General features: G+C 70.9%; 55 protein-coding genes, 1 pseudogene and 1 riboswitch (2 of these 57 running past the window's edge). Of the genes and pseudogenes, 29 read left to right on the top strand and 27 right to left on the bottom strand.

What is annotated here, in order from left to right:
• Positions 1-383: the beginning of an IclR family transcriptional regulator gene (locus tag OHU89_RS13290; protein WP_266894141.1), read on the bottom strand. 391 nt of this gene lie to the left of the window's left edge; 383 of the gene's 774 nt are visible here — the first part of the coding sequence; it begins with the start codon at positions 381-383; the stop codon falls past the left edge of the window.
• Positions 384-505: 122 nt separating this feature from the next.
• On the opposite strand from OHU89_RS13290, the gene OHU89_RS13285 reads away from it, so the two are divergent.
• Positions 506-2,035 (top strand): aldehyde dehydrogenase (NADP(+)), encoded by a 1,530-nt coding sequence (locus OHU89_RS13285; RefSeq protein ID WP_405642619.1) that lies wholly within the window; start codon positions 506-508, stop codon positions 2,033-2,035.
• Between the two features lie 105 nt (positions 2,036-2,140).
• The gene (locus OHU89_RS13280) at positions 2,141-2,749 is read left to right on the top strand and encodes a DUF1349 domain-containing protein (RefSeq protein ID WP_266828942.1); all 609 of its coding nucleotides are present in this window, start codon (positions 2,141-2,143) and stop codon (positions 2,747-2,749) included.
• A gap of 10 nt (positions 2,750-2,759) precedes the next feature.
• Here the strand turns inward: OHU89_RS13280 and OHU89_RS13275 are convergent, their stop codons facing one another.
• Positions 2,760-3,809 carry a toll/interleukin-1 receptor domain-containing protein gene (locus tag OHU89_RS13275; protein ID WP_405642617.1) on the bottom strand — a complete coding sequence of 350 codons (1,050 nt, stop codon included), beginning with the start codon at positions 3,807-3,809 and terminating at the stop codon, positions 2,760-2,762.
• Between the two features lie 58 nt (positions 3,810-3,867).
• Between OHU89_RS13275 and OHU89_RS13270 the strand changes: the two genes are divergently transcribed.
• The 5 genes from OHU89_RS13270 (at position 3,868) to OHU89_RS13250 (ending at position 8,046) form a co-directional block, all read left to right on the top strand.
• Complete coding sequence (locus tag OHU89_RS13270) at positions 3,868-4,362, top strand: GNAT family N-acetyltransferase (RefSeq protein WP_405642615.1); 495 nt, start codon at positions 3,868-3,870, stop codon at positions 4,360-4,362.
• Positions 4,363-4,437: 75 nt separating this feature from the next.
• Complete coding sequence (locus OHU89_RS13265; protein WP_405642613.1) at positions 4,438-5,157, top strand: DsbA family oxidoreductase; 720 nt, start codon at positions 4,438-4,440, stop codon at positions 5,155-5,157.
• 97 nt (positions 5,158-5,254) lie between these two features.
• Positions 5,255-6,304 (top strand): aminotransferase class V-fold PLP-dependent enzyme, encoded by a 1,050-nt coding sequence (locus OHU89_RS13260; protein WP_405642611.1) that lies wholly within the window; start codon positions 5,255-5,257, stop codon positions 6,302-6,304.
• Between the two features lie 85 nt (positions 6,305-6,389).
• Positions 6,390-7,007, top strand: a complete 618-nt coding sequence (locus OHU89_RS13255) for an RNA polymerase sigma factor (RefSeq protein WP_266894155.1) — start codon at positions 6,390-6,392, stop codon at positions 7,005-7,007.
• Between the two features lie 34 nt (positions 7,008-7,041).
• Complete coding sequence (locus OHU89_RS13250; protein ID WP_405642609.1) at positions 7,042-8,046, top strand: maleylpyruvate isomerase family mycothiol-dependent enzyme; 1,005 nt, start codon at positions 7,042-7,044, stop codon at positions 8,044-8,046.
• 85 nt (positions 8,047-8,131) lie between these two features.
• On the opposite strand, the gene thpD is transcribed toward OHU89_RS13250, so the two are convergent.
• The 6 genes from thpD to OHU89_RS13220 form a co-directional block, all read right to left on the bottom strand.
• A complete protein-coding gene (thpD, locus tag OHU89_RS13245; protein WP_405642607.1) occupies positions 8,132-9,019 on the bottom strand; it encodes an ectoine hydroxylase in 888 nt (295 codons plus the stop codon).
• Positions 9,020-9,023: 4 nt separating this feature from the next.
• Positions 9,024-9,428: an ectoine synthase gene (locus OHU89_RS13240; RefSeq protein ID WP_266894161.1), complete on the bottom strand. Its 405-nt coding sequence runs from the start codon at positions 9,426-9,428 to the stop codon at positions 9,024-9,026.
• Positions 9,429-9,473: 45 nt separating this feature from the next.
• Entirely contained in the window at positions 9,474-10,745 is a 1,272-nt protein-coding gene (gene ectB / locus OHU89_RS13235; RefSeq protein ID WP_405642605.1) for a diaminobutyrate--2-oxoglutarate transaminase, read from the bottom strand.
• Between the two features lie 52 nt (positions 10,746-10,797).
• Positions 10,798-11,316 carry a diaminobutyrate acetyltransferase gene (gene ectA / locus OHU89_RS13230; protein ID WP_405642603.1) on the bottom strand — a complete coding sequence of 173 codons (519 nt, stop codon included), beginning with the start codon at positions 11,314-11,316 and terminating at the stop codon, positions 10,798-10,800.
• 305 nt (positions 11,317-11,621) lie between these two features.
• Positions 11,622-12,149 (bottom strand): DinB family protein, encoded by a 528-nt coding sequence (locus OHU89_RS13225; protein ID WP_405642601.1) that lies wholly within the window; start codon positions 12,147-12,149, stop codon positions 11,622-11,624.
• A 141-nt stretch (positions 12,150-12,290) separates the two neighbouring features.
• The gene (locus OHU89_RS13220; protein WP_405654471.1) at positions 12,291-13,391 is read right to left on the bottom strand and encodes a pyridoxal-phosphate-dependent aminotransferase family protein; all 1,101 of its coding nucleotides are present in this window, start codon (positions 13,389-13,391) and stop codon (positions 12,291-12,293) included.
• Between the two features lie 189 nt (positions 13,392-13,580).
• On the opposite strand from OHU89_RS13220, the gene OHU89_RS13215 reads away from it, so the two are divergent.
• The 10 genes from OHU89_RS13215 (at position 13,581) to OHU89_RS13170 (ending at position 25,139) form a co-directional block, all read left to right on the top strand.
• Entirely contained in the window at positions 13,581-14,438 is an 858-nt protein-coding gene (locus tag OHU89_RS13215; protein WP_405642599.1) for a transporter substrate-binding domain-containing protein, read from the top strand.
• Positions 14,435-15,268, top strand: coding sequence for an amino acid ABC transporter permease (locus tag OHU89_RS13210; RefSeq protein WP_405642598.1), 834 nt, complete (start codon positions 14,435-14,437; stop codon positions 15,266-15,268). Before OHU89_RS13215 ends, OHU89_RS13210 begins: the two co-directional genes overlap by 4 nt.
• A complete protein-coding gene (locus tag OHU89_RS13205; RefSeq protein WP_405642596.1) occupies positions 15,265-16,041 on the top strand; it encodes an amino acid ABC transporter ATP-binding protein in 777 nt (258 codons plus the stop codon). Before OHU89_RS13210 ends, OHU89_RS13205 begins: the two co-directional genes overlap by 4 nt.
• A 109-nt stretch (positions 16,042-16,150) precedes the next feature.
• Positions 16,151-17,248, top strand: coding sequence for an amidohydrolase family protein (locus OHU89_RS13200; RefSeq protein WP_405642594.1), 1,098 nt, complete (start codon positions 16,151-16,153; stop codon positions 17,246-17,248).
• A gap of 234 nt (positions 17,249-17,482) precedes the next feature.
• Positions 17,483-18,379, top strand: coding sequence for an SCO1860 family LAETG-anchored protein (locus tag OHU89_RS13195; RefSeq protein ID WP_405642592.1), 897 nt, complete (start codon positions 17,483-17,485; stop codon positions 18,377-18,379).
• Between the two features lie 233 nt (positions 18,380-18,612).
• Positions 18,613-19,467, top strand: coding sequence for an ABC transporter permease (locus OHU89_RS13190; protein WP_405642590.1), 855 nt, complete (start codon positions 18,613-18,615; stop codon positions 19,465-19,467).
• Positions 19,464-20,351, top strand: a complete 888-nt coding sequence (locus tag OHU89_RS13185; RefSeq protein WP_405642588.1) for a carbohydrate ABC transporter permease — start codon at positions 19,464-19,466, stop codon at positions 20,349-20,351. The genes OHU89_RS13190 and OHU89_RS13185 overlap by 4 nt, the downstream gene beginning before the upstream one ends.
• Before the next feature lie 37 nt (positions 20,352-20,388).
• Positions 20,389-22,026 carry a sugar ABC transporter substrate-binding protein gene (locus OHU89_RS13180; RefSeq protein WP_405642586.1) on the top strand — a complete coding sequence of 546 codons (1,638 nt, stop codon included), beginning with the start codon at positions 20,389-20,391 and terminating at the stop codon, positions 22,024-22,026.
• Positions 22,027-22,069: 43 nt separating this feature from the next.
• Positions 22,070-23,119: a LacI family DNA-binding transcriptional regulator gene (locus OHU89_RS13175; protein ID WP_405642584.1), complete on the top strand. Its 1,050-nt coding sequence runs from the start codon at positions 22,070-22,072 to the stop codon at positions 23,117-23,119.
• 121 nt (positions 23,120-23,240) lie between these two features.
• On the top strand, positions 23,241-25,139 hold the full coding sequence (locus tag OHU89_RS13170; protein WP_405642582.1) for a DUF2264 domain-containing protein: 1,899 nt from the start codon (positions 23,241-23,243) through the stop codon (positions 25,137-25,139).
• Here the strand turns inward: OHU89_RS13170 and cobC are convergent.
• From cobC to cobM, 6 genes are read right to left on the bottom strand one after another with little or no spacing between them, the layout of a single operon-like run.
• Entirely contained in the window at positions 25,087-26,178 is a 1,092-nt protein-coding gene (gene cobC / locus OHU89_RS13165) for an Rv2231c family pyridoxal phosphate-dependent protein CobC (protein WP_405642580.1), read from the bottom strand. The two genes, OHU89_RS13170 and cobC, sit on opposite strands and share 53 nt — an antisense overlap.
• A complete protein-coding gene (locus OHU89_RS13160) occupies positions 26,153-27,079 on the bottom strand; it encodes a sirohydrochlorin chelatase (RefSeq protein ID WP_405642578.1) in 927 nt (308 codons plus the stop codon). Before OHU89_RS13160 ends, cobC begins: the two co-directional genes overlap by 26 nt.
• Positions 27,076-27,666: a precorrin-8X methylmutase gene (locus OHU89_RS13155; protein ID WP_267016263.1), complete on the bottom strand. Its 591-nt coding sequence runs from the start codon at positions 27,664-27,666 to the stop codon at positions 27,076-27,078. The genes OHU89_RS13160 and OHU89_RS13155 overlap by 4 nt, the downstream gene beginning before the upstream one ends.
• A complete protein-coding gene (cobJ, locus tag OHU89_RS13150; protein WP_405642576.1) occupies positions 27,663-29,363 on the bottom strand; it encodes a precorrin-3B C(17)-methyltransferase in 1,701 nt (566 codons plus the stop codon). The genes OHU89_RS13155 and cobJ overlap by 4 nt, the downstream gene beginning before the upstream one ends.
• Positions 29,360-30,592, bottom strand: coding sequence for a precorrin-6y C5,15-methyltransferase (decarboxylating) subunit CbiE (gene cbiE / locus OHU89_RS13145; RefSeq protein WP_405642574.1), 1,233 nt, complete (start codon positions 30,590-30,592; stop codon positions 29,360-29,362). The genes cobJ and cbiE overlap by 4 nt, the downstream gene beginning before the upstream one ends.
• Complete coding sequence (cobM, locus tag OHU89_RS13140) at positions 30,589-31,407, bottom strand: precorrin-4 C(11)-methyltransferase (RefSeq protein WP_266894197.1); 819 nt, start codon at positions 31,405-31,407, stop codon at positions 30,589-30,591. Before cobM ends, cbiE begins: the two co-directional genes overlap by 4 nt.
• Positions 31,408-31,496: 89 nt before the next feature.
• Here cobM and OHU89_RS13135 point away from each other — a divergent pair, with 89 nt between their 5' ends.
• Positions 31,497-32,225 (top strand): ZIP family metal transporter, encoded by a 729-nt coding sequence (locus tag OHU89_RS13135; RefSeq protein ID WP_405642572.1) that lies wholly within the window; start codon positions 31,497-31,499, stop codon positions 32,223-32,225.
• A gap of 26 nt (positions 32,226-32,251) precedes the next feature.
• On the opposite strand, the gene cobI is transcribed toward OHU89_RS13135, so the two are convergent.
• The 10 genes from cobI to OHU89_RS13085 form a co-directional block, all read right to left on the bottom strand.
• Positions 32,252-33,001 carry a precorrin-2 C(20)-methyltransferase gene (cobI, locus tag OHU89_RS13130; RefSeq protein ID WP_405642570.1) on the bottom strand — a complete coding sequence of 250 codons (750 nt, stop codon included), beginning with the start codon at positions 32,999-33,001 and terminating at the stop codon, positions 32,252-32,254.
• Complete coding sequence (locus tag OHU89_RS13125; RefSeq protein WP_405642568.1) at positions 32,998-34,452, bottom strand: cobyrinate a,c-diamide synthase; 1,455 nt, start codon at positions 34,450-34,452, stop codon at positions 32,998-33,000. Before OHU89_RS13125 ends, cobI begins: the two co-directional genes overlap by 4 nt.
• Complete coding sequence (cobO, locus tag OHU89_RS13120; protein WP_266894205.1) at positions 34,452-35,051, bottom strand: cob(I)yrinic acid a,c-diamide adenosyltransferase; 600 nt, start codon at positions 35,049-35,051, stop codon at positions 34,452-34,454. The genes OHU89_RS13125 and cobO overlap by 1 nt, the downstream gene beginning before the upstream one ends.
• Positions 35,051-37,051 (bottom strand): putative cobaltochelatase, encoded by a 2,001-nt coding sequence (locus OHU89_RS13115; RefSeq protein WP_405642566.1) that lies wholly within the window; start codon positions 37,049-37,051, stop codon positions 35,051-35,053. The genes cobO and OHU89_RS13115 overlap by 1 nt, the downstream gene beginning before the upstream one ends.
• Before the next feature lie 169 nt (positions 37,052-37,220).
• Positions 37,221-40,874, bottom strand: coding sequence for a cobaltochelatase subunit CobN (gene cobN, locus OHU89_RS13110; RefSeq protein ID WP_405642564.1), 3,654 nt, complete (start codon positions 40,872-40,874; stop codon positions 37,221-37,223).
• Positions 40,871-42,406, bottom strand: coding sequence for a cobyric acid synthase (locus tag OHU89_RS13105; RefSeq protein ID WP_405642562.1), 1,536 nt, complete (start codon positions 42,404-42,406; stop codon positions 40,871-40,873). The genes cobN and OHU89_RS13105 overlap by 4 nt, the downstream gene beginning before the upstream one ends.
• Entirely contained in the window at positions 42,403-43,344 is a 942-nt protein-coding gene (locus tag OHU89_RS13100) for a cobalamin biosynthesis protein (protein ID WP_405642560.1), read from the bottom strand. Before OHU89_RS13100 ends, OHU89_RS13105 begins: the two co-directional genes overlap by 4 nt.
• 99 nt (positions 43,345-43,443) lie before the next feature.
• Positions 43,444-43,586, bottom strand: a riboswitch (cobalamin riboswitch).
• A 131-nt stretch (positions 43,587-43,717) separates the two neighbouring features.
• Positions 43,718-43,939 (bottom strand): hypothetical protein, encoded by a 222-nt coding sequence (locus tag OHU89_RS13095; protein ID WP_266829011.1) that lies wholly within the window; start codon positions 43,937-43,939, stop codon positions 43,718-43,720.
• Between the two features lie 34 nt (positions 43,940-43,973).
• On the bottom strand, positions 43,974-45,215 hold the full coding sequence (locus OHU89_RS13090) for an anion permease (RefSeq protein ID WP_405642558.1): 1,242 nt from the start codon (positions 45,213-45,215) through the stop codon (positions 43,974-43,976).
• Positions 45,216-45,359: 144 nt separating this feature from the next.
• The gene (locus OHU89_RS13085; RefSeq protein WP_405642556.1) at positions 45,360-46,109 is read right to left on the bottom strand and encodes a lysozyme; all 750 of its coding nucleotides are present in this window, start codon (positions 46,107-46,109) and stop codon (positions 45,360-45,362) included.
• A gap of 196 nt (positions 46,110-46,305) precedes the next feature.
• Here OHU89_RS13085 and OHU89_RS13080 point away from each other — a divergent pair, with 196 nt between their 5' ends.
• The 3 genes from OHU89_RS13080 (at position 46,306) to OHU89_RS13070 (ending at position 49,855) form a co-directional block, all read left to right on the top strand.
• Positions 46,306-47,037 carry a class II aldolase/adducin family protein gene (locus tag OHU89_RS13080; protein ID WP_405642554.1) on the top strand — a complete coding sequence of 244 codons (732 nt, stop codon included), beginning with the start codon at positions 46,306-46,308 and terminating at the stop codon, positions 47,035-47,037.
• A gap of 123 nt (positions 47,038-47,160) precedes the next feature.
• Entirely contained in the window at positions 47,161-48,288 is a 1,128-nt protein-coding gene (locus OHU89_RS13075; RefSeq protein ID WP_405642552.1) for an alpha/beta hydrolase, read from the top strand.
• A gap of 169 nt (positions 48,289-48,457) precedes the next feature.
• Positions 48,458-49,855 (top strand): hypothetical protein, encoded by a 1,398-nt coding sequence (locus OHU89_RS13070; RefSeq protein ID WP_405642550.1) that lies wholly within the window; start codon positions 48,458-48,460, stop codon positions 49,853-49,855.
• A 6-nt stretch (positions 49,856-49,861) separates the two neighbouring features.
• On the opposite strand, the gene OHU89_RS13065 is transcribed toward OHU89_RS13070, so the two are convergent.
• Positions 49,862-50,275 carry a VOC family protein gene (locus OHU89_RS13065; protein WP_405642548.1) on the bottom strand — a complete coding sequence of 138 codons (414 nt, stop codon included), beginning with the start codon at positions 50,273-50,275 and terminating at the stop codon, positions 49,862-49,864.
• A gap of 106 nt (positions 50,276-50,381) precedes the next feature.
• Positions 50,382-50,513 (bottom strand): annotated as a pseudogene (locus tag OHU89_RS13060) (neutral zinc metallopeptidase); the annotation flags it as partial.
• A 321-nt stretch (positions 50,514-50,834) separates the two neighbouring features.
• On the opposite strand from OHU89_RS13060, the gene OHU89_RS13055 reads away from it, so the two are divergent.
• The 3 genes from OHU89_RS13055 (at position 50,835) to OHU89_RS13045 (ending at position 53,914) form a co-directional block, all read left to right on the top strand.
• Positions 50,835-52,433 carry an ABC-F family ATP-binding cassette domain-containing protein gene (locus OHU89_RS13055; protein ID WP_266894229.1) on the top strand — a complete coding sequence of 533 codons (1,599 nt, stop codon included), beginning with the start codon at positions 50,835-50,837 and terminating at the stop codon, positions 52,431-52,433.
• A 335-nt stretch (positions 52,434-52,768) separates the two neighbouring features.
• Entirely contained in the window at positions 52,769-52,990 is a 222-nt protein-coding gene (locus OHU89_RS13050) for a helix-turn-helix domain-containing protein (protein WP_004002281.1), read from the top strand.
• Between the two features lie 129 nt (positions 52,991-53,119).
• A complete protein-coding gene (locus OHU89_RS13045; protein WP_266894231.1) occupies positions 53,120-53,914 on the top strand; it encodes an enoyl-CoA hydratase/isomerase family protein in 795 nt (264 codons plus the stop codon).
• Positions 53,915-53,918: 4 nt separating this feature from the next.
• Here OHU89_RS13045 and OHU89_RS13040 read toward each other — a convergent pair whose 3' ends face one another.
• Positions 53,919-54,617 carry a nucleopolyhedrovirus P10 family protein gene (locus OHU89_RS13040; protein ID WP_405642545.1) on the bottom strand — a complete coding sequence of 233 codons (699 nt, stop codon included), beginning with the start codon at positions 54,615-54,617 and terminating at the stop codon, positions 53,919-53,921.
• An 87-nt stretch (positions 54,618-54,704) separates the two neighbouring features.
• Here OHU89_RS13040 and OHU89_RS13035 point away from each other — a divergent pair, with 87 nt between their 5' ends.
• The 5 genes in view from OHU89_RS13035 to amaP are tightly spaced (at most 28 nt apart) and all read left to right on the top strand, a layout consistent with a single transcriptional unit that may run on beyond the window.
• Entirely contained in the window at positions 54,705-55,169 is a 465-nt protein-coding gene (locus OHU89_RS13035) for an Asp23/Gls24 family envelope stress response protein (protein WP_046257708.1), read from the top strand.
• Between the two features lie 28 nt (positions 55,170-55,197).
• Positions 55,198-55,389: a hypothetical protein gene (locus OHU89_RS13030; protein ID WP_046257709.1), complete on the top strand. Its 192-nt coding sequence runs from the start codon at positions 55,198-55,200 to the stop codon at positions 55,387-55,389.
• Positions 55,390-55,394: 5 nt separating this feature from the next.
• Complete coding sequence (locus tag OHU89_RS13025) at positions 55,395-55,769, top strand: hypothetical protein (RefSeq protein ID WP_405642543.1); 375 nt, start codon at positions 55,395-55,397, stop codon at positions 55,767-55,769.
• On the top strand, positions 55,766-56,434 hold the full coding sequence (locus tag OHU89_RS13020; protein ID WP_405642541.1) for a DUF6286 domain-containing protein: 669 nt from the start codon (positions 55,766-55,768) through the stop codon (positions 56,432-56,434). The genes OHU89_RS13025 and OHU89_RS13020 overlap by 4 nt, the downstream gene beginning before the upstream one ends.
• A 5-nt stretch (positions 56,435-56,439) precedes the next feature.
• Positions 56,440-56,687 carry the start of an alkaline shock response membrane anchor protein AmaP gene (amaP, locus tag OHU89_RS13015; RefSeq protein WP_405642539.1) on the top strand. Its footprint extends 331 nt past the window's final position, so 248 of the gene's 579 nt are visible here — the first part of the coding sequence; the start codon lies at positions 56,440-56,442; the stop codon falls past the right edge of the window.

Genomic DNA, 56,687 nt, shown 5'->3' with positions numbered 1-56,687 from the left:
TGCTGCGACTGCCGCGTGGCCAGGTAGACGACGTTCGTCCCGTCGAGACGCGCCAGGTGGATGGTCTCGGTCGTGTCGTCCGACAGCCGGTCCAGCGTCGGACGCGCCGCCGCGACCACCTCGTCGCCGTCGATGTACGACGTGCCGACCAGCAGCGCCCGCACCCCGATGCCGTATCGCGTGCCCGTCGCGTCCGTCTCCACCCAGCCCAGCTCCACCAGCGTGCGCAGCAGCATGTAGAGGCTGGACTTGGGATAACCGACGGCCTCCTGGACCGCCGCGAGGGAGTGCATGCCGGGGCGTCCGGCGAAGTATTCGAGCAGTTCAACCGTCCGTACCGCGGACTTGACCTGCGCCCCGCCGCCCGTCTCGCCTGCCGACATCGCCCTTGACCCCTTCGTTGGACGGGAAATAGTCTCCAACAGCATATTCACCATCAGAGACAGCGTTCAGTATATCGAACGACCCTGGTGGATGACCTAGGAACTGTGTGGAGGGACCCGCGGTGGCAGCAGCACCAGTCTGGAGTGTCGACCCCCGAACCGGGAAGCAGCGTGAGCAGGTTGCCGTGGAGGCTACCGCCCAGGAGGTGGACGCCACCGTCCGGGCCGCGCACGACGCCCGCGGCGCCCTCGCCGACCGTACGGTCCGCGCCGCTTTCCTGCGTACCGCCGCCGACAAGCTGCAGACCGCCAAGGACCAGCTCGTCGAGGCAGCCGACGCCGAAACCGCGCTCGGCCCGGTCCGGCTCACCGGCGAACTCGCCCGCACCAGCTACCAGCTGCGGGCCTTCGCCGACATCGTCGACGAGGGCGCCTTCCTCGACGTCGTGATCAACCACCCCGACGACACCGCGACCCCGCCGATCCCGGATCTGCGCCGCTACAAGGTGCCGCTCGGCGTCGTCGCCGTCTACTCGGCCTCCAACTTCCCCTTCGCGTTCTCCGTCGCCGGCGGTGACACCGCGAGCGCGCTGGCGGCCGGCAACCCGGTCGTCGTCAAGTCGCACCCCGACCACCCGGGCCTGTCCGAGCTGGTCGCGGCCGTCCTGCGCCGGGCCGCCGCCGAGCACGGCATCCCGGAGAGCGTGCTCGGTCTCGTGCACGGCTTCGAGGCGGGCATCGAGCTGATCAAGCACCCGCTGGTCGCCGCGGCCGGCTTCACCGGGTCCATCCGTGGCGGGCGGGCCCTCTTCGACGCGGCCGCCGCCCGTCCGGTCCCGATCCCCTTCCACGGCGAGCTGGGCTCCCTGAACCCCGTCGTCATCACCGAGGCCGCGGCCGCCGAGCGCGCCGAGGCCATCGGTACGGGCCTCGCGGGCTCCATGACGCTGGGCGTCGGCCAGTTCTGTGTGAAGCCGGGCCTGGTGCTGGTGCCGTCGGGCGCCGCCGGTGACGGCCTGGTCAAGTCCCTCACGGACGCCGTCAGCGACACCGACGCGGGCGTGCTGCTCGACCACCGCATGCGGGACAACTTCATCGCCGGGGTCGCCGAGCGCGCCGGACTGGCCGACGTGGAGACGCCGGTCACGCCGGGCTCGGGCGGTGACCACACGGTGAGCGCGGGCTTCCTGACGGTGCCGGCGGACAAGCTGACCGCCGAGGGCGAGCACGATCTGCTCCTGGAGGAGTGCTTCGGTCCGGTGACGGTCGTGGCGCGCTACGACGACGACGCGCAGGCGCGGGCCGTGCTGTCGCGTCTGCCGGGCAACCTCACCGCGACGGTGCATCTGTCGACCGAGGAGACCGAGGGCAAGGGGCGTGGCACGGAGATCCTGGCGGAGCTGACGCCGCTGGCGGGGCGTGTGCTCGTCAATGGCTGGCCTACGGGGGTCGCCGTAGCGGCGGCTCAGCATCACGGCGGTCCGTACCCGGCGACGACGTCGACGTCCACTTCTGTGGGCGGTACGGCTATCGAGCGGTGGATGCGGCCGGTTGTGTACCAGACGACTCCGGAGGCTCTGCTGCCGGTGGAGTTGCGGGATGACAACCCGCTGGGGCTGCCGCGTCGTTTTAACGGGCAGTTGGAGCGATAGCGCCGTAGGGGTGCGGGGCTGTGTGGCGGCTGCGGGTTCGTTGTGGCTGGTCGCGCAGTTCCCCGCGCCCCTAAGTTTCTCGACCCACCCTGAGATAGTTAGCTGATGGACATCGAGCTTCCCGAACTGCCCTTCCGGCTCCGTACCTATGGCCCCGACGGGCACTGGTCCTACGAGGACGGTGTGCTCACCGGGTGGGCCGGGCCGCGGCAGGACCGGTTCGTGCCGCCCACTGCCGAAGGGCTCGATCCCGCCTCCGACGCGCCGCGGCTGCTCGGTGCGCCCGAGGGGGACTTTCAGCTCATCGCTCGGGTCACCGTGGGGTTCAACGCGTCCTTCGACGCGGGTGTGCTCTACGTCCATGTCGGCGACCGGGCCTGGGCCAAGCTCTGTCTGGAGTACTCCCCGGACGTGGCCACCATCTGCACGGTGGTCACCCGGGGACACTCCGACGACGCCAACTCCTTCACCGTGGACGGCAGTTCGGTCTGGCTCAGAGTGAGCCGCACCGGCCGCGCCTTCGCCTTCCACGCCTCCCGTGACGGCGAACGCTGGATATTCGTCCGGCTGTTCACCCTCGACGACGAGAAGAAGAGCGACGCCGCCCTGGTCGGCTTCATGACACAGTCCCCGATGGGCGAGGGCTGCGTCGTGACGTACGACCACCTGGAGTTCAGGCCCGACTGGCCGAAGGATCTGAGAGACGGAAGCTGAGGCGGTCCTCTCACCGTATATCTCTTGGCACATCCGTGTCCGTCAGCCGGTCGTACGAGGCGATGCGGAGGGGAAGCCGCGATGCTGCGGCCAACTCCTCCCTGAGCGCTCCGGCGGACTGATCGGGGATTCGCCGTCCGTTGAGAAGAGTGACCGTGAAACTCCAACTTTCGGGGTCGCGCTGATACAGGTTGCGTGACTCGGCCCAACCGGCCAGTTCGCGTGCGACCTTCGACACCTCCGGAAACGCGCCGACGATTCGCCCCGAGTAAGGCCCAAAAGACGACCTTCGGAAGGACTTGTCTTCCTGGCCGAATCCGGCCTCCGTCTCACGAATCAGTGCCTCTGCGTCGCCTTCTCCCTGCGTGGGCCCAAGGACGATGAATCGAATCGCTACCGGCCTGGAGGCTCCGCGCGATTCCACGAGGGCGAAGTCGAAGGGGACCGCCCGGCAGGTTCGTGAAGCAGGGATGACGGGCGTCGACGGCCGTCGCCCCAGCGAATCCGACAGCAGTTCCTGGTAGGCGGAGAGGAGAAGGAAGACGTCGTCGCGGCTCGCGGAATTGTTCAACATCTCGGTCAGGGTTGCGCGAGCTTCCTTCAGGTCCACCGATGACTCTCGCCCCACGTTCGACGCCGGTAGCGAATCCAGGCGGTCGGGGTAGGACGCACGGATGATCTCCTCGGCCACGGCGTTCAATCCGCGCCGGGTGCTCACCCCCACCAGATCCGCGAGTATCGGCGACGTCCTGACGACGTCGTCCGCTCCCACCTCGTGCCAGACGGGCAGAATGCGACGCTCGCCCTGAGCCACCGCCATCAGTCCGGCCAGTTCCCTCTGCGGCCAGTGCTTGGCGAAGAAGGATGGGCTCAGGACCACGACACCGAAGGCCGAGTTCGCCAGACCCGTATTGATCCCGGCCAAGAGCGAATCCCCGAGTTTCAGAGTGAACCGGTCGTACCAGACACGGAAACCGACCGATCTCAGGTAATGGGCCAACGGCGAGGCCACGAGAGGCTTGTCCTCACTGGCGTGACTGATGAAGTAGTCCCATTCCATGGTCGGCAGTCTAGGGTTGGCCGGGAACCTGGGTGGGCTCGGTCACGTCCTCCGTTGCGTGATCAGTGACAGAGTTGTCGCGGCCCGAGTGATCCGGACCGCCGTACCCGCCGAGGCGGAGGCCGTCGCCGCGCTCCACGCCCGCGCCCGGGCCACGTACTACCCGGACGGCATCCCGGACGACGGCACCGACTGGCTCGCCGCCTGGCAGGGCGCGATCGCCCGGCCGGACGGCCATGTCCTGTGCCTGGTGGACGACGGGCGCATCGTCGCGCTCGCCTCCTTCCGTACCCCCGAGGGAGCCCCGGCGGAAACGGTCAAGCTCTTTCAGTTCCACGTCGACCCCGACCGGTGGCGCTCCGGCGTCGGCGCCGCCCTGCACACGGCCTGTGTCGAGCAGTGGCAGGCCGACGGCAAGCGGACCGCCGTGCTGGAGGTGCATGTGGACAACGCGCGGGCGCAGGCCTTCTACACACGCCAGGGCTGGGGCCCGCACCCCGTCGAAGCGGGGCACCACCATCTGCGCATGACGCTTCCGGTGGCCGGGGAATGAACCCCACTCCTTGAACGTTCACTCATTAACCGGAGGCCGTCTCCGTACCCGTGCGACCTGGAAAGAGCCGAAGACATGCGCGTCGAGATCTGGAGCGACATCGCCTGCCCCTGGTGCTACGTGGGCAAGGCCCGCTTCGAGAAGGCGCTCGAGGCCTTCCCGCACCGTGACCAGGTCGAGGTGGTCCACCGCTCCTTCGAGCTGGACCCGGGACGCGACAAGACCGACATCGGACCCGTCGTCCCGATGATCGCGAAGAAGTACGGCATCAGCGAGACCCAGGCTCAGGACGCCGAGGACAACCTCGGCACCCAGGCCGCCGCCGAGGGTCTGGCCTACCGCACCCGCGACCGCGACAACGGCAACACCTTCGACATGCACCGCCTGCTCCACCTCGCCAAGGCGCAGGGCAGGCAGGACGAGCTCATCCAGATCTTCTACAAGGCCAACTTCGCGGAGGAGCGCTCCGTCTTCGCCGAGGGCGGGGAGCGGCTCGTGGAGCTGGCTGTCGCCGCCGGTCTGGACGCCGACGACGCCCGCAAGGTCCTGGCCGACCCGAACGCCTATGCCGACGACGTCCGCGCCGACGAGCGCGAGGCTGCCGAACTCGGCGCGAACGGCGTGCCGTTCTTCGTCCTCGACCGCAAGTACGGCATCTCCGGCGCCCAGCCCGCCGAGGTCTTCACCCAGGCGCTGACCCAGGCCTGGGGCGAGCGCCCGCCGCTGACGCTGATCGAGGACAACGGCGCGGAGGCCTGCGGCCCCGACGGATGCGCGGTACCGCAGCAGCGCTGAGACGGCGCAGGTCGGAGCGGACCCATAAGGATTGCTTAGGGAAACCACGTAAAAATCCGCAATGGACTAATGCTTCGAGCGGCTCCACAGTGGACCCATGACCTTCGAGAGCCTCGTCCGTACCGAGTTCGCCCCGAAGAACACCTTTCTGAACACCGCGTCCAGCGGTCTGCTCCCCGCCCGCACCGTGACCGCCCTGACGGAGGCCACGCGGATCCGGGCCGAGGGCAGGCCGCTGGACCCGCTGTTCGAGGACGTGGAGACGGCCCGCGCGACCTTCGCCCGCCTGGCCGCGGTGCCGACGCACCGGGTGGCGGCCGGCGCCTCCGTCTCCACCTACTCCGGCCTGGTCGCGGCCTCGCTTCCCGCGGGCGCCGAAGTCCTCACCGCGGAGGACGACTTCACGTCCGTCGTGAACCCCTTCCACGCCCGGGGCGACCTCAAGGTCCGCATCGTCCCCCTGGAACGGCTCGCCGAGTCGGTCCGCCCGGAAACCGCCCTCGTCGCGGTCAGCGCCGCCCAGTCCGCCGACGGCCGTATCGCGGATCTGCCCGCGCTGCGCAAGGCCGCCCGGGCGCACGAGGCCCGGACCTACGTCGACTTCTCACAGGCCGCCGGGTGGCTGGCCATGGACGCGACCGAGCACGACTACACCGTCTCCACCGGCTTCAAGTGGCTGCTCGGCCCGCACGGCGCCGCCTTCCTGGTGGTCCCGGAGGACTTCGGCGCCCTGACCCCCCTGCTGGCCGGCTGGGTCGCGGGCGAGATCCCCTGGAACAGCTGCTACGGCCCGATCGCCGAACTCGCCCACTCCGCCCGCCGGTTCGACATCAGCCCCGCCCTGTTCACCTACGCCGGCCTGCGCGCCTCCCTCTCCCTGATCGAGGAACTCGGCGTGGCCGCCATCCACGCCCACGACCTGGCCCTGGCCGACCGCTTCCGCGCGGGCCTCGCCACGCTCGGCCACGAACCCGTGCCGGCCCCCGGCTCGGCGATCGTCTCCGTCCCCGGACTCGGCGCGAAACAGCCCGCGTTGAGCGCGGCGGGCATCGAGGTCTCCGACCGCGCGGGCCATCTGCGCGCCGCCTTCCATCTCTACAACACCGCCGCGGACGTCGACCGCCTTCTGGACGCCCTGTCCATCTGACCTACGGCGCGCGAACCATTGGCCATGGCCTGTTGTCATGAACCGCTGGCGCGGGCCCGGCGAGAACGCTAGGAAGGCACCAGGGGTGGTGGTGCCGGTGGAACACGCGGGCGACACGTCCGTGCGGCCTCCCGTCGACACGGAGCTGCACAGGCGGCTGGTGTACGGCGACGAGTCCGCGCTGACCGAGGCGTACGAGGCGTACGGCGGCCTGGTGCGGCGGGTCGCCGTACGGGTCACCCGCAGTCCGGGCGCCGCCGAGGACGTGGCACAGGAGGTCTTCGCCCACCTGTGGAGCAGGCCGTACGCCTTCGACGCGGGCCGCGGCACCCTGCGCACCTGGCTCTCCATGCTCGCCCACCGGCGGGCCGTGGACTGGGTGCGCAGCGAGGCCCGGCACCGCAAGGCCGCCGGCGCCGACGACTCCGCGCTCCAGGCCATCCCCGAGCCCGGTCCCGGCCCCGACGAGACGGTCGTCGACCGGGAACGCCGCCTCCTGCTCCACTCCGCCCTCGCCGAACTCCCGCAGACCCAGCGGGAGGTGGTGCACCTGGCCTACTTCGCGGGCCGCACCTACCGGCAGGCCGCCGTCGAACTCGGCATCCCCGAGGGGACGGCCAAGACACGGTTGCGCACAGCGTTACGTACCTTGGCCGAGTCTTTGGCGGACCCGCCCGACCCTGCGCTGGAAAGAGGCGCATGATGGCAGGAGACCTCGCGCGAAAGGGGGGCGTCCGGTGACCACCGAACACGACGGCGTACGCGACCTGCTGGCCGCCTGGGCCTTCGGGGCCCTGGACCCCGCCGACCGCAGAACGGTCCCGCTGCACCTGGCCGAGTGCGAGAGCTGCGCGGCGGAGGCGGAGCGGCTGCGCGAGACGGTACGACTCCTCGACGGCCCCGCGTCGAACGGCCCGGGCCGCCGCCCGGCCGCCGACATCCTCTCCGGCGCCCTGCGCACCCGCCCCGCCGCACCCCGGGTCGCGGCGCACGCCGCCCCGTACGCCGCGGCGGTGGCCGGCCTCAAGGCGCTGCTGCCCGAGATCGAGGGCCGCTGGTCCACCCCGGTCGTGCACGACTGGGACGTGCACGCGACCGTCGCGCATCTCCTCGCCGCCGACGAGCACCTGGCGCGGCTGCTCGGCCTGGACACCCGTCTGCCGCTCTCCCGGATCCCGCACGACACCCACTGGGGCAAGGCCTGGAACGAGCGGACCGCCGAGGTCATCGCCCACGAGTACGGCCGTACGCCCGAGGAGACCGTCGCCGACTGGGCCGCACAGGCGGACGAGCTGCTCACCGCGCCCGAGGCCCTCGATCCCGAACAGGCCGCCCGTGCGGTGATGTTGATGGGGGTACGGCTGCCGGTCGCCGACCACTACGTGGTGCGCGCCTTCGAGGCGTGGATCCACACCGACGACATCGGCCGCGCCCTGGGACTCGCCGTCCCGCCGCCGCCCGAGGCGCACCTGTGGCAGCTGGTCCACCTGGCCGTCCGCATCCTCGGCCTGGCCCTGGGCCGGGACGCCGCGCCGGTGCTGTTCTCGGTCACCGGCGGCGAACGATGGGTACTGGGCTCGCAGGACGATCCCGTACGGGCCGAACTCACCCTGGATCCCGTCGACTTCTGCCTGCTGGTGGGCGGCCGCTACACCCCCGACGAGGTACCGCGCGGCACCTCGGGCGACGAGGACGCCGCACAGAACGTACTGGACCACGCGTCCCGGCTGGCCTGGCTCTGAGCGGTCTTGGCGGACCCTTCGACGCCCCCGACCGTAAGACGTTCCACGGCGGGGGCGTCGAAAGGCCGCACGGACTGCGCGGTGCTCAGCGGACGGGAGTGAAGTCCCGCGCGCCGATGAACTCGGGCCGGCGTATCGGTGCCGCGAACGGCTCCACCGCCGCGTTCTCCACACTGTTGAACACGATGAAGACGTTGCTGCGCGGGAACGGCGTGATGTTGTCGCCGGACCCGTGCATGCAGTTGCAGTCGAACCAGGTCGCCGCACCGGCCTTGCCGGTGAACAGCTTGATGCCGTACTCACCGGCCATCGCGGTCAGCGCCTCGTCCGAGGGCGTGCCCGCGTCCTGCATCTGCAGCGACTGCTTGTAGTTGTCCTTCGGCGTGGCCCCCGCACAGCCGAGGAACGTACGGTGCGAGCCCGGCATGATCATGAGGCCGCCGTTGGTGTCGTAGTTCTCCGTCAGGGCGATGGAGACGGACACCGTCCGCATGTTCGGCAGCCCGTCCTCGGCGTGCCAGGTCTCGAAGTCCGAGTGCCAGTAGAAGCCGGAGGCACCGAACCCGGGCTTGACGTTGATCCGCGACTGGTGGACGTACACGTCCGAGCCGAGGATCTGCCGGGCCCGTCCGACTACGCGCTCGTCCCGCACCAGGCGCGCGAACACCTCGCTGATCCGGTGCACCTCGAAGACGGACCGGATCTCCTTGGACTTCGACTCGATGATCGACCGCTCGTCCGCGCGGATCGCGGGGTCGGTGACGAGCCGCTCCAACTCCTGCCGGTAGACGGCCACTTCGTCATCGCCGATGATCTGGTCGACGGCGAGGAAGCCGTCGCGCTCGAACGACTCCAGCTCGCCCGTGGCGATCGGTCCCGGCGCGCCGGGCGCCGACCAGACGACCGGGTCCTTGCGTGGGAGCGCCACCTCGGTGGCGCCGCGGCTGGGGTAGAGATCGGTGACGGTGGTCATGCGGTCACACCTCCTCGGGTTCGGTGAGCAGCGGGTAGACGCCGTTGTCGTCGTGGTCCTCCCGGCCGGTCACGGGCGGGTTGAACACGCAGATGCAGCGGAAGTCCTCCTTGACCCGCAGCGTGTGCCGCTCGTGCCCGTCCAGGAGGTACATGGTCCCGGGCGTGATCGAGTGGGTCAGCCCGCTCTCGTGGTCGGTCAGCTCGGCCTCGCCCTCGACGCAGACGACGGCCTCGATGTGGTTCGCGTACCACATCGACGTCTCCGTACCCGCGTACAGGATCGTCTCGTGCAGCGAGAAGCCGACCCGCTCCTTGGCGAGGACGATGCGTTTGCTCTCCCAGGTACCGGACGCGGCCCTCACATGGCGGTCGGTGCCTTCGATGTCCTTGAACGAACGGACGATCACGGTGCTGCGATGCCTCCTATGTAGACGGTTTGTACAGACGGTGGTTCAGACGGTTTCGCGTACGGAGCGGGCCAGGACGCTGAGTCCCTCGTCCAGCTCCTCGGGGGTGATCGTGAGCGCCGGAAGCAGCTTCACGACCTCGCTCTCCGGGCCCGACGTCTCGATGAGCAGCCCGAGCTCGAAGGCCCGGTGCGCCACCCGCCCGGCGCGCTCCTTGTCGTGGAACTCCAGGCCCCACACCAGCCCGCGCCCCCGGTACTCCTTCACATCGGCGAGGTTCTCCTCGGTGATGGAGATGAGGGACTGCTCGATCTGCTCACCGCGCTTGCGGGTCTGCTTCTCCATCGCGGAACCGTCCGCCCAGTACGTCTCCAGGGCGGCGGTGGCGGTGACGAAGGCGGGGTTGTTGCCGCGGAAGGTGCCGTTGTGCTCGCCCGGCTCCCAGATGTCCAGCTCCGGCTTGAACAGGCAGAGGGACATGGGAAGGCCGTAGCCGCTGATCGACTTGGACACGGTGACGATGTCGGGCGTGATGCCGGCCTCCTCGAACGAGAAGAAGGCCCCCGTACGTCCGCACCCCATCTGGATGTCGTCGACGATGAGCAGCATGTCCTGCCGCTCGCACAGCTCGGCGAGCGCCTGCAGCCACTCCTTGCGGGCCACGTTGATGCCGCCCTCGCCCTGCACGGTCTCGACGATCACGGCGGCCGGCTTGTTGAGTCCGGAGCCCTGGTCCTCCAGGAGCCGCTCGAACCACAGGAAGTCCTCGACCGTGCCGTCGAAGTAGTTGTCGAACGGCATCGGCGTGCCGTGCACGAGAGGGATGCCGGCGCCGGCCCGCTTGAAGGCGTTGCCGGTGACGGCGAGCGACCCGAGGGACATCCCGTGGAAGGCGTTGGTGAACGAGACGATGGCCTCGCGCCCCTTGACCTTCCGCGCGAGCTTGAGCGCGGACTCGACGGCGTTGGTGCCGGTCGGGCCGGGGAACATGACCTTGTACGGCAGGTCGCGCGGCCGCAGGACGACGTCCTGGAAGGTCTGCAGGAAGGCCCGCTTCGCGGTGGTGGACATGTCGAGCCCGTGCGTGACGCCGTCCCGCTCCAGGTAGTCGATCAACGCCCGTTTCAGGACGGGGTTGTTGTGCCCGTAGTTCAGGGATCCGGCGCCCGCGAAGAAGTCCAGGTACTCGTGGCCGTCCTCGTCGTACATGCGGCTGCCCTGCGCGCGGTCGAAGACGGTGGGCCAGCCGCGGCAGTAGCTGCGCACCTCGGACTCGAGGGTTTCGAAGACACTGAGGTCGGGCTGGGTGATGGTCACGAAGAATCGCTCCTCGATGCGTGGGGGAGTGCGTTCGGGTCGTCTCGGGTCGTCAGAGGGAGAGGGGGCCGATGCGGTACAGGACTTCGGCTTCGTGCGGCCCGTCGGGGAACAGACCGGCGTCGAAGAGCACTTCACGCTCCAGGCCGGCGTCATGACGCTCGGCGAAGGCGCCGAACAGCCGCTCGGAAGCGGTGTTGCCGGGCGTGATGGTGGTCTCGACGGCGGTGATCCGCTGCTCGGCCGAGGCCCGCACGGCGAGTGCGTCCAGCAGCGCCCCGGCGAGCCCGCGCCCGCGGTGCGCCTCGTCCACCGCCACCTGCCAGACGAGCAGGGTGCGCGGACGGTCCGGCCGCAGGTAGCCGGTGACGAAGCCGACCGGCTCCCCGCGCTCGTCCCGCGCGACGGCCGACGTCGCGGCGAAGTCACGACACCACAGCAGATAGCTGTACGACGAGTTCAGGTCGAGGACCTTGGAGTCCCTCGCAATCCGCCACAACGCGGCGCCGTCCGCGACGGACGGTCGGTCGATTTGCAGTTCTGCTGTCGTGTCTGCTTGTGCGGCAGTCATGCGAATTGAATTTACCCAGGGAAATTAAAAATTGCATCGCCGAGAGGGGTTACGGGTCGGCGGTGCATGTGTTATCACGCGGGCGCGGGCGGACGCGTGAAAGGTGCGACGTATGGGGGGTTTTATCCCCACCAAAAGGCACAAAACACCCTCGATGTGTAACGCGTCACAGCCATGTAATCCCCATGAGATCTGCCCGAATTCATCCGGTTGACGTTCGCAGAATCTTTGCGTTTAGGACGAGAGAAAGCGGGCAGACGAATACGGGAAGCTGCTCTGGAATGAATTCCAGAATTACCCCTGAATTAGGCTCCGGTCACCCCGTCGATTCGTTCCCGCAAGATGTCGGCATGCCCGTTGTGCCGGGCGTACTCCTCAATCATGTGGATAAACACCCACCGCAGACTCACCTCCATCCCGGGAACGGGCCCCTCCATGATCCGCCCGGTGTCGTCGAGCGACCGCCCGGCGACGATCTCGCGTCCCCGAGCGATCTCCCGCCGCCAGACACCGAGCGCGTCCTCGAGCGTGCGGGCGGGATCAAGGCGGTACCCGGTCGCCTCACCGAACACAGGCGGCATATCGAGCCCCGCGACCACCCGCTGGAACCAGTTCCGCTCGACCTCGGCAAGATGCTGCACCAGCCCGAGCAACGTGAGCCCGGACGGCTCGGCAGCGGGGCGCCGCACCTGCTCGTCGTCCAGCCCCGCACACTTCAGCTCCAACGTGGCCCGATGAAAGTCCAACCAGCTCTCCAGCATGGGGAGTTCACCGGCGGTGAGGAGGGGGACGGGGCGGCCGTCGGGGAGGGTGAGGGGTGTGTCTGTGGTCATGCGGGGAGCATGGCATGGGGGTACGGCATGCCGAAACGTGCCTTTCAGCCCCTCCGCACCTTCCAGCCCGTCCGGCGTTCGAGGGGGAGGGAGGCCCTTCGGGCCGACGGGGGCGAGAAGAACCCGCCCCCGCCCGAACGCCTACCGCCAGCTGTCCTCCACAGCCCGCAGCGCCCCCTCAACATCCACATCCAGCCCCTGCTCGCTCAACGCGGCCCCCAGCGCCGCAAGGCTCGCCCGCACGGCGCCCGGTGTCGCATCGGCGCCGTAGTGGTTGACCCGGATCATCTCCTTGGCCAGCGCGCCCCCACCCGCGGCCAGCGGCAGCGCCGGATCCGATGCCAGGGCCCGAGCCACCAGCTCCGACGCCACCACCCCCGCCGGCGCCCGCAGGGTCGTGGCGACCGGCGCCGCGTCCCGGGCCTCGTACACGTACGGCTCGAGTCCGCCCCCCAGAGCCACGACCCCCGCCCGGGTCGCCGCGGCCGCCGACGCGTGGCGAGCCATCACCGCGTCGAGCCCGACCGCCTCGATCCGCTCGACGCAGGCCTCCAGCGCCAGCATCTCCAGCTGGGCCGGCGCGTGCAGCAACGCCTTGCGCCCGCCGTCGACCCACCGCTCCTTCCAGTCCAGCAGGGAGAGGTACGACCGTCGCGGCGCCTGCGGGTTCGCCGCCATGCGAGCCCACGCCCGCGAGCTCACCGAAACCGCCGAAACACCCGCGGGCCCGCCCATCGCCTTCTGCGCCCCGATCACACAGAGGTCGACACCCCACGCGTCCGGCAGTACCGGCTCCGCCCCGATCGAGGCGACGGCGTCCAGGTAGAACAGCGCGCCGTGCGACCGCACCACCTCCCCGATCTCCGCGACCGGGTTGGTGTTGCCCGTCGCCGCCTCCGCGTGCACCAGCGAGACGAAGTCGATCGACGGATGCTCGGCGAAGGCCTCCCGGATCTGCTCCACGGTCACCGCCGTGTGGAACGGCACCGCCAGATCGATCACGGTGGCCCCGCAGTCCCGCAGCCAGTCCCCGAAGGTCTGCCCGTACGGCCCGGTGATCACGTTCAGCGCCACGGTGCCGGGACCCGCGGTCGCGCGGATCGCCCCCTCCAGCGGCAGCAACGCCTCCCCCTGCATGATCACGACATCCTGCGAGGTGCTCAGCAGCCGCGCCACGCGGTCCTCGATCGACGCGAAGTGCGCCGCGCTGAGCGGGGCCAGGTCCAGGAAGGGGTGCGTCACAGTGGTGCTCTCTTCACTCACGGGATCAACGAATCGAGGGTAACCGGCACCCTGGGCACCCCACCCCGCCACCGACTTCTTAGGTCAGACGGCCCTATAACCATCGGTTTGATTTGAGGGTCTCAAACTTCTCCTTATAATCGGAACCCGATATCCGGAACAGACAGTTCCCTCACAGGAGGCTTCCCCGTGAAGACGATCCTCGGGCGTCGGACCCGCGTCCTGGCCGCCACCACCGCGACGGCCGGGCTCGTGCTCGTGGCCGGCTGCTCCTCGGACGACGACGGCGACAGCGGCACCAAGACCGCGGCCGGCGGTGTCGAGCTCGTCCAGGCGGGGCAGCTCACCACCTGCACCCACCTTCCGTACCCGCCCTTCCAGTCGGAGATCGACGGCAAGGTGCAGGGCTTCGACGTGTCGCTGATCGACCTCGCCGCCAAGGACCTCGGCGTGAAGCAGGAGATCCTCGACACGCCGTTCGAGAACTTCAAGACCGGTGCGTTCCTCAACTCCGGCGAGTGCGACCTCGCGGCCGCCGGCATGACCATCACCGAGGAGCGCAAGAAGAACGTCGACTTCTCGGACCCCTACTTCGAAGCCACCCAGGCCCTCCTCGTCGACAAGGGCAGCGGCATCACGTCCCTCGCCGACGCCAAGTCCAAGAAGGTCGCGATCGGCGCCCAGGCGCAGACCACCGGCGAGGACTACGCCAAGAGCCAGGGCTTCGACCCGGTCTCCTTCGAGTCCTCCGACGCCGTCCTCAACGGTCTGCGCTCCGGCCAGGTCAAGGCCGTCGTCATCGACTACCCGGTCGTCCAGGGCTGGCTGAAGACCAAGGCCAACGCCGACGCCTTCCAGGTCGCCGAGCAGATCAACACCGGTGAGCAGTACGGCTTCACGGTCAAGAAGGGCAACACCAAGCTCCTCGCCGCCATCAACAAGGCCCTCGCCGAGGCCAAGTCCGACGGCACGTACAAGACGCTGTACGAGAAGTGGATCGGCCCCTACGACGAGTCCGCGGCCTCCGCGTCCCCGTCCGCCTCATGACGAGCTCCGACGCACAACTCCAGCCTCGCAAAAAGGGCCTGACCCGGAGTCAGAAGCGCCGCCTGTCGCGCGGCGCCCAGTACGTCGTGTTCGTCGCGGCCGTCGTCGCCTTCGCGGCGTCGGCCGACTGGGACCGGCTCAAGAACCAGTTCGCGCAGTGGGACATCGCCGAGCAGATGTTCCCCGACGTCATCACGCTCGCGCTGAAGAACACCGTGCTCTACACGCTGTCCGGGTTCGCGTTCGGACTCGTTCTCGGCATGGTCATAGCGCTGATGCGGCTGTCGTCGGTGGGCCCGTACCGCTGGTTCGCCGGCGTGTACATCGAGATCTTCCGCGGCCTGCCCGCCCTGCTGATCTTCATCTTCATCGGCGTGGCCGTGCCACTGGCCTTCCCGGGGACCGAGATCCCCGGCGGCACCTACGGCAAGGTCGCCCTCGCGCTCGGCCTGGTGGCGGCCGCGTACATGGCGGAGACGATCCGCGCGGGCATCCAGGCGGTGCCCAAGGGGCAGATGGAGGCGGCCCGTTCGCTGGGCTTCTCGCCCGCGCGGGCCATGGTCTCGATCGTCATCCCGCAGGCGTTCCGGATCATCCTCCCGCCGCTGACCAACGAACTCGTCCTGCTCTTCAAGGACTCCTCGCTGGTCCTCTTCCTCGGCGTCACCCTGGAGGAGCGCGAACTGTCCAAGTACGGCCGTGACCTGGCCAGTACGACCGCCAACTCCACGCCGATCCTCGTCGCCGGCCTGTGCTATCTGCTGGTGACGATCCCGCTCGGCTTCGTCGTGCGCCGCATGGAGGCGAAGGCCCAGGAGGCCGTGAAATGAGCCGACCGGAAATCGAAGTCCGCGGTCTGCACAAGTCGTTCGGCGACAACGAGGTCCTCAAGGGCATCGACCTGGAGATCGGCCAGGGCGACGTCGTCTGCGTCATCGGCCCCTCCGGCTCCGGCAAGTCCACGCTGCTGCGGTGCGTGAACCTCCTGGAGGAACCCACCAAGGGCCAGGTCTTCGTCGGCGGCACCGAACTCACCGACCCCGATGTCGACATCGACGCCGTACGCCGCCGTATCGGCATGGTCTTCCAGCAGTTCAACCTCTTCCCGCATCTCACCGTGACCGAGAACCTCACGCTGCCCCAGCGCAGGGTGCTCAGGCGGGACAAGGCGCAGGCGGCGAAGGTGGCCGCCGAGAACCTGGAGCGGGTGGGCCTGTCCGAGAAGGCGAACGCCTACCCGGCCTCCCTCTCCGGCGGCCAGCAGCAGCGGGTCGCGATCGCCCGTTCGCTGTCGATGGGCCCCGAGGTGATGCTCTTCGACGAGCCGACGTCGGCACTGGACCCGGAGCTGGTGGGGGACGTCCTGGCGGTCATGCGGATGCTCGCCCAGGAGGGCATGACGATGATGGTCGTGACCCACGAGATGACGTTCGCGAAGGAGGTCGCCGACAGGGTGGTCTTCATGGACGGCGGAGTGATCGTCGAGGACGGCACGCCGGCCCAGGTCATCACGAACCCGAGCCATGAACGTACGCGGCATTTCCTGTCGCGGCTCCTGGACCCGGCGATGGCCGAAGTCGAGGAGGACGGCAACGCCGAGTAAGGGGCGCGGGGCTGTATCGATTTGCGGCTCCGCCGCGTGGGCGCGACCAGCCCCCACAAAGCCGCAGCCGACGATCAACGTATCCGGCGAAACGCATATCGTGCAGCACATGAGCGATCAGGCGGTGCTGCACCTAAAGGGACGCGTCCTCGTGGGCCCGGAAGACGTCCGCGACGAACTCTGGGTCGTGGACGGACGCGTCACCTACGACCGTCCCGTCGGCACCCGGGACGTCCGGACCGTCGCGGGCTGGACCCTCCCCGGCCTGGTCGACGCGCACTGCCACGTGGGCCTCGGCCCCCACGGCCCCGTTCCGCAGGGCGTCGCCGAACAGCAGGCCCTCACCGACCGCGACGCCGGCACCCTGCTGATCCGCGACGCCGGCTCCCCCTCGGACACCCGCTGGACCGACGCCCGCGAGGACCTCCCGAAGATCATCCGTGCCGGCCGCCACATCGCCCGCACCCGCCGCTACATCCGCGGCTACGCCCACGAGATCGAACCGGACGACCTGGTCGCGTACGTCGCCCAGGAGGCCCGCCGGGGCGACGGCTGGGTCAAACTCGTCGGTGACTGGATCGACCGCGAGGTGGGGGACCTGGCCCCCAGCTGGCCGCGCGACGCGGCGCAGGCGGCGATCGCCGAGGCCCACCGTCTGGGCGCGAGAGTGACGGCCCACTGCTTCGCGGAGTCGTCGCTGCGAGACCTGGTCGAGTCGGGCATCGACTGCGTCGAACACGCCACGGGCCTCACCGACGAGCTGATCCCCCTCTTCGCCGACCGCGGCGTGGCGATCGTCCCGACCCTGGTCAACATCGCCACGTTCCCGAAACTGGCCGAGGGCGGCGAGTCCAGGTTCCCCCGCTGGTCGGCCCACATCCGGCGCCTCCACGAACGCCGCTACGACACGGTCCGGAGCGCCTACGACGCCGGCATCCCGGTCTACGTCGGCACCGACGCCGGCGGCACCCTGCCCCACGGCCTGGTCGCGGCCGAGGTCGCGGAACTGACCAAGGCGGGCATTCCCCCGACCGAGGCTCTCGCGGCGACGACCTGGGCGGCCCGCGAGTGGCTGGGACGCCCGGGCCTGGAGGAGGGCGCCGCGGCCGACCTCGTGGTGTACGACGAGGACCCACGGGCCGATGTACGCGTACTGGCGGCGCCACGACGGGTCGTGCTGAACGGACGCGTCGTTGACGGAGCGTGACCGAAAGTCGCCCCGCGTCGTTGTGCACCCCGGCTCTCGAACCGGCGCGTCAACGGGGGCGCTCGCACACATGGGGGTACAGGGGTGACTTCGAGGAACACCCGTGCCGCACGATTCGAAAAGGTTCACGGAAACAGCACGTTGGGGTGAAGTCCCGCCGGACTGCTGACTGTTCACTCTGAGTACGTAATTCTTGCCGGGTCCCGAGCAAGTCTCCTCTGAGGGGTCCCCACCTTGAACGGCAAGAACTTCCGCATGCCCGCACGCCGTCTCGCGACCGTCGCGACGGCCACGGCCCTGGCCGCAGGTCCCGCGGTCCTGGCCGGTGCCGGCTCCGCACACGCGACCGGTGACGAAGGACGTGCGAGCGCCGTCGTCCTGCGCACCGGGCTCGACGTGTCCCTGCTCAACAAGACCGTGAACGTGCCACTCGTGGTCTCCCTCAACGAAGTGCAGGCGCCGCAGAGCGCCGAAAAGACCGTGCTGAGCGCCCAGTTGAACGGCGTCGACGGCGGAAAGGCCTTCAGCGTGCTCGACGCGCAGGTGGCGTCGGCGAAGGCGGACGTGATCGACACCAGGGCCGAAGCCTCCACCACCCTCGCCCACGCCAAGCTCCATGTCCCCGGCCTGCCCCTGCTCTCGCTCATCGAGCTCGGCACGGTCACCTCCAAGGCGACGTGCGAGGCCGGCAGGACCCCGACCGCCACCTCCAACCTGCTGGGCTCGGTCACCGTCCTCGGCGAGAAGGTCACGCTCACCGCCGGCGGCCCGACCGAGGTCAAGGTGCCCGGCGTCGGAGAGGTCCGTCTCGACCTCTCCAAGACCGAGACCACCACGGACACGGCAGCCGCCACCGCCCTCGAACTCACCGTCTCCATCAACCCGTTGAAGCTCAACGTGGCCGAGGTCGAGGGGTCCCTGACGCTGGCGAAAGCCACCTGCGAGGCCCCGGCCGCACCCGCCGCCGCGACCACCCCCGCGGGAGACGTGGAGCCCCAAGGCGCCCCGGCCGAGGCCGGGTTGGCCGAAACCGGCGGTAGCTCGACGACCCCGTACATCGTGGGCGGCGCCCTCGCCCTGCTCCTCGCCGGCGGGGGAGCGGTCGCAGTCGCCCGCCGCGCCAGGAACTGATCCCGGGGTCCCGAAGGTCAACAGCCTTTCTCTGTCAGAGCTGTTGACCGACCAATGAAAACGTTTTAACTTCCTCTCGCTCCGACTTCGAGACGTGAGGGGGACCCGTGGCCGCTGTACTACGGGAACGTGCAGGTACCGAGGAGGTGAAGGAGGCGCGCCGTCGATCCGGCGGTGCGCCCCGACGGCGAAAAGGTTTTCAGGGCAGGGGCTCACGATCCCTGGTCCTGCTCATGCTGCCCGGCCTCGCCTACTTCCTGCTCTTCCACTACGGCGCCCTCGTCGGCAACGTCATCGCCTTCAAGGAGTACGTCCCCTTCGACGGCATCTGGGGCAGCCCTTGGGTCGGACTCGGCAACTTCCAGCGGATGTTCGAGGACGGGGCGTTCTGGGACTCGGTCCTCAACACCCTCTGGATCTCCGTCCTCCAGCTGGTCTTCTTCTTCCCGGTGCCGCTCGCCCTCGCCCTGCTCCTGCACAGCCTCACCTGGAGCAGCGTCCGCCGGTTCGTGCAGTCGGTGGCGTATCTCCCGCACTTCATCTCGTGGGTGATCGTCGTCGCCCTCTTCCAGCAGCTCCTCGGCGACACCGGGCTGCTCAACTCCGGCCTGGACGGCATGGGCCTGCACACCGTCGACATCATCGGCAACCCCGACGCCTTCAAGCCGCTCGTCGTCGCCCAGGTCGTCTGGAAGGACGCCGGCTGGGGCACGATCATCTTCCTCGCCGCCCTCGCCCAGGTCGACGAGCAGCAGTACGAGGCCGCCGCGATCGACGGCGCCGGCCCCTGGCGGCGCTTCTGGCACGTCACGCTGCCCGCCATCCGCCCGGTGATCGTGCTGCTGCTGATCATGCGGCTCGGCGAGATCCTCTCCGTCGGCTTCGAGCAGATGCTGCTCCAGCGCGACGCGGTCGGCCCGGAGGCCGCAGAGATCATCGACACCTTCGTCTACTACCAGGGCATCGTCGGCGGCGACTACGGATTCGCGGCCGCCGCGGGCCTGTTCAAGGGCGTCGTCGGCGCCCTCCTCGTCTACGCCGCCAACAAGGTCGCCCACCGCCTCGGCGAACAGGGGGTCTACAAGTGAGCAGCCACATACGGCCCGGCTGGATGGAGACGCCGAAGCCGCTGACCCAGGCAGCCAAGGCCCTCGCCCTCGTGGCCGTCGTCCTCCTGGTCTGCGTCCCGTTCCTCGTCATCGTCTCGACCTCGCTCGCCTCCACCGACGAGGTCGTGGCCAACGGCGGCTGGGTGCTCTGGCCGACCGAGCCCTCGCTCGACGCCTACCGCGACATCCTCGACGGCGGCATCGTCACCCACGCCCTCGGCGTCAGCGCGGGCGTCACGATCGTCGGCACCCTGCTCAGCCTCGCCTGCACGGTCACCCTCGCCTACGCCCTGTCCCGCCCCGGCGTCTTCGGCGGCAGGCCCGTCCTGCTGCTCGTCCTGTTCACGTTCCTCTTCCCGCCCGGCATGATCCCGAGCTTCCTGCTGGTCAAGGAGCTGGGCCTGCTGGACAGTTACGCCTCGCTCGTCCTGCCGGTCCTCGTGAACGTCTTCAACCTCGTCGTCCTGCGCGGCTTCTTCCAGGGCATCCCCGAGGAGCTGTACGAGGCCGCACGCCTGGACGGGGCGGGGGACTGGCGGGTGCTCTTCTCCGTCGTACTGCCGCTGTCCAAGGCCGCGTTGGCGGTCGTGGGACTCTTCTACGCGGTGGCGTACTGGAACTCCTGGTTCTACGCCTCGCTCTATCTGGAGAGCGACCACTGGCCCCTCCAACAGGTGCTGCGCACCTACGTGGTGGCCGGCTCCGGACTCACCGACGCGACCACCGGCGAGGGCACGATCACTGCCCCGCAGACCGTGCAGATGGCGGTCCTGGTGATCGCCACCGTGCCGATCCTGCTCGTCTACCCCTTCCTGCAGAAGTACTTCACCAAGGGCGTGCTCACCGGCGCCATCAAGAGCTGACGCAAGCTCCCACAAGCTGACACGAGGTGATTCACCCATGCCCCGCATGTCCCGTCGCACCCTGCTCGGCTCCATGGCCGCCGTCGCCGTCCCGGGCGTACTGACGGCCTGTTCCACCGGCTCCGGCGACAGCGACGTCTCCAACGCCGGCAAGAAGCTCGCCCCCTGGCCGTCGTATCGGCCCGCCACCGGCCCCAAGCCCGACCTGGCTCCCACCGACGCCGGTGTCCAGGCCGGATACACCGCCTACCCCGCCGAGTTGGTGAAGTCCGTCGCCCGCACTCCGGGCGACGGCTCCACGGTCAAGGTCATGTCGGTGTCCTTCGGCACGCCGCCCAAGCCGGCCTCCGCCAACCAGTTCTGGGCGACCGTCGAGAAGGCCCTCGGCGTGAAGATCGAGTACACGATCATCTCCCAGGCCGACTACCAGAAGAAGATGGCGACGGTGATGGCGGGCGACCCCGACAGCCTGCCGGACATCATCAACATGTTCTCCGGGTTCGTCCTGCCCCGTGAGGCCGAGTTCGTGCAGCGCAGGGCCGAGGACCTCACCCCGTTCCTCTCGGGCGCGGCCGTCGCCGACTACCCCAACCTCGCCAACATCCCCACCCACGCCTGGCGGGACATGGGCCGCATCGGCGGCCGCGTCTACGGCATCCCCCTGGAACGCCCGCTGCCCGGCTCCACCCTCTGGCTCAACCAGGGGATGTTCACCGACGCCGGCATGACGGAGGGCTGGACCTCCGAGGACTTCGCGGCCGTCGCCAAGAAGGCCACGAGCGGCCGTACCTACGCGCTCGGCGCCGCCCAGGGATCCCTGTTCGGCAACGCCGTGCACTCCGCCGCGCACAACGCACCCCAGGAGTGGGCCGTCACCAAGTCCGGTGCCTTCCAGCCGGGTTGGGCCGACGAACGCTTCAAGGCCGCGATCGCCTTCCAGGCCGGACTGCGCAAGGGAGGCGCGTACCACCCGGACGCGACCTCCATCTCCCAGATCGACCTGACGACCCTCTTCTACAACGGCACCGTCGGCTCCATGCAGGACGGCTTCGGCGCCTACCTCCCCAAGTACCGTGAGAGCCAGGGCAAGTTGACCCCGGCCGCCGCCCTCCCGTACAGCGTCGACGGCACCCCCGGCGGCATCGTCGCCGCCCGCCGCTCCTTCGGCTACACCGTCCTGAAGAAGGCGAAGAAGGAACGTGTCGAGCTGCTCCTGCGCATCCTCGACTACCTCGCCGCCCCCTTCGGCAGCAAGGAGTGGGAGCTCGTCCACTACGGCGTCGAGGGCACCCACTTCACCCGCGGCAAGGACGGCTCCCCGCAGCCCACCAAGCTCGGCGAGGTCGAGAACAACACCAACCTGCCGCTGAAGTACCTCGCCGAAGGCCCGCAGGTGCTGTTCGTCCCGGGGATGCCGGATGCCGTACGGGCCCTGCACGCCTGGCAGCAGCAGACGGTGCCGCACGCCGTCCGCAACGCCTCGTACGGACTCCAGTCCCGTACGAAGAACGCACAGGGGACCACACTCAAGGCGATGCTCGACGACACGGTCACCGGGATCGTCGCCGGACGGATCTCGCTGACGGAGTGGGACGCGGCCGTGAAGAAGTGGCGATCGCGGGGCGGCGACAGAATGGCCGAGGAGTTCGCGAAGGACTATGCGGCCAATACGTGACGCTCCGCCGGTGGAGCGAGAGGCGCGGGGGATGGGGAACGGTATGACAGGCAAGGGACGGGTCACGATCCGCGAGGTCGCCGAGCGGGCGGGTGTCTCGACGGCGACGGCGTCGCGTGCGCTCACCGGGAACCATCCTGTGCCACCCGCGACCCGGGCCCGCGTGCTGCGTGCCGCGCGTGACCTCGACTATGTCGCCAACGCGCATGCGCGGGCGCTGGTGGGGGGTGGCCGGAAGATGGCCGCGGTCGTCGTCCGACAGGTCACCAGCCCCTTCTACGCCCAGGTCGCCGAGGGCGTCGAGGCCGAGGCCGCCGACCGGGGGTGGCTGTGCGTCGTGGGGGCCACCGGTGGGGATCCGCAGCGGGAGATGGAGTTCGTGCAGCTCATGCGGGAGGAGGGGGCGCGGCTGGTGATTCTGGTGGGCGGCGTGGTCGAGGACGACGCGTACCGCTCGCGGGTGGCTCACTATGCGCAGGCGCTGGACTCGTCGGGCGCGCGGCTCGTGCTGTGCGGACGTCCGGCCCCGGATCCGGAGATCCCGGCACTGGTCGTGGAGTTCGACAACGAGGCGGGGGCGCGCGCGATCACGGGGCACCTGTTGTCGGCCGGGCATCGTCGGATCGTCTTCCTCGGCGGACTGCCCGGGAACACGGCTCTGGATGCTCGTGTCGCCGGCTACCGTGCGGCGCTCGCCGAGCACGGGCTGCCCGGGGAGGCCGCGCGTGTCGTCGACTGCGGGCTCGGACGGGCGGCCGGGTTGCGGGCCATGACCGAACTGCTCAAGGAGACACGGGAGTTCACCGCTGTCGTGGCCGGTGATGACATGGTCGCGGCGGGGGTGCTCCGCGCGATCGCCGATGCGGGGCTGAGGGTGCCGGAGGACATCTCCGTCGTGGGTTACAACGACATCCCGCTCGCCGAGGACTTCAATCCGCCGCTGACCACTGTCCGTACGCCTGCGGAGGAGTTGGGGCGGGCTGCCGTGCGGATCGCTCTGCGGGATCCGGACAGTGCGGCCGGGAGCCATCACCTGCTGGGCACGCACATCGTCGTTCGCAGCAGTGTCGCACCGCTGGGGAGGCCGTCGTGAAGCTGCGGGCTCGTGGGGGCTGGTCGCGCCCCCGCGGCGGAGCCGCATATCGATACGGCCCCGCGCCCCTAGGCATGTTGACCGACCGCCCCTTGAACAGAAGCGGAGGGCTCAGTCCCGTATGACCGCGCCGTATGTGTCGCCCCCTGACGACCCGACGCAGCTTCCCGACCTTCCACCCCAGGACCTGGAGACCTCTCCCCTCACCGGCTGGACCCGCGCTCACTGGGAAGCCCTCGCCGACCGGCTTCTCGGTGGCCTACTGCCCTACGCCTCTCCGAACTACGCCCAGTACCGGCTCCCCGGGCCTCCCAGCCACTCCGGCCCCTGGTCCGACGGGCTCGAAGGGTTCGCCCGGTCCTTTCTGCTCGCCGCGTTCCGTATCGCGGGTGCCGAGGGCCGGGTCGACCCCGCCCTCGTCGAGCGGTACGCGGCCGGACTGGCCGCCGGTACCGATCCGTACGGTGATGAGCGCTGGCCGCCCATCACCGACCGGGGGCAGCCGATGGTCGAGGCCGCCTCGATCGCCATCGCGCTGCACGAGTCGCGGCCCTGGCTCTGGGATCAGCTGGATGACACCGTACGAGGTCAAGTCACCGAGTGGCTGGGCCACTTCGTCGGTGCTGTCGCCAATGACTCCAACTGGCGGCTCTTCCAGGTCATCACGGAGGAGTTCCTCGCCTCCGTCGGTGCCCCGCACAGCCGTGGCGAGATCGACGCCGGGCTCGCCAGGCTGGACGACTGGTACCGGGGCGGGGGCTGGTACACCGACGGTGAGGGCAAGAAGTTCGACTACTACAACGCCTGGGCGCTGCACCTGTACCCGGTGCTGTGGGCGCGGATCGCCGGCCCCCGTGCGGACGTCGGCACCGTCGCCCGACACCGCGCCCGCCTGCGTGAATTCCTCACCGCCCACCAGTACTTCTTCGGTTCGGACGGCGCCCCCGTCCACCAGGGCCGCTCCCTCACCTACCGCTTCGCCGCGGCCGCCCCCCTCTGGGCCGGCGCCCTCGGCGACGCCACCCCGCTGCCGCCCGGCCGCACCCGGCGCCTGGCCTCCGGCACCCTGAAGCACTTCGCCGAGCGAGGCGCCCCAGACGAGCGGGGCCTGCTCAGCCTCGGCTGGTACCGGCCCTTCCTCCCGGTCACCCAGCGCTACTCGGGCCCCGCCTCCCCGTACTGGGCGAGCAAGGCCTTCCTCGGCCTCCTCCTGCCCGAGACCCACCCCGTGTGGACGGCCACCGAGGAACCCGGCCCCGTCGATACCGCCGACTCCACCCTCGCCCTGCCCGCCCCGGGCTGGCTGCTGCACTCCACGGCGGCCGACGGGATCGTCCGGCTCGTCAACCACGGCAGCGACCGCCTCCCGCCCCCACCGGCCACGGACGAGGACAGCCCGCACTACGCCAAGCTCGCCTACTCCAGCGCCACCGCCCCGGACACACCGATCGGGCCCGACAACCACATCGCCCTCCTCGGCCCGGACGGGACACCGTCCGAACGGGGCCGCATCCACCCCCTGGGCGTCGAGGGCCGACGCGCCGCCTCCAGCCAGGCCACGGGGATCGAGACGGTGAGCGTCGTGCACGGACCATGGGAAGTGCGGGTCCACCGGGTCCCGGGCAACTCACCTGTGCGCGAAGGGGGTTGGGCCGTCGCCGACGACACCGCAGCACCCCACGCGCAGACCGGCCCCGGCCGCGCCCTCGCCCGCCGCACCGACGGCCTCACCAGCGCCCTCGTCGCCCTGCACGGCTGGGGCGACGCCGAGGGCACGGTCGTACGCACCCTCGACGCCAACGCCTACGGACGCCACTCCGCGACCCCCGTCCTCGAAGGCACCGGCCCGCTCCTGGTCACCCTCGTCGTCCTGACCAAGGGGGACGCCCGCACCACCGGCGCGAGCGTCACCGTCGACGCCGAGGGCGCCATCGACATCCGCTTCCCGGACGGAACCCGGGAGCGGGTCAGTACTTCGCCAGGACCATCGCCTGATCCAGCGCCTGGAGGAACGAGTTGACCGTCACCCGGTCCCGCACCGCCAGCCGCAGCCACTCCTCGTCCAGGCCCGGGAACGTGTCCCCGCGCCGCACCGCGAAACCGAGGTCGCGCAAGTGCCGGCGCACGGCGGCCGCACGAGGCAGCCGTACGAGGACGAAGGGGCCCTCCGCCGGTTCGGCCACCGTCAGGCCGTCCGGGGCGAACTCCCGTAGTCCGGCGACGAGATGGGCGCGGTCGGCGGCGATGCGGTGGGCCGCGTGGGCCGCCTCGGCCAGGGCCTGCGGTTCCATGCAGGCCTGGGCCGCCGCCAGGGCCGGGGTGGACACCGGCCACAGGGGCTGGGCGCGCTCCAGCTCCGCGATGGTCTCCGGGGCGGCCAGGACGTAGCCGATGCGCAGGCCCGCCAGACCCCAGGTCTTCGTCAGGCTGCGCAGGACGACCAGGCCCGGGATGTCCGTGCGGCCCGCCAGGGCCTCCCGCTCGCCCGGCACCGCGTCCATGAACGCCTCGTCCACCACCAGCGTCCGCCCTGGGCGGGCCAGTCGGGCGATGGTGTCGGCGGGGTGCAGGACGGACGTGGGGTTGGTCGGGTTGCCGATCACCACGAGGTCCGCGTCCGCCGGGACGGCCGCCGGGTCCAGGTGGAAGCCGTCCTCCTGGCGCAGCAGCAGCCGGTCGACCGTGTGGCCCGCGTCCCGCAGCGCCGCCTCCGGTTCCGTGAACTGCGGGTGCACGACGAGCGGTTGACGGGCCTCCAGGGCGCGGGCGAGCAGCACGAAGGCTTCCGCCGCGCCCGCCGTCAGCAGCACGCGGTCCGTCGGGAGGCCGTGCCGGGCCGCCACCGCCGCCCGTGCGTCCCGGCCGTCCGGGTAGGCGGCCAGGCCGGTCAGCGACTCGGCGATCCGCTCCCGCAGCCACGCTGGGGGCGTGTTCGCGCGGACGTTCACGGCGAGGTCGGCGAGCCGGGCCCCGTCGTCGCGGACCTCGGCGTCGCCGTGGTGGCGGAGGTCGTGCGGCGCCGCACCCTCCGCGTCAGTGCGCATGTGAGTGGGTGCCATGGTGGTGTCCGTGGTGGTGATGGTGGCCGTCGTCGTCGGGGTGGAAGTGCGGCTGCTGCGGCAGACCGACCTTGTCCTCGAAGCCCGGCAGGGCGATGCGGTACACGCACGAGTCGCAGTTCATCCGCAGATCGCCCGCGATGGCCTCCCGGTACCGCTCCATCACCAGGTCGAGGAGCTCCGGCTCCGGACCGATGACGTCCGCCGAGTGCACCTCGACCTCCGGGTGGGCGGCCGCCCAGCCCTCGGTCTGCTGCCGGACCCGCTCCGGGAGGATGCCGGTGAACAGGAAGTAGGGGAGCACGACGATCTGCCGCGCGCCCAGCTTCACACAGCGGTCGAGCCCGCTCGGCACGTCCGGCGCGGCCAGCGACACGAACGCCGTCTCCACGCCCGCGTACCCGCGCCCCTCCCACAGCAGCCGGGCCGCCTTGTACACCTCGGCGTTGGCGTCCGGGTCGGTCGAGCCGCGCCCGACGAGCAGCACGGTCACGTCCGAACGGTCACCGGGGGAGCGCTCGGCGGAGCCGAGCGCCTCGTCCAGCCGCCGCTCCAGCACCGACAGCAACGCCGGGTGTGGGCCCAGCGGACGGCCGTAGGTGTACGAGATCCCGGGGTGCCGCTCCTTCTCGCGGGCCAGCGCCGCCGGGATGTCACCCTTGGCGTGCCCGGCGGACACCAGCATCAGCGGAACGGCGGCGAACCGTCGTACACCCCGCTCCACCAGCTCGGCGACGGCATCGCCCAGCGGCGGTGGGGACAGCTCGATGAAGCCGCCCGCGACGGGCAGCTCGGGGTTACGGCGCCCCAGCTCCCGTACGAAGTCGCGGAACGCCTCGGCTCCGGCCTCGTCCCGGGTGCCATGTCCGGCGATGAGCAGGGCGGGCTGGGGGGTGGTCACGATTTCTCCTCGGAAGACGAAACGGGGTGGTACAGCAGGGCGTTGAGCGCGGCCGAGGCGACCGCGGAGCCGCCCTTCTCGGACACGTTGCTCACGGCGGGCAGCCCGCTCTCGCGCAGCGCGGCCTTGGACTCGACCGCGCCGACGAAGCCGACGGGCAGACCGATGACGAGCGCCGGGGCGGCGTCCAGGGTCAGCAGCTCCTCCAGCGCGGTGGGCGCGTTGCCGATGACCCACAGGGCGCCGGGTCCGACCTGCTCGTAGGCGAGCCGGACGGCGTGCGCGGAACGGGTCAGCCCCGCACCGGCCACGGCGTCCCTCAGCCGGCAGACGGTCTCGCGCCGGGTGATGCCGGCCGCGACCATCTCCACGTCCACGACGACGGGCGCACCGCCGTGCAGGGCCGCGTGTGCCTTCTCCAGCTCGCCCTCGTCCATGACGAGATCGCTCGCGTACTCCAGGTCGGCGGCGGAGTGGATGACCCTCTCGACCACTGACCGGGTCAGCGGCGGGAAGTGCGAGGTGTCCAGGCGGGCGCGCAGCCGCCGGTAGGACTCCACCTCGATCGGATGGACCTCACGGATCACTTGGCGCCCTCCTCTGCCGTCTGCCAGCGGTAGCCGCGCGGCGTCACCATGCGTCCCGCGATGTCACGGGTCGCCGTGTTGCCCACGGTCACCACTGTCATCATGTCGACCGTCGCCGGGTCCAGGGAGCCCAGCGACGTGAGACGACCGGACTCGTCCGGCCGCGACGCGTTCCGTACGACACCGACCGGCGTCGTCGGCTCCCGGTGCTCGGCGAGGATCGCGAGCGCCTTCGGCAGCTGCCAGTCCCGGCCGCGCGAGCGGGGGTTGTAGAAGGTGACCACGATGTCCGCCTCCGCCGCCGCACGCACCCGCCGCTCGATGACCTCCCACGGAGTGTGCAGGTCGGAGAGGCTGATCGACACATGGTCGTGGCCGAGCGGGGCACCGAGGATCGCGGCGGCCGCGAGCGCGGCGGTCACACCCGGTACGCCGATCACGTCGATGTCGTCGGACGCCTCGGCGAGCGCGGGGGAGGCCATGGCGTACACGCCCGCGTCCCCGCTGCCGATCAGCGCGACGGCCTGCCCCTTGCGGGCCTCCGCCACAGCGGTCCGCGCCCGCTCCTCCTCGGCCCCGAGCCCCGACTCCAGGATCCGGGTGCCGGGCCGCAGCAGATCACGGATCTGGTCGACGTACTGGTCCAGCCCGACGAGCACCGAAGCCCGCCGCAACTCCGCCTTCGCGCGGGGCGTGAGCAGGTCCCGGGCGCCGGGACCGAGCCCGACGACCGCGAGCCGGCCGCGCGCGGGACGCCGTACGACGGCACAGGTCGCCATGGCCGGCAGCCCGTCCTTACGCTCGGACTTCCGCTTGGGTACGAGGAGTTCGCCGCCTCGGACGAGCGCGGCGGCCTCCGCCACCGACGGCGTGCCCACGGCGGCGAGGGGCGCGTCGGAAGGGTTCGGGACCTCGACGGACGCCAACTCCTCGGCGGAGTACGTCACCAGGGGCACGCCGAGCCGCTGAGCCGCCCGGACGATGCCGGGCTCCTCGGACTTGGCGTCCACGGTGGCCAGTTCGGCGACCGACGCGGCCGACAGTCCGGCGCCCCGCAACACGCCCTCGACCAGGCCCAGCACCTCGTCCACCGGCGCCCCCTTCGAGGCACCGACCCCGACGACGAGGGACGGCGGTCGCAGCACGACCTCGCGCTCGGTGGCCTCCACGAGACGGTCGGTGAGACGGACGGAGTAGTCGCCTTCCCCCGTGACCTTCAGCGCGGGCAGCGGCCACGTCAACTCCGCCTTGAGAGCGACCGGTTCACCGTCGAGCAGGGCCCGCGACACCGCGGCGACATCGCCCTCCACCGGGAACCCGAGCGTGTCCAGGCCCGGCAGCCCTACGGCATCCGTGGCCGTCGTCACCACGGGCTCCGCGCCCAGCAACTCACCGACCTCACGGGCGAGTTCATTGGCGCCACCGCCATGCCCGCCGACCAGCGACACGGCGAACCGCCCGCCCTCGTCGACACACACCACACCCGGGTCCGACGTCTTGTCGCCGAGCAGCGGCGCGACCAGCCGCACCACCGCCCCCGTGGCGAGGAAACACACGAGCTGCTCGCACTCCGCGAACGCGGCCCGTACGGCATCCCCGACGGGACCCTCGTACACACGCGTCCGCTCCGGCCACGCCGCGGCCAGCCGGTCCCGCGCAGCCGCGCCCGCCGAGGTGGCGGAAATGAGGCCGATCACAGAGCAACTCCTTCTTCAGGGTCGGGGATTCGGACCCCCCACAACAGAAAAACAGGATTGGTGGCCGCCAGCCGGGTCACCTCACCCGGCAGCGGCGCGAGCCGCGAGGACTGCAACAGCACCCCGTCACAGGTGAACCCGGCACCGGTGAGCGCCTCGCGCACCCCCGGCACCCGGTCGAGCGCCGCCATCGCGACCACGACCGTCCGCCGGGCCCGTCGCGCGCACGCCGTGACGATGGCGGGCAGCTCACGCCCCCCGCCACCGATGAACACGGCGTCCGGGTCGTCGAGATCGGACAGCACGGTCGGCGCGGCCCCGTGCACGGCCCGTACGTCGACACCGTGCGCCGCCGCGTTGGCGCGGATCCGCTCGACGCCGTCCCGGGTCTTCTCGACCGCGACGACGGCTGCCCCGAACCGCGCGCACTCCACGGCCACGGAACCGGAGCCCGCGCCGACGTCCCAGACCAGATCACCGAGCCGGGGACCGAGCCGGGCCAGCGCCAGCGCCCGCACCTCGAACTTGGTGATCATCGAGTCGCGATGGGTGAACTCACCCTCGTCCAGGGCCCATTGCACGGGCCCGGACGCGGCCCCGGCGACCGTCCGCACGGCACCGAGCGCCCGCGCCTCGTCCAGACACAGCACCACGCTCACCGCCGTCCCCCAGTCCCGGGCGGCGGCCTCGGCGGGCGTGACCCGCTCGACGCGCTCCTCCCGCGACCCGAGCGCGGACGCCACGACGAGGACCCGGTCATCGGCCCTGAGCGCGGCCCCGATCTCCGCGGGCCCGGCCCCCGGCCCGGTCAGCACGGCGACCTTGGGCCGCGCCCGGCACACGTTGACGGCCGTACGAAGGTCCCTGCCGTGTGCGCTGACCACCACGGCGTCGTCCCACGGCAGCCCGGCGCGCGCGAAGGCGGCGGCGACGGAGGAGACCCCGGCACGGACATCGAGCCGTTCGGCCCCGAACCGCTCGGCCAGCACCCGTACGATCCCGAAGAACCCGGGGTCGCCGGAGGCCAGCACGACCACACGGTCCTGCTTGTCCAGATGCCGCTCGATGACGTCCAGCGCGGGCGCGAGCGGCCCGAGGACGACCTGCTCCACGTCCCCGGGAAGCGCCGCGGACGCCAGATGACGCCGGCCGCCCACGACCAGCCGGGCCCCGGCCAGCACATCGGCGGGAACCGGCGTCCCCGTCCCCGTACCGAAGACCGTGATCACGTACTCGCACCCCGCTGCCGCAACGCCCGGCGGGCCTCCGGGTCGGCCTTGCGGTACCCGTGGAAGTGGCCGGGGTGGTAGAGGTGCGAGCGGGTGCCCTCGGCGTCGAGCGCCGGGCCGACGAGGAAGAGGGTGTGCTTCCAGAGCTTGTGCTCCTTGACGGTCTCCTCCAGCGTCTCGATCGTGCACCGCACGATGAGCTCCTCGGGCCAGGTGGCCTGGTAGGCGACGACGACGGGAGTGGCGGTCGGATAGCCGCCTTCGAGCAGCTCCCGCACGAGCTGCCCACTACGGGCCGCCGACAGGAAGATCGCCATGGTGGTCCCGTGCTTGGCGAACTCCCGCACCTCCTCGCCGGGCGGCATCGGCGTCTTGCCGCCGCCGAGCCGGGTGAGGACGACGGACTGCGCGACCTCCGGGATGGTCAGCTCGCGCTGGGCGAGCGCGGCGACGGCGGAGAAGGCGGAGACGCCGGGGATCACCTCGGTGGCGATACCGATCCGGGCGCACCGGTCGAGCTGCTCCTGGGTGCCGCCCCACAGGGCGGGGTCGCCGGAGTGGATCCGGGCGACATTGAGGCCCTCGGTGACGGCCCGCTCGTACACGGCGACGACGTCCTCCAGGGACATGGTCGCCGAGTCGAGGATCTCCGCGCCTGCGCGGGCGTGCTCCAGAACCTCCGCCTGGACCAGGCTGGCCGCCCAGATCACGACGTCGGCCGCGGCGATCGCGCGCGCGGCACGGAACGTCAGCAGGTCGGCGGCGCCGGGGCCGGCACCGACGAAGGTCACCTTGCCGGCAGGGGCGTCGGCCATGGTTTCGGGTCCTCTCGAACGAAGATTCACGGAGATTCGCAGGGCAGCTGGATGTGCGCGCACAGGGTCCGATCGGATACGAAGGGCCCATGGCGGTGTTCGTCGCGCTCGGCGCGTTCCTGATGACGTTGGCCGGCGGCTGGACGGCACAACGCGTGACGGACCGCCGCCACCTCGTCCTCGGCCTGGCAGGCGGCCTGATGCTGGGCGTGGTGGGCCTCGACCTGTTGCCGGAGGCGCTGGAGGCGGCGGGCACCGAGGTGTTCGGCGTACCGGCGGCACTCCTGCTGTTCGTGGCCGGTTTCCTGTTGGCCCATCTGGTGGAACGTCTGCTGGCGGTCCGCCAGGCGGCGCACGGCGGCGAGGAGCACGACGGCCGGGTCCCCGAGGTGGGCCTGACGGCCGCGGCCGCGATGGTCGGTCACAGCGCGATGGACGGCGTGGCGATCGGCGCGGCCTTCCAGGTCGGCGGTGGCATGGGCACGGCCGTGGCCCTGGCGGTGATCGCCCACGACTTCGCGGACGGCTTCAACACGTACACGATCACGAGCCTGTACGGGAACGCCCGCCGCAAAGCCCTCGCGATGCTGTTCGCGGACGCGGTGGCCCCGGTGGTGGGAGCCGCGTCCACCCTGTTCCTCACCATCCCGGAGCAGCTGCTCGGCGCCTATCTGGGTTTCTTCGGCGGCGCACTCCTCTACCTGGCGGCGGCCGAGATCCTCCCCGAGGCGCACCACGAACACCCCGCCCGCTCGACCCTGCTGTGCACGGTCGCGGGCGCGGCGTTCATCTGGCTGGTGGTCGGCATCGCCGACTGAGCCTCTGGCGGGCGGGCCGGGGGGTGTCACAGCTTGCCGCCCCGGCCACCGTCGCGCGGGGCGGGCGCGATGAGAGTGGAGAGATAGGGAAGCGCGGCCTCGCCGAGCTCGGAGGCGGGCTGCACGGACTCCTCCGGCAGCCCGAGCGCGGACCCCCATACGGCGTCGTCGATCCGCCCGGTCTCCCGCAGCGCCTCGGCGACCTCCTGCGCCTGCCGCCCGAACTTGTACGCCACCACGGTCCCGGGCCCGGCGAGGGCCTCCTTGAGCGCCGCGGCCCCGGCGGTCACCGGCACCAGGGTCAGCGGCTCGGTCCCCTCGGTGAGCACGGCACCGGAACGGGCGGCGAGATCCTGCATGGCGGTGATGCCCGGCACGGTCTCCACGACGGTCCCCGGCACGAGCTCGGCGATGGTCTGCGCGAGATAGGTGAAGGTGGAGTACACGTTCGGATCGCCGATCGTGGCGAAGGCGATGCAGGAGTGCTCGGCGAGCAGCTGGGCGACCCGCTCCCCGGCGGCGTCCCAGGCGGCCTCGCGCCGGCCACGGTCGGTCCGCTCGTTGAGCGCGAACACGACCCGTACGACCTTCTCCTGACCCACGTAGTGCAGGACGGTCGCCTCGGCCCGCCCCCGCTCCCCGCCATCTTTTCCATCGAACGCAGCCATCACGGGCACGACGACGACATCGGCGGCCCGCAGAGCGTTGACGCCCTTGACGGTCACCAGCTCCGGATCACCGGGCCCTACCCCGACTCCGACCAGCTTGCTGCTCATGACGTCCGGCACCTCTCCACGAACCGACGGGCGACACCGGGCTGCGACGCCCAGTGCGTGTGCACATAACTCGCGTGCACCCCTTGTTGTACGAAACCTTCGACCCGCCGTTGAGGGGCGCGCACACCCCAGGCGGGAGCCGCCCCCGAGCCCGGCTCGACGACGGTCCGATGAAACTCGTGCCCGCGCATCCGGGTCCCAGCGACGGCCAGGGCACTGTCACTCACGGCCACGGCATCCCGATACCCGAGCGTCAGCCGCTCGCTCATCCGCGCGGACGCGTCGAGCACCCCGCACATGGGCAGCCCGTCGAGCTCCCGGCACAGATAGAGCAGCCCGGCACACTCGGCGGCAACGGGAGCACCACTCAGAGCGAGCTCCCCGATGGCCTTGCGCAGAGGCTCGTTGGCGGACAACTCGGATGCATACACCTCGGGAAACCCACCCCCGATGACCAACCCACGGGCACCGTCGGGCAGTTGCTCATCCCGAAGGGGATCGAAGGGAACGACGACGGCCCCGGCAGCGGTGAGCAACTCGGCATGCTCGGCATAGGAAAAGGTGAACGCGGACCCACCGGCGACGGCGACCACCGGTGCCTTCAGCCCGTCCGGCGTCTGAGGACGAGGCCCTTCGGGCCGAAAGCGGGGGTCTGGGGGCGCAGCCCCCAGGGTCGGGACGGGAAGGGGCGGCGGGGGCGAAGAACCCAGGACCTCAGCCGCATCCCAAGCCGCACATGACAACGCACCCGCACCCCGCGCCAACCCCACCAGCGCCTCAAGATCGCACCCGGCGGAAACCTGCGCAGCCATGGCCGCAACCGCGTCCACCGCCTCCGCCCGCCGCTCGGCGACCGGCACCAACCCCAGATGCCGCGAAGGCGTGTCCACCTGAGCCACCCGCCGCAGCACCCCGAGCACCGGCACCCCAGCAGAGTCCAACGCCTCCCGCAGCAACTCCTCATGCCGATCCGAAGCGACCTTGTTGAGGATCACGCCCCCGACCCGCACCTCGGGATCCCAGGAGGCGAACCCATGCACCAGCGCCGCCACCGACCGCGACTGCGACGACGCGTCCACGACCAGCACCACCGGCGCCCGAAGCAACTTCGCCACATGAGCCGTGGACGCCAGCTCACCTTCCCCCGCGGCCCCGTCGTACAGCCCCATCACACCCTCGACGACGGCGATGTCGCACCCGCGCGCCCCATGCGCGAACAGCGGCCCGACCAGCTCGGACCCGCACAGATACGCGTCGAGATTCCGTCCCACCCGCCCGGTGGCGAGCGCGTGATACCCGGGATCGATGTAGTCAGGCCCCACCTTGTGCGGAGACACGACAAGCCCCCGCGCGGCGAACGCGGCCATCAACCCCGTGGCAACGGTGGTCTTGCCGCTGCCCGACGAGGGCGCGGCGATGACCAGCCGGGGAACGGAAACGGACGAGGACATCACCACTCGATACCCCGCTGCCCCTTCTGCCCGGCATCCATGGGGTGCTTGACCTTGGACATGTCGGTCACGAGATCGGCGAAGTCGACCAGCTTCTCCGGAGCGTTCCGCCCGGTGATGACGACGTGTTGCGTGCCCGGCCGGTCCCGCAGCACGGAGATCACCTCATCGGTGTCCACCCACCCCCAGTGCATGGGGTAGGCGAACTCGTCGAGCACGTACAGCTGATACGTCTCGGCGGCCAGGTCCCGCTTGACCTGCTCCCAGCCCTCCCGGGCCTTCTCCTCGTTGTCCATCTGCTGATCGCGCTGCACCCACGACCAGCCCTCACCCATCTTGTGCCAGTCGACGGAGCCACCCTCACCACTGGCGCCGAGCACCCGCAGCGCGTTCTCCTCGCCGACCTTCCACTTCGCCGACTTGACGAACTGGAACACCCCGATGGGCCACCCCTGGTTCCAGGCCCGCAGCGCCAGCCCGAAGGCGGCGGTCGACTTCCCCTTGCCGATCCCCGTATGCACGACCACCAAAGGCCGATTACGACGCTGACGCGTGGTCAGACCATCGTCCGGCACCACACTCGGCTGACCCTGAGGCATTACGCGGCCCTCCTCTGTACGTCCTTCACGAGCCCGGCGATGGAGTCCGCCCGCAGCTCGTCCAATGTGACCGCGGTACCGCCCAGTTCACCGGCGAGCTGCCCCGCGAGCCCGAGCCGCACCGGCCCGGACTCACAGTCGACGACCACGGAGGCGACCCCCTCGGCGGCGAACAGCCGAGCCGCCCGCGAAGCCAGCGCGACAGGCTCGGGCCCACCGGTGGCCCGACCGTCGGTCACGACCACCACGAGCGCCCGCCGTGCGGGATCCCGCAGCCGCTCGACCCGCAGCACCTCATGGGCCTTCAGCAGCCCGGAGGCAAGCGGCGTCCGCCCACCCGTGGGCAATGTCTCCAGCCGAGCCGCGGCCGCGTCCACGGACGACGTCGGCGGCAACGCCACATCCGCCGCCGAACCCCGGAACGTCACCAGCCCCACCTTGTCCCGCCGCTGGTACGCGTCCAGCAGCAGCGACACCACAGCACCTTTCACCGCACTCATCCGCTGCCGCGCCGCCATCGACCCGGAGGCGTCCACGACGAACAGCACGAGGTTCCCCTCACGCCCCTCCCGCGTCGCCTGCCGCAGATCGTCCCGGCGCAGCACCAGGCCGGGCCCGGACCGCCCGCGCGCCCGCTGATGCGGGGCGGCAGCCTGCACGGTCGCGGCCAGGTGCAGCTTGGTCAGCGCCCCCCGGGGCCGTCGCGCACCGGTCGTCCGGCCGTGCTCGGTCCGCGCCCGCGAACGCCGCCCGGCGGCCCCGTCCCCGAGCCCCGGCACGCTGAGCACCTTGGTACGGAAGGGCTCGGCAGCGCGTACGGCGGACTGCTCACCCGCACCGGCACCGCCGGCCTGCGGCTCGCCACCGTCACCGGCCTCGGGCTGCGCACCGGAGCCACCGTCGTCCTGCGGCCCCTCGGAGGGCGGCTGACCGCCACCCCCACCGGGGCCGTCCGGATCGGGATCCTCGTCGCCCTGGCCCTCGCCCTCGCCGGAGAACTCCTCCAGCGTGTCGTCGAGCTTGTCCTCGTCAAGTCCGGGCGCGTCGAAGGGATTGCGCCGACGCCGATGCGGCAGCGCGAGCAGCGCGGCCTGCCGCACATCCTCCGCGAGCACCTCGGTCCGCCCCGCCCAGGCCGCCAGCGCGGTGGCCGTCCGGGCCATCACGATGTCGGCCCGCATCCCGTCCACCTCGAACGCGGCACAGGTCGCAGCGATCTGCCGCAGCGCACCATCGCCCAGCCGCACGGACGGCAACAACTCCCGCGCACCGACGATCCGTTGCCGTACGGAAGCCTCCTCGTCCGCCCAACGCGCCGCGAAGGACGCCGGATCGTCGTCGTACGCCAGCCGACGCCGTACGACCTCCACCCGCTGGTCCGGCTCCCGCGAGGCCGCGACCTCGACGGTCAGCCCGAACCGGTCGAGCAACTGCGGCCGCAGCTCGCCCTCTTCGGGGTTCATGGTGCCGACGAGCAGGAACTTCGAGGCGTGCCGTACGGAGACACCCTCACGCTCGACGTACGACGCGCCCATCGCCGCCGCGTCCAGCAGCAGGTCGACCAGGTGATCGTGGAGCAGGTTGACCTCGTCGACGTAGAGGATGCCGCGGTGCGCGTCCGCCAGGAGGCCCGGCTCGAAGGACTTCACGCCCTCGGCGAGCGCCCGCTCGATGTCGAGCGCCCCGACGAGCCGGTCCTCGGAGGCGCCGACGGGGAGTTCGACCATGCGGGCGGGGCGCTCGACGCCGTTGCCGGGCTCGTGCGGCCCGTCCGGGCACGCCGGGTCCGGCTTGGCCGGATCACAGGAGAAACGGCACCCGGAGACGACCGGCACCTCCGGCAGCAACGCCGAAAGCGCCCGCACGGCCGTGGACTTGGCCGTGCCCTTCTCCCCGCGCACCAGCACACCGCCGACGGCCGGGCTCACCGCGTTGATGAGCAGCGCCAAGCGGAGGCTGTCCTGTCCGACGAGGGCGGTAAAGGGATAGGGCGTGCTCACGCGGTGATCACTCCTTCGGGGGATTCATGGCAGAGCGACTCGCAGCCAAGCCGCGGCCCCGTGATGGTCGAAGCCTGCTCCCCGCCGACGCGGGGGTGGTCCGGCCGTGTCGCCAGCAGTAGGCGGTGTGCTGGGGTGCTCCCCGCCGACGCGGGGGTTTCCAGGGCGCTCATGAGTCGCCCTCCAGATCTCCCTCAAGTTCGAGGTAGGTCGCTCGCAGCCGCTCCAGCGTCTCCGCGTCCGGCTCGGCCCACAGGCCGCGGTCCGCGGCCTCCAGAAGCCGCTCGGTGATGCCGCGCAGCGCCCACGGGTTGGACTTCTTCATGAAGTCCCGGTTCTCCGGGTCGAAGACGTACTCGGCGCTGAGTTTCTCGTACATCCAGTCGTCGACCACGCCCGCCGTGGCGTCGTAGCCGAACAGGTAGTCCACGGTCGCCGCCATCTCGAAGGCGCCCTTGTAGCCGTGCCGGCGCATGGCCGCCATCCAGCGCGGGTTGACCACGCGGGCGCGGAAGACGCGGTGGGTCTCCTCGCCGAGGGTGCGGGTCTTGACCTGGTCGGGAGTGGCCGAATCGCCCACGTACGCCTCGGGGTTGGCGCCCGTGAGGTGGCGGACCATGGCGACCATGCCGCCGTGGTACTGGAAGTAGTCGTCGGCGTCGACGAGATCGTGCTCGCGGGTGTCCACGTTCTTCGCGGCGATGTTGATCCGCTTGAACGCGGTCTCCATGTCCCCGCGCGCCGCCCGTCCGTCGAGTCCGCGCCCGTAGGCGTAACCGCCCCAGACGGCGTACACCTCGGCGAGGTCCGCGTCCGACCGCCAGTTGCGGGCGTCGATCAGCGGCAGCAGACCGGCGCCGTACGCGCCCGGCTTGGAGCCGAAGATACGGGCCGTCGCGCGCCGCCGGTCACCGTGCTCGGCGGTGTCCTCGTCGGCGTGGGCCTTGACGAAGTTCCGGTCGGCGGGCTCGGCCAGCTCGGCCACCTTGCGGACGGCGTCGTCGATCAGCGCGACCACATGCGGGAACGCGTCCCGGAAGAACCCGGAGATACGGACCGTCACGTCGATACGGGGACGGCCCAGCTCCTCCAGGCCGACGATCTCGAAGCCGGTCACCCGGCGCGAGGCCTCGTCCCACACCGGACGGCAGCCCAGCAGCGCGAGGATCTCGGCGATGTCGTCGCCCTGGGTGCGCATCGCGGAGGTACCCCAGACCGTCAGGCCGACGGACTTCGGGTACTCGCCGGTGTCCTGGAGATACCGCTGCACCAGCGAGTCGGCGAGCGACTGCCCGACCTCCCAACTCAGCCGGGACGGAATGGCCTTGGGGTCGACCGAGTAGAAGTTGCGGCCGGTCGGGAGCACGTTGACGAGGCCGCGGGTGGGGGAGCCGGACGGACCGGCGGGGACGTAACCGCCGTTGAGCGCCTTGAGGATGTGGTCGATCTCGTCGGTGGTCTTCGCGAGACGCGGTACGACCTCGTTGCAGGCGAACTCCAACACCGCGACCGCGTCCGGGAGTTCGGTGCCGAGCACACCACGGACGAGAGCCGGGACGACCGCGGCGTCCCAGTCCCGCGCCTCCATCCCCTCCGCGACCCGCCGGCACAGCTGCTCCAGCAGGTCGATCGCGTCGGCGGCCGTACGCGACGGGCCCTCGACGAGGTCGGAGAGCTCCACCGGCACCTTCACCGGCGCCCCGGGCTCGGCGAGCAACTCCTTCTCGACCAGCCCGTAATGGGCCGCGAAGGAGGCCCGCAGTCCCGGCAGCGCGTTCGCCTGACCGCCCCACACCTGCGAGGCGCGCAGCACGGCGAGCACGAGGTTGACCCGTGCCTCGTCGACCGGGCCCCCGCCGAGGATGTGCAGCCCGTCGCGGATCTGCACGTCCTTGATCTCGCACAGATAGCCGTCGATGTGCATGACGAACTCGTCGAACGCGTCGTCGTCCGGCTGGTCCTCGACATGCAGGTCGTGATGGAGCTCGGCCGCCTTCACCAGCGTCCAGATCTGCGCCCGCACGGCCGGTGCCTTCGTCGGGTCCAGGTCGGAGACGAGCGCGTACTCGTCGAGGAGCTGCTCCAGCTTGGCCAGGTCGCCGTACGTGTCCGCACGCGCCATGGGCGGTACCAGGTGGTCGACGACGGTGGCGTGCCCGCGGCGCTTGGCCTGGGTGCCCTCACCGGGGTCGTTGACGATGAAGGGGTAGATGAGCGGCAGCTCACCGAGGACGGCGTCCGGAGCGCAGCCTCCGCTGAGACCGAGGCCCTTGCCGGGCAGCCACTCCATCGTGCCGTGCTTGCCCATGTGGACGACGGCGTCGGCGCCGAAGCTGTTGTCCAGCCACCGGTAGGCGGCCATGTAGTGGTGCGACGGCGGCATGTCCGGGTCGTGGTAGATCGCGATCGGGTTCTCACCGAAGCCGCGCGGCGGCTGGATCATCACGACGACGTTCCCGAACTGGAGCGACGCGAGCACGATGTCGTCCCCGTCGACGTACAGGTTGCCCGGGGGCTCGCCCCAGGCCTCCAGCATGCCGTTCCGCAGCTCCGGGTCGAGCTTGTCGAACCACGCCCGGTAGTCGGCCAGCGGCACGCGCGCGGGCGCGGCGGCCAGCTGCTCCTCGGTGAGCCACTCCACGTCGTGTCCACCGGCGTTGATGAGCCGGTGGATCAGCTCGTCACCGTTGTCGGGGTGCCCCTCGACGACGTAACCGGCGGCCCGGAGCGCGTCCAGCACCCGCACCGCCGACGCGGGGGTGTCGAGTCCCACCGCGTTGCCGACGCGCGCGTGCTTGGTCGGGTACGCGGTGAAGACGAGCGCGAGCTTCTTCTCGGCGTTCGGCTGGTGCTTCAACCGGGCGTGCCGTACGGCGATCCCGGCGACGCGCGCGGCCCGCTCGGGGTCGGCGATGTAGACCGGGACATCGTCCGGACCCTGCTCCTTGAAGGAGAAGGGAACCGTGATCAGCCGTCCGTCGAACTCGGGGATCGCGACCTGCATCGCCGCGTCCATGGGGGAGAGGGCGGCGTCGGACTCGTCCCAGGCGGCCTTGGACGAGGTGAGGCAGAGTCCTTGCAGCACCGGCACGTTCAGGTCGGCCAGCGCCCCGATGTCCCAGGCCTCCTCGTCACCGCCGGCAGAGGCCTGCGAGGCGTGGGTGCCGCCGGCGGCGAGGACGGTGGCGACGAGGGCGTCGGCCTTGGTCAGCAGTTCATAGAACTCCGCGTCGGCCCCGCGCAGTGAACCGCAGTACACGGGAAGAGCATTGGCGTCGCGTGCCTCGATGGCGTCGCAGAGGGTGTCCACGAAGGCGGTGTTGCCGCTGAGTTCATGGGCCCGGTAGAAGAGCACGCCGATGGTAGGTCGGCCTTCCACATAGGGCCGCTCGCCATGGACGCCGTACTCCGGCATCTTCTGCGGCTCGACGAACCCCTCACCGGTCAGCAGCACGGTGTCGGAGAGGAACCGGGCCAGCTCGGTCAGGTTGGCGGGCCCGCCCTCGACGAGGTACCGGAGCGCCTCGGCCACGACACCGGCGGGCACCGACGACTCGGCCATCAACTCGGCGTCCGGAACGGTCTCTCCGCCCAGCAGCACGGTCGGGATTCCGGCGGTCTTCAGCGCGGCCAGCCCGTCCTCCCAGGCACGCTTGCCGCCGAGCAGTCGTACGACGGCGATGTCGGCGCCCTCGACGAGCGCGGGCAGCTCCTCCGCGACGTCCACGCGGGTCGGGTTGCCGATCCGGTAGTCGGCACCGGAAGCGGCGCGGGCCGCCAGCAGGTCCGTGTCGGCGGTCGACAACAACAACACAGTGCTCATGCAGGCGCTCCCGGTGGAATGAAAGGCAGTCCTTGCGGCGCGCCGGACTCGATGAGCCGCCACAGCGCGTCCGTGTCCGCGTGCTGTTCGATGAGATCGCCGAGCCGGTCGAGCTGCTCCTCGCGCAGCGCGGCGAACGACGTGTCAGGGGCCGGTACGAAACGGCGGCCCGCGGCGGCCGCCACCTCGCGCAGGAAGGCCCGTCGGAATCCGTCCGACTCCAGCGAGCCGTGCCAGTGGGTGCCCCAGGTCTGGCCGACCCGGCAGCCGTCCAGGCTGTGTCCCTTGTCATCAGAGATGAACGCTTCTCCGCCGCTGACGTCGGCGACCCCGTGATGGATCTCGTACCCGGCGACGTGCTCGCCGAGGGCTTCGCCTTCCGGCCGGGTGAGGGTCTTGTCGCGGGCGAACCGCACCCGCACGGGCAGCACGCCGAGCCCCTCGACATGACCCCGCCGGCTCTCGACCTCGTCCTCGATGTGTTCACCGAGGACCTGGAAGCCACCGCAGATGCCGAGGACGGGCCGCTGCTCGGCGACCCTGCGCTCGATGGCCTGCGCAAGTCCCCGCTCCCGCAGCCACTCCAGCGCCCGGACCGTGCCCCGGGTCCCCGGGATCACCACGAGGTCGGCGTCGGCCAGTTCCTCCGGCCGGTCCACGAACCGCACGACGACGCCCGGTTCGGCGGCGAGGGCGTCGACATCGGTGAAGTTGGACATGAGCGGAATCGCGCAGACGGCGACCCGCAGCACGTCCTCGCCGACGGGCGGGGCCGTGTTCGACTCCCGTACGGTCCCCCGCAGGGAGACCCGGAGCCCGTCCTCCTCGTCGATGCCGAGCCCGTGCCGGAAGGGCAGCACACCGTACGTGTGCCGGCCGGTGAGGCCGTGGAGCATGTCGAGCCCGGGCTCCAGGAGGCTGACGTCCCCGCGGAACTTGTTCACGAGGAACCCGGCGACGAGGGCCTGGTCCTGCGGCGAGAGCAACGCGACGGTCCCGAAGAAGGAGGCGAAGACGCCACCGCGGTCGATGTCGCCGACGACGAGGACAGGGAGTTGGGCGTTCCTGGCGATGCCCATGTTGACGATGTCGGTCCGCCGCAGATTGATCTCGGCGGGACTGCCGGCCCCCTCGCAGATCACCGCGTCATACGTGCCCCGCAGTTCGGCGAGACAGTCCAGCACGGTGCCGAGCAACTGCTGCTGGCGTCCCCCGTGATACCCGCGCGCACTGAGCTCACCGACGGGCTTGCCGAGCAGTACGACCTGACTGCTCTGCTCACCACCCGGCTTCAGCAGCACGGGATTCATGAGCGCGGTCGGCTCGACGCGGCAGGCCTGGGCCTGCATGGCCTGAGCCCGCCCGATCTCGGCACCCTCGCGGGTCACGAACGAATTGAGGGACATGTTCTGCGCCTTGAAGGGCGCGACCTTGACCCCCTGCCGTACCAGCCACCGGCAGATTCCGGCGGTGACGACACTCTTGCCCGCGTCGGAGGTGGTACCGGCGACGAGAAGCCCACCGCCGGTCATGAGGCACGCGCCTTGAGAGCGACCCGCGCGGCGACACTGACGCCGAGCGCGAGCAGACCGACGCGACGGGACAGCCGTACGGCCCGCTCGATGTCGTGGACCTCCACGGAACGCCCCTCCTGGTTCAGCACGGGCCGGTGCTCGACGCGCCCCGCATACGACAAGGTCCCGCCGAGCCGCACGCCCAGGGCCCCGGCGAACGAGGCCTCCACGGGCCCGGCGTTGGGGCTCGGATGCTCGCCGGCGTCGGCACGCCAGGCTCGTACGGCCCCCCGCGGATCGCTCCCGGCGACAGCGGCCAGTACGGCGGTCAGCCGGGCCCCCGGCCACCCGGCGACGTCGTCGAGCCGGGCCGAGGCCCAGCCGTACCGCCGATGACGCGGCGACTTGTGCCCGACCATGGCGTCAAGGGTGTTGACGGCGCGGAACCCGAGCAGCCCGGGCACGCCACCGACGGCTCCCCACACCAGGGCCCCCACGACGGCGTCGGAGGTGTTCTCGGCAACGGACTCGACCACGGCCCGGGCGATCCCGTCGGCGTCCAGGGCCTGCGGATCCCGCCCGCACAGATGAGGGAGCCGCTCCCGCGCCGCCTCGACGTCCCCGACTTCCAGGGCACGCCCGATGGTTCGTGCCTCGCGCACGAGCGAGGTGCCGCCCACGACGGCCCAGGTGGCGATACCGGTCAGCGCGACGGAGGCGACGGGGGAGGGACGTACGGCTTTCTGCGCCACGGCACCGAGCACGACGGCGCCCCCGGCGCACACCGCGGTGTGCAAGGCCCCCCAACCCCGGTGGTCCCGCCACAACACCCGCTCCACGGCACCCGCGGCCCGCCCGAACACGGCGACCGGATGCCCCCGGCGTGGATCACCGAGCAGCAGGTCACCGAGAAGTCCGGTGGCGGCGCCGTACGCGAAGACGCGATCGGCACGCATCGGCTCAGCCGGCCGTGGCGTCGGGCAGTGACCTGGTGCGGTATCTCAAACGGCAGGCGAGCATGGCGATATGTCCTCACTCAGGGTGTCCACGCCCTGGTTCGACGAGACCGACGACGAGAGTTCCTGGCTCCCGGGGCTACCTACCCCGGTGACAGTGGCGGGACCGCGCCGGACTTCCACCGGCTTCCTCTTCTGCCGTCGTACATGGCTCCGGCAGTCCACCATGGGCCCGGAAGGGCCGTCAACTTGCCGTTGACCTGGGACGGGAGAGTGTGCTGAGGCCCACATACGGGGGGTTGCGGACGTGACAAAAACGTGGGGTGCGGGACGGAGAACCGTCCCGCACCCCACGGGGTGTTCGCTCGTCGCGTCAGGCGACGATCAGATAGATCCCGTACGTCACCGCCGCCGCGCAGGCCGCGAAGCAGGCGTACGCGCCGGTGACCGCGAGAGCCGCGGATCCGCCCTGTGCGGTGGCCCGTTCCTGGCGGGAGAGGCCCATGATGCCGAGGGTGAACAGGGCCACGAGGGCCACGGTGACCACGAGGCTGACGCCGAAGACGGAGCCCAGCGCTTCCCAGTCGATCTTCATGTCGGTGATTCCTTCGTTCCTGGGTGCGGCGGGCTCAGACGGCGGCCGGCGGAGCGGCGGGCTCCGGGGCTGCGGTCGGGGCCGGGATCGTGGCCGTGAGGTCCTCGGTCACCGTGCCCGCCGGGGGAGGGGTGACCGCGGCGATCGCCGTCGTCACCACGCCGGCTGGCTCCTCGTCGCTGTCGTTGACGTTCGTGTGGTCGATGACCTCGCGTCGCGAGAGCTTCCAGATCGCCGCGCTGGAGGCGATGAGGAAGACCGCCACGACCGCCGTGCCCCAGTCGCCGAGGCCGGTGACCCACTCCGCCAGTGCGCCCACCAGGGCCGCGGCCGGCAGGGTCAGGCCCCACGCCACGAACATCCGCGTCGCCGTGGACCAGCGGACGACGCCGCCCTTGCGGCCGAGGCCCGCGCCCATCACCGCACCCGAGACCGAGTGCGTGGTGGAGAGGGAGAAACCGAGGTGCGAGGAGGCCAGGATGACCGTGGCCGCGCTGGTCTGGGCGGCGAAGCCCTGCTGCGGCTGGAGGTCGGTCAGGCCCTTGCCCATCGTGCGGATGATGCGCCAGCCGCCGAGGTAGGTGCCGAGCGCGATGGCGAGACCCGCGGAGAGGATGACCCAGGTGGGCGGGTCGGAGTCGGGAGCGACGGCGCCGCCGGCGACCAGGGCGAGGGTGATGATGCCCATCGTCTTCTGCGCGTCGTTCGTGCCGTGGGCCAGCGAGACCAGGCCCGCCGAGGCGATCTGGCCGGCGCGGAAGCCCTTCGCGGCGGCCCTGCCGTCGGCCTTCTTGCTCATGGAGTAGGAGAGGCGGGTCGCGAGCATCGCGGCGAGGCCCGCGACGATGGGCGCCGCGATCGCCGGGATCAGGACCTTGGTGATCAGGACGTCACCGTGGACCGCGCCCATGCCCGCCGAGGCGATGGTGGCGCCGATCAGACCGCCCATGAGGGCGTGCGAGGAGCTGGAGGGGAGCCCGACCAGCCAGGTCAGCAGGTTCCAGAGGATCGCGCCGACCAGGGCGGCGAAGATGACCTCGGGACGTATGCCGCTCTCGTCGACGAGACCCTTGGAGATCGTGTTGGCGACCTCCACGGAGAGAAATGCGCCCACAAGGTTCAGCACGGCGGACATGGCCACCGCGACCTTGGGCTTGAGTGCACCGGTCGAGATGGTCGTGGCCATCGCGTTGGCGGTGTCGTGAAAACCGTTCGTGAAATCGAACGCAAGTGCGGTTACTACCACAATCGCGAGGATCAGCGAGAAGTTTTCCATTTACCCAGGCAATCGTTCGAGCGTCATTGGCTGGTCGAACGTAGGTAACCAGGGTGAACGGAAGATGAACTGAGGCGGGCCGCACGGTGTCTGGAACCGAGGGATTCCCCTCCGATCCTCCAGCGCGGCCCAACCGCCGCACGGTTACGAGCCCCGGGCGAACTTCTTCAGCTGTGCCAGGGACCCGTTGAAGAGATTCTGATCACCCGGCAGGCTGCCGCTGTTGTCGTACTGCCAGATGGTCCAGTACCCCCATCCGGTCGGCAGCGCCCCGGCGTCCGCCGAGTTGTAGCGGGCCACCCACAGCGCGTGGTTCGAGGCGAAGGCGCCGCTGCCGCCGGTGCAGGTGTTCCACCAGTGGGCGGTCGTGTAGATCACCGGGCGGCGCCCGGTCAGCCGCTTCACCTCGTTGCTGAAGGACTTGATCCAGCTGACCATCCTGGCCTTCTTCAGGCCGTAGCACTTGTGCTTGCTGTCGTACGGGTTGTACTCGATGTCGAGCGCCGGCGGCAGCGTCCAGCCGTCCGCGCTCCAGCCGCCGCCGTTGCGTACGAAGTGCGCCGCCTGTGCCTTGCCCGACGACTTGTTCGGCAGGGCGAAGTGGTAGGCCCCGCGGATCAGGCCCGCGTTGCGCGCGCCGTTGTACTGCTGGTTGAAGTGCGGGTTGCGGTAGGTGTGGGACTCGGTCGCCTTGACGTAGACGAACTTCGCCCCCTTGGACTTCGCCTTCTGCCAGTCGACGTTCTTCTGATGCGAAGAGACGTCGTGCCCCTTGGGTTTACCGGCCGCCGAAGCCGGAAACTCGGCCAGCGCGGTCCCCGCGAGGGTGAGCGCTGCCACGGACGCGGCAAGGACGCGGCCGCGGTGACGGGAAGGTTTGCGATCACGGGCCATATTTCCCCCCGGAATGGCGGCGTGCACGACAAAACAGGCAGAGATTACTGGAAGATCCGCGCATGTCCGGCGCTCTACGGCCAAGCCGCAGCCGAGGGGGAAGTGTCCGCATTTGCGACCTTCCGGACGCCTGGCCTCCGCCCTAAAGTGCCCCCGCCCGGCCGCGTTCGGCGGCCCCACCTGACAGGATCGCGGCATGGCTGAGCAGCGACGCGACCAGCGGGACGGACGGGGTGCCGGAGAAGGCGCACGGGATGTGCCGGAGCCGTGGAAGCGGAGTGTGCGCGCAGAGGAGGTGCCCGCCTGGGAGGAACTGGTCGCGACCGCCCGCCGCACCGTCTCCGAGGGACTCGTCGTCGGCACCTCCGGCAACGTCTCCGTACGCGTCGGCGACACCGTGCTGGTCACGCCCTCGGGAGTGCCGTACGACCGGCTGACACCGGACGACGTGACCGGCGTCGACCTCGACGGCCGCCGGGTCCTGGGCTCGCTCGTCCCGACGAGCGAACTCCCCATGCACCTCGCGATCTACCGCACCACCGACGCCGGCGCCGTCGTCCACACCCACGCCGTCCACGCGACGGCCGTCTCGACGCTCGTCCCGGAGCTCCCGGCGATCCACTACATGTCCGGCGCGCTCGGCGGCGCCGTCCGGGTTGCCCCGTATGCGACGTACGGCACCCAGGAGTTGGCCGAGAACATGCTCCACGCCCTCGCCGACCGCACCGGCTGCCTCCTGCGCAACCACGGCACGATCGCCTACGGCACCACCCTCGACCAGGCCTACGACCGCACCGCCCAGCTCGAGTGGATGTGCCGCCTGTGGCTGACGGCGTCCTCCGTGCCGGGTCTGACCCCGGCCCTGCTGTCGCAGGAACAGGTGGCGGAGGCGGGGGAGCGGCTACGGGGGTACGGGCAGCGCAGGTGACGCGGGTCCGTGGGCGCCCGGCCGTCCGGGCAAGGACCGGGCCCGGCGGTGGCGAACTGTCCCGCGTCACTCCGAATCGCCCTCCCACTGGCCCGTGACCGGGTCCGCCAGGACACTGGACGGGTGCGCACTGTCAAAGCGACGGCCGCAGCCGTCACCATGGCCCTGGCCGCCGGAGCCGCGAGCGTCGCCGCCGGACGACTCGCCAGCGACGCCGCGCTGAAGGCGCCCCCGGGCCGTCCCCTGCCCAACGAACCCCGGCTCACCGTGCACGCCACGGCCGTCGGCCAGGTCGCGCTCACCCGGGACCTGTCCGCCCTGCGCCCCGGCACCTACGGCCTCTGCGGCGACACCACCCACGCGGTCGTCGGCCCCGTCCTCGGCACCGCGTCCCACTCCGCCGACACCGTCGTACGCCGCCTGGAGCGTGTCACACACGGCACCCTGCGACCCGGCGACAAGGTGTGGTTCACCCCGAACACCCACACCGGCGACCCCGGATCCGCCCTGGGCCTCGACCACGAGGACGTCGAGATCCCGGGCGAACTCGGCACCCTGCCCGCCTGGTTCGTCCCCGGCATACGGAGTACGTGGGTCATCTCCGTGCACGGCCTCGGCACCACCCGTGAACTCTCCCTGAACGTCATGGAGTTCCTCACGAGCCGCCGCTTCCCGGTGCTCGCCCTCGCCTACCGCGGCGACCTCGGCGCGCCCCGCCCACCGGACGGCCTCAACCACCTCGGCGAGACCGAGTGGCGCGACCTGGACGCGGCGATCCGCTATGCCGTCCGCCACGGCGCCAAGAAGGTCGTCCTGCACGGCTGGTCCACCGGCGCCACCATGGCGCTGCGCGCCGCCGCCCACTCCGGGGTCCGCGACCGCGTCTCCGGGCTGATCCTGGACTCCCCGGTCCTCAGCTGGCAGACGACCCTGCGCGCCCTCGCCAGCGCCCGCCGCACCCCCGGCGCCCTGCTGCCGCTCGCCGTCCGCGCCGCCCAGGGCCGCACCGGACTGCACTCCGACGCCGCCGCCGAGGGCGCCGACCCGGACCTCCTCAAGGTGCCCACCCTGATCGTCCACGGCCCCGACGACACGATCGCCCCCTGGACCCTCTCGCGCCGTCTCGCCGCCGCCCGCCCCAACCTGATCGCCCTCCACACCGTTCGGCACGCTCCGCACGGAGCCATGTGGAACGCCGACCCCGCGGGGTACGAAGAGGCGCTCCGCCGCTTTCTGACCCCGCTGATGTAACGGCCGCCGACGGCACCCGGCAGACACATCCACCGGTTCCGTTTAAGGGCGTACCACTGGCCAGTTTCCGTTCCCCGGCCGCCCGCCGGGACCCCTGCGTTGGCCATCCCCGTAGCCCGCCGTTACATTCCGTTTGGGTTTTCGGACCGTCAACCGGAAGACTGCACCCGTGACGTCCCGTATCCCGCGCGACTCCAGGCTTCGACTCGTCCGACCGCGACCCCTGGCCGCCGCCCCCCGAGCGATGACCCAGCGGCCCTCGCGCCGCCCTGCACCCCGCCCCCCGGAGGGCACCCCGGCCCAGGCCGAGCTGGCCAGAATGGCGCGCTCCCTACTGGCCGGCGCCGCCCGCGTCGCCCACTGGGCCGACGCCGCCCTGGGCCCCGGCCGGGACGCCGGGCAGCACGACGGCAAGGCCGCCCTGTCCGACGCCAGCGCCGAACGGGCCGCGGCCTCTCTGGGCCTGAGCACGGCTCAGGTGCGTGCCGAGTGGGACACCGCCCGGCTCGCCGGCCTGGTCGAGGTGCACGGCGACAGCGCCCGCCCCGGCTGGCGCCTGCGCGCCTGGGACCGCGACGACAGCGCCGTCCTGCGCGGCTGGGTCGCCCTCTTCGACGCCTGGTCGCTCGCCCACCCGGAACCCGCGGAGCACGAGGGCGCCACGGTCGCCGAGGTCGTCTCCGCCATGCCGCAGGTGCTCTCCTTCCTCCAGCTGTCCGCCGGGCCCGTGCCCGTGGAGCAACTGCTGGACCTCCTGGAGCAGCGGGTCACCGAACTGCGCACCGAACGGTGCGAGATCCCCTACGGTCCGCAGCCCGACCCGGACCACGCACAGCCCCGGGACACCCCGCTCGACCCGCTCCTCGACTGGTCCCTGCGCGCCCTCGCCTCCGTAGGCGCCCTCACCTACGGCGACGCGCAGGCCACGCTGACCCCGCTCGGCAGCTGGGCGGTCTGGGTCAAGCTGGAGCAGATCTGCGTCGCCGCGCAGAGCCCCGCCGGCAACATCGAGGCCGTCGCCGAGGAGATGCTCCGCGGCTGTGCCCAGCTCCGCCCCAAGGCGGCCCGCGACGAGTACCGGGCCTGGCTCGCCGCCCGCCCGGTCGGCAGCGCCGTCACCGAGCTCCTCGGCGCCGCCCGCGGCGAGGACGCCCTGCTGCGCGGCCTCGCCTTCGAGGCGCTGCGGGTCGTCGGTGCCCCCGCCGAACCGGATGTGCGCGCGGTGGCCGACGAGCCGACCCTGCGGCCGTACGCCCTGCTGTGGCTCGCCGTGCACGACGGCGCCGACCCGGAGGACGCCCACGAGGTGCTCACCCGGGAGGAGGCCACGTGGCTGTGGGTCGACACCGCCGCCGCCGTCGCCGACCACGGGGAGGCCCCGCTGCTGGTGCGGCATCTGGAGTCCGCGGTGCAGCCGACCGTGCCCATGCTGCTCGACGAGGTGCGCGCCGTCGGTCACCCCCGCACGGTGCAGGTCCTGGTCGCGCTCGCCGCCGCCCACCCCGACCCCGCGCTGGCCAAGGCGGTCCGCCGGGCGGCCTTCCAGGTGCACACGGGGGGCAGCTGACGCGGGTCAGGCCGTGATCTCGGGTGCGTACGTCCCGAAGCTCCACACGTTGCCCTCGAGGTCCCGGGCCATGTAGTCCCGCGATCCGTAGTCCTGGTCGGTCGGGGGCATCAGGATCTCCGCGCCCTGCTCCACCGCCCGTCCGTGGTGTGCGTCGACGTCGTCCACGACGACGTACACCCCGGTGGTGCCGGCGTCCTTCATGGCGGCGTCGAACTTGCTGCCGGTGCCCTTCGAGCCGAGCATGATCACGCCGTTGCCCTGCGCCAGCTCGGCGTGCGCCACCTTGCCGTCCTCGCCCTCGTAGACCGCCAGCTCGGAGAAGCCGAAAGCCTCCGTGAGCTGCTTGACCGCTGACTTGGCGTCCGCGTACAGCAGCGTCGGACAGATGCTGGGCCGCCCACCGCTCGTGCCTGCCATACCGATCACTCCCTTGTGATCAAATGCCGCGAATCCGAACCTGCCACCAGTCTTGCAGCGACCACTGACAACAGCGCCCGACCAGCCGGAACACCGCCGGGACAGCTCAGCGGAAGGTGTTGCACCGGGCCATGTCGCCGGTCTCGAACCCCTGGTGGAACCGCAGCTGCCGCTGCGCCGCCGACCCGTGCGTCGACGACTCCGGCGTCACCCGTCCCTGGAACCGCTCCTGGATCCGCGATCAGCCCGGCGATGCCGCCGCCCACGGTCGCCTTGCCCCCGGGGATGCGGCTGCCGCGCACGTCCTGGACCTCGGAGGTGTCCAGCTGGGCGTCGTCGTCGAACTGCATGGGGCCATCGTCGCCCCGTGCCCGGGACGCGGCCCCGGGCGCTCACCCGAACGAGGGACACCACACAGTGCGCCATCGAACACCCGAACTCAGAAAAAGTGGTTGCACGGTCCCGTTAGACTTGGCCCATGGCCATTCTCCTCGCGCATTAGACGGCGGGAACGTCCTCAGCCGCCCGACCGCCAAACAACCTGCCCTGGAGTCTGTCCGTGATCTCCGCCTCCGGTATCGAGCTGCGCGCCGGCGCCCGAGTACTCATCGAGTCCGCCACCTTCCGTGTCGCCAAGGGCGACCGCATCGGTCTGGTCGGCCGCAACGGGGCGGGGAAGACCACTCTCACCAAGTGCCTCGCCGGCGAGGGCCAGCCGGCCGGCGGCGCCATCACCCGCTCCGGCGAGGTCGGCTACCTCCCGCAGGACCCCCGCACCGGCGACCTCGACGTCCTCGCCCGCGACCGGATCCTCTCCGCGCGCGGTCTCGACGTCCTGATCCGCAAGATGCGCGAGAACGAGCAGCGGATCGCCAACGGCAGCGGCGCCACCCGTGAGAAGGCCCTGCGGCAGTACGAGCGCCAGGAGACCGAGTTCCTCACCAAGGGCGGGTACTCCGCCGAGGCCGAGGCCGCCACCATCGCCGCCGCGCTCAACCTGCCCGACCGGGTGCTCGGCCAGCCGCTGCACACGCTCTCCGGTGGTCAGCGCCGCCGTATCGAGCTGGCGCGGATCCTGTTCTCGGACGCGGACACCCTGCTCCTCGACGAGCCCACGAACCACCTCGACGCCGACTCGATCGTCTGGCTGCGCGACTACCTCAAGACGTACCGCGGCGGCTTCATCGTGATCTCCCACGATGTCGACCTGGTCGAGACGGTCGTCAACAAGGTCTTCTATCTGGACGCCAACCGCGCCCAGATCGACGTCTACAACATGGGCTGGAAGCTCTACCAGCAGCAGCGCGAGGCGGATGAGAAGCGCCGCAAGCGCGAGCGGCAGAACGCCGAGAAGAAGGCCGCCGCGCTGCACTCCCAGGCCGACAAGATGCGCGCCAAGGCCACCAAGACGGTCGCCGCGCAGAACATGGCCAAGCGCGCCGACCGGCTGCTCGCCGGGCTCGACGCGGTGCGGGTCTCCGACAAGGTCGCCAAGCTCCGCTTCCCCGACCCCGCGCCCTGCGGCAAGACCCCGCTGACGGCCGAGGGCCTGTCGAAGTCCTACGGCTCCCTCGAGATCTTCACCGATGTCGACCTGGCCATCGACAAGGGCTCCAGGGTCGTCATCCTCGGGCTCAACGGCGCCGGAAAGACGACCCTGCTCCGGCTCCTCGCCGGTGCCGAGCAGCCGGACACCGGCGCGGTCGTCCCCGGCCACGGGCTCAAGATCGGCTACTACGCCCAGGAGCACGAGACCCTCGACCCGGAGCGCTCGGTCCTGGAGAACATGCGCTCCTCCGCCCCCGACCTGGACCTGGTCGAGGTCCGCAAGGTGCTGGGCTCCTTCCTGTTCTCCGGCGACGACGTGGACAAGCCCGCCGGGGTCCTCTCCGGCGGTGAGAAGACCCGTCTGGCCCTCGCCACCCTGGTCGTCTCCTCGGCGAACGTGCTGCTTCTGGACGAGCCCACCAACAACCTCGACCCGGCCAGCCGTGAGGAGATCCTCGGCGCGCTGCGCACCTACAAGGGCGCGGTCGTCCTGGTCACCCACGATGAGGGCGCCGTCGAGGCGCTCCAGCCGGAGCGGATCATTCTGCTGCCGGACGGGGTCGAGGATCTGTGGGGTTCCGACTACGCGGACCTCGTCGCCCTCGCTTGATCGAACGGTTGATCAACTAGGTATGGATCATTCGGCCTACCGGTGATCCATCATCTGTGTGAGATCTCCTCGTACCGAGGTGTGTCCTACATCCAATTCGCGGCCGATCCCTTTATCGACAAGGGCTCGGCCGCGCTGCGTCTCTGACCAGGCACTTCACAAAAGAACCCGTTCGGCGGTACGAACGACTCCCTGCGGAATCACAGATTCCGTATGTGGGGATGCGCTCCTGTCGTCACAACCTTGTCTTACGGACCTTGCCGAATGGGTGGCCATGAAGCCCCGGAGGGGTGATCATGAGGGGACCAGAGCGCACTTCCCATGAGGAGGCACGGGTGGCCGAGACTCTGAAGAAGGGCAGCCGGGTAACCGGCGCCGCGCGCGACAAGCTCGCGGCAGACCTGAAGAAGAAGTACGACTCCGGTGCGAGCATCCGAGCGCTGGCCGAGGAGACCGGCCGCTCGTATGGCTTCGTACACCGGATGCTCAGCGAGTCGGGCGTCACGCTCCGTGGGCGTGGCGGCGCGACCCGGGGCAAGAAGGCCGCGTCGTCCTGATTCCGGGCGGCCCCTCGGCTTTCGATGGTGGCCACCCGGTCGGTCGTCCGATCGTCCGGGTGGTTACTGTGCAGTCACTTAGCCGTGCCATGTGGCACGGAGGATGACCGCACTCATCGGAGGCGCCCCATGGGCCAGGAACTCGTTCCCCTGCTCGACAAGGACGGCGTACGGCTCACCGTCGACAACGCGCTCGCCACGGTGACGCTGACCAACCCCGCCAAGCGCAACGCGCAGAGCCCCGCTCTGTGGCGCACGCTCGCCGAGGCCGGTCGGCTCGTGCCCGGCTCCGTCCGTGTCGTCGTGCTGCGTGGAGAGGGCAAGTCCTTCTCCGCGGGGCTCGACCGGCAGATGTTCACGCCGGAGGGGATCGAGGGCGAGCCGTCGTTCATCGACCTCGCCCGCAGTGGTGACGCCGAACTCGACGCTGCCATCGCGGAGTTCCAGGAGGGCTTCACCTGGTGGCGGCGTAGTGACGTCGTGTCCATCGCCGCCGTCCAGGGGCATGCCATCGGGGCGGGCTTCCAGCTCGCGCTCGCCTGCGACTTTCGCGTCGTCGCCGACGACGTGCAGTTCGCCATGCGCGAGACCAGCCTGGGCCTGGTCCCGGACCTCACGGGCACGCACCCGCTCGTCTCGCTGGTCGGCTACGCCCGGGCGCTGGAGATCTGCGCCACCGGGCGCTTCGTGCTGGCCGAGGAAGCGGTGAACACCGGCCTCGCCAACATCGCCGTACCGCTCGACCAGCTCGACGGCGCGGTCCAGGACCTGGCCGCGGCACTGCTGGCCGCCCCCAGGGACGCCGTCATCGAGACGAAGGCCCTGCTGCGCGGTGCGCAGGACCGCACCTACGACGAGCAGCGCGCCGCCGAGCGTGCCGCTCAGACGCGCCGTCTGCGGGACCTGGCCGGCGTGGGCGAGTGAGCCCTCATCCGACGGCGGTGACCAGCACCGCCACCGTCGGGTGACCGGGGATCGCCTTTCCCACCTCTCGGCGGACCGCCCGGGCGACATCCACCGCCCGGCGCTCCGCGTCCACCGCCACCTCCACCCGGACGTGGCGCCGCGGCAGGGCCGTCTCGCCCTGCCGCTCCTCGACCTGCACCGCACGGCCCAGCGCGGCGGTCAGCCCGGTGACACCGGGCACCGACAGCGCCGCGGCGGCCGCGGGATCGCCGGCCGGCTCGGCCGACGCCGGTTCCGGCCGCCGTACGGGACCGGCTTCCGGTTCCTCGTCCAGCAGGGATGTCACCCGCAGGTCGACCTCGGTCACCGTCAGACCGAGCCGTTCCGTCGCCGCGGTCGACAGGGCGGTGCGCAGGAGGGCCGCCGCGGCTGGCAGCGGCTCGTCCGCCGTCGCCGCGAACTCCGCCGTCACCCGCAGGGGGCCCGGCGGCAGCGCACTGGGCGGAGGCGGTACGACGGGGTCGTGCACGTCCTCCGGGTCGGTGAGGGAGATCCGCAGCCGGTCCAGTCGTACGCCGCGCAGCTCCCGTACCGCACGCCGCAGCACCGCCTCGGCCGCCTCCTCCGCGATCCACGCGCCGTCGTGCGCGCCGCCCAGCGGCAGCAGCCTGCCGAGCCCCAGCTGATGCCGCACTGTCTGCGCCCACCGGTCCGCCGTCATTGCTCCAGCCTGCCGCATCGACGGCGCGCAACGACGTAACCCCGCTTACGGTGGTCGAAGGAGGACGATCAGAAGGGATGTACGGCGATGACTGACATGACGCAGACGCCCGAGGTGGAGACCGGCGTGCAGCCGCGCAAGCCCACCAAGCGCGGTGGAGGTGACCCGGCGACGCGCGGACGCACCACCATCGCCGACGGGGTCGTGGAGAAGATCGCCGGGCTGGCCGCCCGGGACGTGGTCGGCGTGCACGCGATGGGCAGTGGGCTGAGCCGCACCTTCGGGGCCGTGCGGGACCGGGTGCCGGGCGGGGCGAAGTCCGTGACCCGGGGCGTGAAGGTCGAGGTCGGTGAGGTGCAGACCGCGCTCGACCTGGAGATCGTCGTCGACTACGGCGTGTCGATCAACGAGGTGGCCCACGCCGTACGGGAGAACGTGATCGCGGCGGTGGAGCGGATGACCGGCCTCGAGGTCGTCGAGGTCAACATCGCGGTGAGCGATGTGAAGCTGCCCGAGGAAGAGGACGAAGAGCCGGAGTCCCGGCTCCAGTGAGTCCGGCGAGAGCTGAGGGGAGCGCAGGATGAGCATGGCCGTGGTCGGCATGATCGCCGGCATGGCGCTGGGCTTCGCCGGGTACTTCGGCGGGTTCGGTGCCTTCCTGCTGGTGGCGGCCCTGGGCGCCATCGGTTTCGTCGTCGGGCGGTTTCTGGAGGGGGACCTGGAGCTCGGTGACTTCTTCCGTACCCGTGACAGCCGCCGTGACCGGCGGTGACATAGGTGACCACCGACTCCGGTGAGCTCCGCAGACCGCTGACCGTCGTCCCGCCCGGCGAGCGCGGTGCGACCCGGATCGCCGACCGGGTCGTGGCGAAGATCGCCTCCCAGGCGGCGGGCGAGGCGATCGGCGGCCTCCCCGAGGGGGCCTCACCCCCGCACGCCACGGTCGTCGTCCACCATCGGACCGCCCGTGTCCGTGTCCACCTCGAACTCGGCTACCCCGGCGACATCGGCGCCCGCTGTGCTCGGGTGCGTCGTCATGTCGGGGAGCGGGTAGTCGCGTTGGTGGGAATGGAGGTGTCGGAGGTCGTCGTCCATGTGGAGCGACTGCACCTGACTCCGCCGTACGGTCCGGCACAGGGGAGGACGCGATGAGCGAGCCCCAGGGCTCACAGGGCACGGAAGGCACCACACAACGACTACCGGTGCTGGAGAAGACGACCGACACCGACACCGGGGAGTACGAACTCCCACCCGTACCGGAGGGCGAGGGCGCGGCGGAGGGCCGTTTCTGGTCGGCACGGCGCGTCCCCGCGGGCATCGTCGCGCTGCTGCTCGTGGTGGTCGCCGGATTCTTCCTCTACGACATCACAGCGGTCCGCGCCGAGCAGCCCGCCATGCGCTGGCGCCGAGAGCTGGCCACGCAACTCGCCGAACGCCCCCTCGACGACACCTGGGTCCTCGTCGGCGCCGGCATCGCCGCGGCCCTCGGCGTCTGGCTGATCGTCCTCGCCGCCACCCCCGGTCTGCGCCGCGTCCTGCCGATGCGGCGCACCATGACCGACGTACGCGCCGGACTCCACCGCGAGGCCGCCGCCCTGGTCCTGCGCGACCGGGCCGTGGAGGTCGCCGGCGTCCAGTCGGTACGCGTACGCCTGACCCGCACCAAGGCCGACGTCGGCGCGGTCTCGCACTTCCGCGAACTGGACGACGTACGCGCCGACCTGGACGCCACGCTGGCCGAGGCGATCAGCGGGCTGGGTCTGGCCAGGCCGCCCGCACTGTCGGTGCATGTACGGCGGCCGGGAAAGAAGGGGTGAGTCCGATGCTGCGGATCGTCAACCGTGTCGTGCTCGGTGTGGCCGGACTCGTCCTGCTGGTGGTCGGCGGTTCGGTGCTGGCCGTGGGGCTGGGGCTGAACCCGCCGTCCTGGTGGATCCACGACGGCCCTCACGACGTACTGCTCGACGACACCGAACGCACCCGCTGGGAGAACCACGGCTGGTGGTGGCCGACCGTCCTCGCCGTACTGGCCGTCCTCCTCCTGCTCGCCCTGTGGTGGCTGACCGCGAA

It is taken from the genome of Streptomyces sp. NBC_00019, from assembly GCF_045041015.1.
Taxonomy (GTDB): Bacteria; Actinomycetota; Actinomycetes; order Streptomycetales; family Streptomycetaceae; genus Streptomyces.
Note: the sequence above shows the minus strand (reverse complement) of the source record. Positions and strands in the feature narration are given on the sequence as shown.

Bases quoted from the DNA above. Each gene is read 5' to 3' on its own strand.
- OHU89_RS13280 (WP_266828942.1), top strand. From the start codon at position 2,141: ATGGACATCGAGCTTCCCGAACTGCCCTTCCGGCTCCGTACCTATGGC.
- OHU89_RS13275 (WP_405642617.1), bottom strand. From the start codon at position 3,809: ATGGAATGGGACTACTTCATCAGTCACGCCAGTGAGGACAAGCCTCTC.
- OHU89_RS13265 (WP_405642613.1), top strand. From the start codon at position 4,438: ATGCGCGTCGAGATCTGGAGCGACATCGCCTGCCCCTGGTGCTACGTG.
- OHU89_RS13260 (WP_405642611.1), top strand. From the start codon at position 5,255: ATGACCTTCGAGAGCCTCGTCCGTACCGAGTTCGCCCCGAAGAACACC.
- thpD (WP_405642607.1), bottom strand. From the start codon at position 9,019: ATGACCACCGTCACCGATCTCTACCCCAGCCGCGGCGCCACCGAGGTG.
- ectA (WP_405642603.1), bottom strand. From the start codon at position 11,316: ATGACTGCCGCACAAGCAGACACGACAGCAGAACTGCAAATCGACCGA.
- OHU89_RS13225 (WP_405642601.1), bottom strand. From the start codon at position 12,149: ATGACCACAGACACACCCCTCACCCTCCCCGACGGCCGCCCCGTCCCC.
- OHU89_RS13210 (WP_405642598.1), top strand. From the start codon at position 14,435: ATGACGAGCTCCGACGCACAACTCCAGCCTCGCAAAAAGGGCCTGACC.
- OHU89_RS13205 (WP_405642596.1), top strand. From the start codon at position 15,265: ATGAGCCGACCGGAAATCGAAGTCCGCGGTCTGCACAAGTCGTTCGGC.
- OHU89_RS13200 (WP_405642594.1), top strand. From the start codon at position 16,151: ATGAGCGATCAGGCGGTGCTGCACCTAAAGGGACGCGTCCTCGTGGGC.
- OHU89_RS13190 (WP_405642590.1), top strand. From the start codon at position 18,613: ATGCTGCCCGGCCTCGCCTACTTCCTGCTCTTCCACTACGGCGCCCTC.
- OHU89_RS13180 (WP_405642586.1), top strand. From the start codon at position 20,389: ATGCCCCGCATGTCCCGTCGCACCCTGCTCGGCTCCATGGCCGCCGTC.
- OHU89_RS13175 (WP_405642584.1), top strand. From the start codon at position 22,070: ATGACAGGCAAGGGACGGGTCACGATCCGCGAGGTCGCCGAGCGGGCG.
- OHU89_RS13170 (WP_405642582.1), top strand. From the start codon at position 23,241: ATGACCGCGCCGTATGTGTCGCCCCCTGACGACCCGACGCAGCTTCCC.
- cobC (WP_405642580.1), bottom strand. From the start codon at position 26,178: ATGGCACCCACTCACATGCGCACTGACGCGGAGGGTGCGGCGCCGCAC.
- cobM (WP_266894197.1), bottom strand. From the start codon at position 31,407: ATGGCCGACGCCCCTGCCGGCAAGGTGACCTTCGTCGGTGCCGGCCCC.
- OHU89_RS13135 (WP_405642572.1), top strand. From the start codon at position 31,497: ATGGCGGTGTTCGTCGCGCTCGGCGCGTTCCTGATGACGTTGGCCGGC.
- cobI (WP_405642570.1), bottom strand. From the start codon at position 33,001: ATGAGCAGCAAGCTGGTCGGAGTCGGGGTAGGGCCCGGTGATCCGGAG.
- OHU89_RS13125 (WP_405642568.1), bottom strand. From the start codon at position 34,452: ATGTCCTCGTCCGTTTCCGTTCCCCGGCTGGTCATCGCCGCGCCCTCG.
- cobO (WP_266894205.1), bottom strand. From the start codon at position 35,051: ATGCCTCAGGGTCAGCCGAGTGTGGTGCCGGACGATGGTCTGACCACG.
- cobN (WP_405642564.1), bottom strand. From the start codon at position 40,874: ATGAGCACTGTGTTGTTGTTGTCGACCGCCGACACGGACCTGCTGGCG.
- OHU89_RS13105 (WP_405642562.1), bottom strand. From the start codon at position 42,406: ATGACCGGCGGTGGGCTTCTCGTCGCCGGTACCACCTCCGACGCGGGC.
- OHU89_RS13100 (WP_405642560.1), bottom strand. From the start codon at position 43,344: ATGCGTGCCGATCGCGTCTTCGCGTACGGCGCCGCCACCGGACTTCTC.
- OHU89_RS13095 (WP_266829011.1), bottom strand. From the start codon at position 43,939: ATGAAGATCGACTGGGAAGCGCTGGGCTCCGTCTTCGGCGTCAGCCTC.
- OHU89_RS13090 (WP_405642558.1), bottom strand. From the start codon at position 45,215: ATGGAAAACTTCTCGCTGATCCTCGCGATTGTGGTAGTAACCGCACTT.
- OHU89_RS13085 (WP_405642556.1), bottom strand. From the start codon at position 46,109: ATGGCCCGTGATCGCAAACCTTCCCGTCACCGCGGCCGCGTCCTTGCC.
- OHU89_RS13080 (WP_405642554.1), top strand. From the start codon at position 46,306: ATGGCTGAGCAGCGACGCGACCAGCGGGACGGACGGGGTGCCGGAGAA.
- OHU89_RS13065 (WP_405642548.1), bottom strand. From the start codon at position 50,275: ATGGCAGGCACGAGCGGTGGGCGGCCCAGCATCTGTCCGACGCTGCTG.
- OHU89_RS13045 (WP_266894231.1), top strand. From the start codon at position 53,120: ATGGGCCAGGAACTCGTTCCCCTGCTCGACAAGGACGGCGTACGGCTC.
- OHU89_RS13040 (WP_405642545.1), bottom strand. From the start codon at position 54,617: ATGACGGCGGACCGGTGGGCGCAGACAGTGCGGCATCAGCTGGGGCTC.
- OHU89_RS13035 (WP_046257708.1), top strand. From the start codon at position 54,705: ATGACTGACATGACGCAGACGCCCGAGGTGGAGACCGGCGTGCAGCCG.
- OHU89_RS13030 (WP_046257709.1), top strand. From the start codon at position 55,198: ATGAGCATGGCCGTGGTCGGCATGATCGCCGGCATGGCGCTGGGCTTC.
- OHU89_RS13020 (WP_405642541.1), top strand. From the start codon at position 55,766: ATGAGCGAGCCCCAGGGCTCACAGGGCACGGAAGGCACCACACAACGA.